This window comes from Streptomyces sp. NPDC001568, from assembly GCF_042893755.1.
Taxonomy (GTDB): domain Bacteria; phylum Actinomycetota; class Actinomycetes; order Streptomycetales; family Streptomycetaceae; genus Streptomyces.
The window spans coordinates 307,801-364,555 of the sequence record NZ_JBIAVF010000003.1; the positions used below are offsets into that span (position 1 = coordinate 307,801).

The following is a 56,755-nucleotide window of genomic DNA, read 5'->3' on the forward strand; positions in this document are numbered from 1 at the left end:
CGGCGAAGGACTCGTCCTCCCAGGTGTCGGGGCCGGTGTGGGAGAGGAGCTCTTCGAAGTGCTCCTTACCTGCGGCCGTCAACCGATAGACGATCTTGGCGCGGCGCCCTGCGAGTGAAGCGGCGAGAGCGTCTTCCGGGGCGTTGCCCGGCTCTTCGATCAACCAGCCGTTGGCGACCAGCGTCTTGAGGCAGGGATAGAGAGTCCCGTAGCTGAACGCCCTGAACACCCCCAGCGAGGTGTTGAGCCGCTTGCGGAGCTCGTAACCGTGCATGGGGGATTCGCGAAGCAGGCCGAGGACGGCGAACTCGAGGATGCCTGAGCGCCTGCTCATCCGCCTGCCTCTCTCTGCCTCTGAGTTTATGCCGAGCTGATGTATCGACTCGATACATCCAGACGATAGAACGGGTGGCCGTTCGCGACAAGGGGTGACGTGGTGACCGGCGTCACATCATCAATTCGTGCGACGCAAGGTGCCTGATTTGGGGTGAACTTCGGCACTGGTCGGGTTTTGGCCGTGCGTAGTCTGTGCGGCAACACAACGGGGGAACCGGAATTCACCAGCCGCTTCCAGGCCACTCGCCTGCCCGAGGAGTAGTCGTTCGATGAGCGAGCACCGCCGCAAACCGCCGCAGCCCCAGGGCGGCGGACGCGCCGCGTCCCGCCGGGCCGCGCAACCGCGCCCCGGAAGGGGCGCCGGGTCCGGGCGTGACGTCCCCACGGCGTCACCCAGCGGACCGTACGCAGAACAGACCGCACCCGCCGGACGCGCGGACGCCCGCCGGGCCGCCCAGCGCGCAACCGCCGGCCGTGGCCGCGGCGGGAAGGGCGGGGGGAACCGGCTCGTCGACTACCCGCGCGCCGGGAAGGCCGGCTGGAAGCGCTTCGTACCCTCCTGGAAGCTGGTGGGAGGCACGTTCCTGGGTTTCTTCGCCGTCATCGTGGCGGGCGCCGGCATCGGCATCGCCAGTGTCGGCACGCCGGACCCGAACAAGGCCGCCGAGGCGCAGAACAACGTCTTCCAATGGGCCGACGGCACCCAGATGGTCGCCACCGGAGGCTCCACGAACCGGCAGATCGTGCCCATCGACCAGATTCCCCTGTCGATGCGCAACGCCGTGATCGCCGCGGAGAACGAGTCCTTCGAGACCGACAAGGGCGTCGACCCGACGGGCATCGTCCGCGCGGTGGTGAACATGGCCACCGGCGGGTCCACGCAGGGCGGCTCGACGATCACCCAGCAGTACGTGAAGAACATGTACCTGGACTCCGAGCAGACGCTCAAGCGGAAGGTCACCGAGCTCTTCATCTCGATCAGGCTCGGCGTGTCGGAGTCGAAGGACACCGTCCTCGCGGGCTACCTCAACACCGCGTACTACGGTCGCGACGCCTACGGGATCCAGGCCGCGGCCCGTGCCTACTTCGGCAAGGACGCCAAGGACCTCGACCCGTCCCAGAGCGCTTTTCTGGCGTCCCTCCTGAAGGGCCCCAACCTCTACAACCCGGACGGCGGCATCGGCACCGCCGCCACCCCCGAGGCCAACGAGAAGCGGGCCCGGCTGCGCTGGGCCTGGGTCCTCGACCGGGAGGTCGCGGTGGGCCGCATGGAGCAGTCCGAGCGGGACAAGTACAGGGAGTTCCCGGCCAGGGTCGACTCCGAGCAGGCCCGCGGCATGTCCGGCCAGACCGGATACCTCGTCGAGGTCGCCAAGCAGTACGTCCTGAAGACCACGGGCATCACGGCCGAGAAGATGGCCCTGGGCGGCTACACGATCCGAACGACCTTCGAGAAGTCCAAGGTGGAAGCCCTGTCCAAGGCGGTGGAGGACACCCGCAACGACTTCCTCGACGAGAAGAAGCGGCCCCAGTACGACACCTTCGTACAGTTCGGCGCCGCCTCCGTGGACGTGAAGTCCGGGGCGATCGTGGCGCTGTACGGCGGCCCGGGCTGGGACCACAAGCACTTCGCCAACAACGCCAACACCTCCGGCGTGCCCGTGGGATCGACCTGGAAGCCGTACGTGCTGGCCGCGGCCATGGAGTACGGCACCCAGAACTCCAAGGGCTCGGGCATCTCGGTCGACAGCAAGTACCTCGCCGACGACCTCACGGTGATCACCAACCGACAGGGGAAGCCGCTGCGGGGCAAGGGCGGGGAGCCGTTCAAGCAGAAGAACGAGAGCCCGCAGGCCTTCGGCTACGTGACCCTCGACGAGGCGATGCGACAGTCGATCAACGTCCCGTTCGCCCAGCTGATCTTCGACGTCGGCCACGACAAGGTCCGCGGGGTCGCCCGGGCCACCGGGATCCTCGACGAGTCGATGGACCCCGACGACAACGCGTCCTTCGCCCTCGGCACCTCGACGCCCAGCGCCATCCGGATGGCCGACTCGTACGCCACCTTCGCCGCTTCCGGCACCCACCACGAGCCCTTCTCCGTGACCAAGGTCACGGAGGACGGCCAGGACCTGCCCGGCTTCGGACCCCCCAAGTCGGCCAGGGCCATGGACGACGCCGTCGCGGACAACATCACCAAGGTCCTGCGGAACGTCGTCGAGAACGGCACCGGCATCAAGGCGAAGAAGCTGGGCCGACCCGCCGCGGGCAAGACCGGTACCACCGACTTCAACAAGTCGGCCTGGTTCGTGGGCTACACCCCGGAGCTCTCCACCTCGGTCACGTTGTTCCGCAACGACCCGAACTCCAAGGACAAGGAGCTGATGTCCATGAACAACGTGGGCGGCGTCGACTCCATCCACGGTGGTGACATCCCGACCGTGATCTGGACGGAGTACATGCGCGAGGCCCTCAAGGGCACTCCGGTCAAGCAGTTCCCGGAGCCCGAGGACATCGGCGTGACCGCCGACGCCTCCGGAGCGCCCACCCCGACGCCCCCGGCGCCCTCCTACTCGCCCTCCCCGACCCCGTCCGCCCCGCCGTCGAGCTCGGCGCCCCCGGTCTCGCCCTCCCCCTCGCGGGGCGGCAGGCCGTCCTGCAAGCCGTGGGCCGGTCTGTACTGCGACCCGGAGACCGCCGGCGGCACCACCGACGGCGCCGCGAACGGCGGCATCGGTGGCAACGGCGGGAACGGCGGGAACGGCGCCAACGGCGGCAGCGGCCCGGGCGGTGACGACGGCGGAGCCGGCGGCTTCCCGGACGGCGGCGCCAGCGGAATGCCCTCCCCGTCCGGCTCGGGCCGACCCGGCAGGCCCGGCGGCTCCACGAACTGGGGCATGAACATGGGCGCCACCGGCTGACCCGCCCCACCTCCTCCACACAGGCGAGGGCCGTCGCATCCGTGCGACGGCCCTCCCGTGTGTCCGACCCGGTACGGCAGGATGAGCGCATGACCAAGGTGCACGAGGAGCGGCCCGTCCTGCCCACGGAGCAGGACGAGGTCGCCGCGGCAGGCAGCGAACTGATCGGCGGCCCCATCGGTCGCCACGCCCGCCTCGGCGGCCACTGGCTGGGACCGGTGCGCGTCGTGGTGCTGGTGGTCCTGGGGCTGTTCGCCCTCGGCATGGTGCAGAAACTGCCCTGCTACGACTGGGCGTGGTTCCGCGGCGCCGCCTCGCAGTACACGCACGCCTGCTACTCCGACATCCCGCACCTGTACTCCGCGCGCGGCTTCGCCGACGGCCTCGTGCCGTACTTCGACCGCTTCCCGGACCAGGACCCGAAGTACGGCGACATGCAGTACCTGGAGTACCCGGTGCTCACCGGGGCCTTCATGCAGGTCGCCTCCTGGCTGACGCCGACCTCGGGCTCCCTCCAGCACCGCGAACAGATGTACTGGATGGTCAACGCGGGCATGCTGATGGCCTGCGCGGCCGTGCTGGCCGTCAGCGTGGCCCGGACCCACCGCCGCAGGCCCTGGGACGCGCTGCTCCTCGCGCTGGCCCCGGCCTTCGCGCTCAACGCGACGATCAACTGGGACCTGCCGGCCGTCGCCCTCACCGCCGTCGCGATGCTGATGTGGTCGCGCAGTCGTCCGCTGGCCGCCGGCGTCTTCATCGGTCTGGCCACCGCCGCCAAGCTCTACCCGGCCCTGCTGCTGGGCGTCCTGTTCGTGCTCTGTTGGCGGGCGGGCAAGTGGCGGGCCTTCGGCGCGGCGGCCGGCGGTGCCGTCGTCGCCTGGCTCGTGGTGAACGCGCCGATCATGTTGTTCGCCCGGGACGGCTGGAAGCGGTTCTACGTGTTCAGCCAGGAACGGCCGATCGACTTCGGCTCCGTATGGCTGCTGATCTCCCAACGCACCGGCAACCCCCTGGAGGGCGCCAACACGTACGCGACGCTCCTCACGTTGCTGATGTGCCTGGGCATCGGCCTGCTGACCCTGACGGCGCCCAGGCGCCCCCGGTTCGCGCAGCTGGCCTTCCTGGTCGTCGCCGCCTTCATCCTGGCCAACAAGGTCTACTCGCCGCAGTACGTGCTGTGGCTCATCCCGCTCGCCGCGCTGGCCCGCCCCCGTTGGCGCGACTTCCTGATCTGGCAGGTCGGCGAGGTCGCGTACTTCCTGGGCATCTGGTTCTACCTCGCCTACACGACCAGCGGGGACAAGCACCAGGGCCTGCCCCTGGAGGGCTATCAGCTGGCCATCGCCGCGCACCTGGTGGCCACGCTCTACCTCTGCGCGGTCGTGGTGCGGGACATCCTGCTGCCCGAGCGGGACGTCGTGCGGCGCGACGGCTCCGACGACCCGTCCGGCGGTGTCCTGGACGGGGCCGAGGACAGGTTCGTGGTCCCGAACGCGACGAAGGCGCCGCAGTACGCGGCGCCTTCGCAGGGACAGCGGGTCGACTGGGGCACGAACCCCGGCGACTGATCGGGGTCAGGCGTCGAGCACCCGGTCGAACTGGGTGGTGGTGTGGCGCAGGTGCGCCACCAACTCGTCGCCGACCTTGGGCTCGGTCGCGTCCGAGGGCACGAACAGGATCGACACCTGCATGTGCGGGGGCTCGGCGAACCAGCGCTGCTTGCCCGCCCACACGAAGGGCGAAAGGTTCCGGTTGACCGTGGCCAGGCCGGCCCGGGCGACGCCCTTGGCACGCGGCATCACCCCGTGCAGGGCCTTGGGGGCCTCCAGCCCCACTCCGTGCGAGGTACCGCCCGCGACGACGACGAGCCAGCCGTCGGAGGCGGCCTTCTGCTGGCGGTAACCGAAGCGGTCGCCCTTGGAGACCCGGGTGACGTCCAGGACCGCACCGCGGTACTGGGTCGCCTCGTGGTCGCCCAGCCACAGCCGGGTGCCGATCCGGGCCCGGAAGCGGGTCTGCGGGAACTGCTGCTGGAGCCGGGTCAGCTCCTCGGCCCGCAGGTGACTGACGAACATGGTGTGCAGCGGCAGCCGGGCCGCGCGCAGCCGGTCCATCCAGCCGATGACCTCCTCGACGGCGTCCGAACCGTCGGGGCGGTCGAGCGGCAGGTGCAGCGCGAAGCCCTCCAGCCGGACGTCCTCGATCGCCGTCTGGAGCAGGCCCAGGTCCTGCTCGGAGACGCCGTGGCGACGCATCGAGCTCATGCACTCGATGACGACGCGGGCGCCGACCAGGCCCCGGACCCCGTCCACCGAGGACACCGAGCGGATCACCCGGTCCGGCAGCGGCACCGGCTCCTCACCCCGCCGGAACGGGGTGAGGACGAGCAGATCGCCGCCGAACCAGTCCTTGATGCTGGCGGCTTCGTACGTGGTGCCGACGGCCAGGATGTCGGCGCCCATCCGGGTCGCCTCCTCGCACAGCCGCTCGTGGCCGAAGCCGTAGCCGTTGCCCTTGCAGACCGGGATCAGTCCGGGGAACTGGTCCGTGATCTGCTTCTGGTGCGCACGCCAGCGCGCGGTGTCGACGTAGAGCGTGAGCGCCATGCCCGTCCGGAACCTCTCTTGGTGGCTGCGTGGTGCAGCGGTGCGATGTGTGGGGAGGGGGGATCAGCGGCGGGACATATACATGTCGAGCGCCTTGTGCAGCAGCTTGTTCAGCGGGAAGTCCCACTCGCCGACGTACTCGACGGCCTCGCCGCCGGTGCCGACCTTGAACTGGATGAGGCCGAACAGGTGGTCGTTCTCGTCCAGCGTGTCGCTGATGCCGCGGAGGTCGTAGACGCTCGCTCCGAGCGCGTACGAGTCGCGCAGCATCCGCCACTGCATCGCGTTCGACGGGCGGACCTCGCGCTTGTGGTTGGCGGAGGCGCCGTACGAGTACCAGACGTGCTGGCCGACGGTGAGCATCGTGGCGGCGGCCAGCGGCTCCCCCTCGTGCGTGGCGATGTACAGCCGCATCCGGTTCGGGTCCTCGGAGTTGAGGGCCGTCCACTGGCGCTGGAAGTAACTGAGCGGGCGCGGGCGGAACTTGTCGCGCTCGGCGGTGATCTCGTAGAGGTGCTGCCAGGTGGGCAGGTCCTCGTAGCCGCCCTGGACGACCTCGACGCCGGCCTTCTCGGCCTTCTTGATGTTGCGGCGCCACAGCTGGTTGAAGCCCTTGAGGACGTCGTCCAGCGAGCGGTTCGCCAGCGGCACCTGGAACACGTAGCGGGGCTGCACGTCGCCGAAACCGGCGCCGCCGTCCTCGGCCTGCTGCCAGCCCATGCGGCGCAGCTTGTCGGACACCTCGAAGGCGCGGGGCTCGATGACCGAAGCCTCCACGTCACGCAGGCGCTTGACCTCGGGGTCCTGGATGCCGGCCTTGATGGCGGCCGAGTTCCAGCGACGGATGACGACGGGCGGGCCCATCTTCACGGTGAAGGCGCCCTGGTGCTTCAGGTGCGCCAGCATCGGCTGGAGCCATTCGTCCAGATTGGGGGCATACCAGTTGATGACCGGGCCCTCGGGGAGGTAGGCGAGGTAGCGCTTCACCTTGGGCAGTTGGCGGTACAACACGAGCGCGGCACCGACGAGTTCGCCGGACGCGTCGAACCAACCCAGGTTCTCGGAACGCCACTCGTTCTTCACGTCGGCCCACGCCGGGACCTGGCAGTGGCTCGCCGAGGGCAGGCTCTGGAGATATCCCAGATGCTGCTCTCGACTGATGGTCCTCAGGGACAGGCTCATGCGGGGCGTCTCCTCCGGCGGCTTCGCTGGCTATGGCGCGAAGCCTACTGCGACGTGGGCGCCACCCATCTGGGGGACGGGCCGGGCCCGGGCCGGTGGAAGCCGGCGCCCCGTCGCGGAGGTCCCCCGGTCAGCCCAGCCAGCCACCGAAGAGGCCGCCGTGCGCCATGCCGAGGAAGAAGCCGAAGGCGGACGCGCCAAGGCCGATGATCAGCGCGAAGCGTTCGCGTGTCGTGATGGAGATGAACTGTCCGTAGCCGCCGGTCAGGATCCCGATCAGGCCGGCCCACGAGCTGACCAGGTGCAGGTGGTGCCAGAACGCCGTGATGAACGCCACGGCGCCGAGTACGAGGGTGGCCGCCATCAGGGTGTCCTGGAGCGGGTGGGGCTTGCCGTCCGTCGCGAGGAGAGAGATGGGGGACTGCGGTCGCATTGCCTGTGCCATCGGAAGGCACCTCCTGGCTGGAGCAGAGCGGTGCGACGGGGCTGCCGCCGGTAGGACCGGGGCATAGCACCGAGCACACCCGATGAATACAGATTGTGGTCTCCTCCCGGCGGATTTCAACCGGAAGGAGTCGACGGGGTAGTCTGTACGGTCTGCGCGGTGTCTGTTCTCAGACGCCGTGCGCACGCATCACGACCCTCCTGCCACGGAACGACCGTGGCCGCTGAGTCCAAAGGAGGTGGGTTCCACATGCGTCACTACGAAGTGATGGTCATCCTCGACCCCGATCTCGAGGAGCGCGCTGTCTCCCCGTTGATCGAGAACTTCCTTTCCGTCGTCCGTGAGGGCAACGGAAAGGTCGAGAAGGTCGACACCTGGGGCCGTCGTCGTCTCGCTTACGAGATCAAGAAGAAGCCCGAGGGCATCTACTCGGTCATCGACCTGCAGGCCGAGCCTGCGGTCGTCAAGGAGCTTGACCGCCAGATGAACCTGAACGAGTCGGTTCTCCGGACCAAGGTCCTTCGCCCCGAGACCCACTGAACTTCGGTTCAGCGGTAATCGGGACCGAGTAGTACACAGCAGCCCAGCAGCACATCCCCGCCGAGAGGTTCATCCATGGCAGGCGAGACCGTCATCACGGTCGTCGGCAATCTCGTCGACGACCCCGAGCTGCGCTTCACCCCCTCGGGTGCGGCGGTCGCGAAGTTCCGTGTCGCGTCCACTCCCCGCATCTTCGACAAGCAGACCAATGAGTGGAAGGACGGCGAAGGCCTGTTCCTGACCTGCTCGGTCTGGCGTCAGGCGGCTGAGAACGTCGCCGAGTCCCTTCAGCGGGGCATGCGCGTCATCGTGCAGGGCCGCCTGAAGCAGCGGTCGTACGAGGACCGTGAGGGTGTCAAGCGCACGGTCTACGAGCTGGACGTCGAGGAAGTCGGCCCCAGCCTGAAGACCGCCACGGCCAAGGTCGCCAAGACCTCGGGTCGCGGAGCCCAGGGTGGATACGGCGGCGGTCAGCAGCAGGGTGGCGGCGGCGGCAACTGGGGCGGAGCCCCCGGTGGCGGCGGCGGCGCGCCTCAGGGCGGCGGAGGTCCCTCCGACGACCCGTGGGCGTCCAGCGCGCCGGCTGCCGGTGGCCAGCAGCAGGGTGGCGGCGGGGGCGGTTGGGGCGGAAGCTCCGGCGGCTCCGGCGGCTCCGGCGGTGGCTACTCGGACGAGCCGCCCTTCTAGGGCAGCTCGCATCCACTTCTTGATCACACAGGAGAGACACAATGGCGAAGCCGCCTGTGCGCAAGCCTAAGAAGAAGGTCTGCGCGTTCTGCAAGGACAAGACCGCGTACGTGGACTACAAGGACACGAACATGCTGCGGAAGTTCATTTCCGACCGCGGCAAGATCCGTGCCCGCCGCGTCACCGGCAACTGCACGCAGCACCAGCGTGACGTCGCCACGGCAGTCAAGAACAGCCGTGAGATGGCACTGCTGCCCTACACGTCCACCGCGCGATAAGGAAAGGGTGACCGAATAATGAAGATCATCCTGACCCACGAGGTCTCTGGCCTCGGCACCGCCGGCGATGTCGTCGACGTCAAGGACGGTTACGCTCGCAACTACCTGGTCCCGCGTGGTTTCGCGATCCGCTGGACCAAGGGTGGCGAGAAGGACGTGGCGCAGATCCGCCGCGCCCGCAAGATCCACGAGATCGCGACCATCGAGCAGGCCAACGAGTTCAAGGCCAAGCTCGAGGGTGTGAAGGTCCGTCTGGCCACCCGCGCGGGTGACGCCGGTCGTCTCTTCGGTTCTGTCACGCCGGCCGACATCGCCACGGCGATCGAGGCTTCGGGTGGCCCGAAGGTCGACAAGCGTCGCGTGGAGCTGGGCGCCCCGATCAAGACCCTCGGTTCGTACCAGGTCTCCGTGCGTCTGCACGCCGAGGTCGCCGCGAACGTGGGCATCGAGGTCGTCGCCGCCTAAGGGCAGCGCATGAAGGGCCGCACCCCGCAGGGGGTGCGGCCCTTCGTCATTCCCGGGCGCGGTTCGGGCATGCTGCGTCCGTTTCACGTGAAACAGGGTGCGGGCGGCGTTTCACGTGAAACGACCACCGGCGGGACGGGGCCGCAGGCCGATCAGCGGGTGGCTCCGGCCACCAGCCACCGGCCGGAGCGGGCTCGCAGCTGGAGAGTGATCATACGGACCACCATCATCAGCGTCATCGCCCACCAGAGGGTGGTGAGACCGCCACCGAGGACGGGTACGAGGAGCGCCGCCGGCGCGAATACGGCGAGCGTCACCAACATGGCTCGGGCGAGGTAGGGCCCGTCCCCCGCGCCCATGAGGACCCCGTCCAGGACGAAGACGATCCCTGAGACGGGCTGGGACACGGCCACGACGAGCAGGGCCGGCAGCATGACGTCCTCGACCACGGGATCACTGGTGAAGAGCGGGATGAAGACCGGCCGGGCGACGACGACCAGCAGGCCGAGGACGATCCCCGACACGATCCCCCACTGGACCATGCGGCGGCAGACGGCCTTGGCGCCCTCGGTGTCCCCGGCGCCCAAGTAACGGCCGATGATGGCCTGTCCGGCGATCGCGATCGCGTCCAGGGCGAAGGCGAGCAGGCTCCACAGGGAAAGCAGGATCTGGTGGGCGGCGATGTCGGCGTCGCCGAGCCGGGCAGCGACGGCGGTCGCGATCATCAGGATGGCCCGCAGGGACAGGGTGCGGACCAGCAGGGGAGCGCCCGCCCGGGCGCAGGCCCGGATGCCGGCCTTGTCCGGGCGTAGTGAAGCCCCGTGTCGCCGTGCTCCGCGGACGACCACGAAGAGGTAGGCGGCGGCCATCGCGAACTGGGCGATGACCGTGCCCCAGGCGGATCCGGCGATGCCGAGGCCGGCTCCGTAGACCAGGGCCACGTTGAGGACGCCGTTGAGGGCGAAGCCGCCGATGGCCACGTAGAGCGGTGTACGGGTGTCCTGGAGCCCGCGGATGACGCCGGTGGCGGCCAGGACCATGAGCATGGCGGGGATCCCGAGGGCGGAGATCCGCAGGTAGGTGATCGCGTACGGGGCGACGGTGTCGGAGGCCCCGAAGAGGGACACCAGCCCGGGCGCGGTCGGCAGGATCACGGCCGCCACGGCCGTTCCGAGCAGGAGCGCGAGCCAGATGCCGTCCATGCCCTGTCGGATGGCGGCGGGGAGGTCGCCCGCTCCGACGCGCCGGGCCACTGCCGCGGTGGTCGCGTAGGCGAGGAAGACGAAGACGCTCACTCCGGTCATGAGGAGTGCGGCGGCGATGCCGAGGCCGGCCAGCTGGGGGGTGCCGAGGTGTCCGACGATGGCGCTGTCTGCCATCACGAACAGCGGTTCGGCTACGAGGGCGCCGAAGGCGGGGACGGCGAGGGCGAGGATCTCGCGGTCATGCCGTCTCGGGGCAGCCTTCGAAGCTGTGGGGGCCTGTGTCATGTGCTCAATCTAATCTTCCACAGGTAATGGATGCAAGGGTCATTGGATCCTTACCGAGGCGCTGACTTGCGGGTTCTTCCCACCCCATTGGAGGCGATCTTGAGACAGTGGCCAAGAATTTTCTCCCGCTGTCTCACGGAGCGAGAAAATTGCAGGTCAGATGGGGTGTTGGGGTGGGTCGGGTGATTTTGTCCACAGCGTCGTCCCCCGGTCCGTACACAGCTTCCGGCGACTTACCCACAGCATTGGTGCCGTCGTCCACATCTCATCCACACAGCCTGTGGATAACAAGATTGGCTGACGTCGCTCGCGGCCCTACCGTTGGGCGTTGCCCGACGCGCCGACAGCCGATCCGGGTGCCCCAAATGTCAGAGCCGTGTCGTAGAAAGAGTGGCACGGCGAGGTCCGCGCAGCGGACGGGAGGAGGCGGCCCGGTGAACATGCCCGAGCCCATGGACGACCCCTGGGCCGACAGCGGTCCCAGTGACCGTCTGCCCGCCCGTCAGCGCCGTGGCGGCGAGGGGCGCGGTCGCGGGGACAAGCAGGACGACGCCGGCCGTGAGGGCGGCTCCTGGGACGGCGGCGGGGGCGGCTTCGAGCGCGTTCCCCCGCAGGACCTCGATGCCGAACAGTCCGTGCTCGGCGGCATGCTGCTCTCCAAGGACGCCATCGCCGACGTGGTCGAGGTCCTCAAGGGGCACGACTTCTACCGTCCCTCGCACGAGACGATCTACCAGGCCATCCTCGACCTCTACGCCAAGGGCGAGCCGGCCGACCCGATCACCGTCGGCGCGGAACTGACCCGGCGCGGTGAGATCAGCAAGGTCGGCGGGGCCTCGTACCTGCACACCCTGGTCCAGTCCGTGCCCACCGCGGCGAACGCCGAGTACTACGCGGAGATCGTCCACGAGAGAGCCGTCCTGCGGCGTCTCGTCGCCGCCGGTACGAAGATCACGCAGATGGGATACGCGGCGGACGGCGACGTCGACGAGATCGTCAACAGCGCCCAGGCCGAGATCTACGCCGTCACGGAGCAGCGGACCTCGGAGGACTACCTCCCGCTCGGCGACATCATGGAGGGCGCCCTCGACGAGATCGAGGCCATCGGGTCCCGCAGCGGCCAGATGTCGGGCGTACCGACCGGGTTCACCGACCTCGACTCCCTCACCAACGGCCTCCACCCGGGCCAGATGATCGTCATCGCCGCACGTCCCGCCATGGGAAAGTCCACGCTCGCGCTGGACTTCGCACGGGCCTGCTCCATCAAGGCCAATCTGCCCAGTGTCATCTTCTCCCTCGAAATGGGCCGCAACGAGATCGCGATGCGCCTGCTCTCGGCGGAGGCCCGCGTCGCGCTGCACCACATGCGTTCCGGCACGATGACCGACGACGACTGGACCCGGCTCGCGCGCCGGATGCCCGACGTCTCGGCCGCACCGCTGTACATCGACGACTCCCCGAACCTGTCGATGATGGAGATCCGGGCCAAGTGCCGCCGGCTCAAGCAGCGCAGCGACCTCTCCCTCGTCGTCATCGACTACCTCCAGCTGATGCAGTCGGGCGGCTCCCGCCGTCCCGAAAGCCGCCAGCAGGAGGTCTCGGACATGTCCCGAAACCTCAAGCTGCTGGCCAAGGAGCTGGAGGTGCCGGTGATCGCGCTCTCCCAGCTGAACCGTGGTCCCGAGCAGCGCACCGACAAGAAGCCGATGGTCTCCGACCTCCGTGAGTCGGGCTCCATCGAGCAGGACGCCGACATGGTGATCCTGCTCCACCGTGAGGACGCGTACGAGAAGGAGTCCCCCCGCGCGGGCGAGGCGGACCTGATCGTGGCCAAGCACCGAAACGGTCCCACGGCGACCATCACCGTCGCGTTCCAGGGCCACTACTCCCGCTTCGTGGACATGGCCAACACGTAGACCACGTCAGCCTCGGGGGCCCGGGTCCCGGGTCGCGGCGCTCGTATACTTGTACGAGCTCATGGAGGGGGAGGTGGGGACCGTGAAGCTTGCTGAGGCACTGGCAGAGCGTGCGGAGGCGACGCGCCGTGTGGAACAGCTGCGAGCGCGCGTCGTCAGCAGTGCGCGGTACCAGGAGGGGGAGGCGCCGGCCGAGGACGCAGCTCAGCTTCTGGCCGAGACCGGTGAGGTGCTCAACGCCCTGGAAACATTGATCCGGCGGATCAACCGGACCAATGCCACCGCGCAGATGGGTCCGGACGGCACGCTCACCGACGCCCTGGCACGCCGGGACGTCCTGCGGTTGCGTCACTCCGTGGTCATCGCGGCGGCGGACGCGGCGGCGGGCACGGGCGAGCGGGGTTACGGGCGGCAGCTTCGGTCCGAGTTGAAGATGCTCTCCGCGCTTCCGGTCGCGGAACTACGCGGTCAGGCGGACGCTCTCGCGCGGGATATCCGCGAGGTCGATATGCGGATCCAGCGGGCGAACTGGGAGGTCGATCTGCTGGACTGAGCCGGCCTGCCGGTGGGGACGATGTGGAGCAGGTAGCAGTTTCGGAGGCGTGCACACACCGAGGGTTGGCGGTTTTCCAGCTCCTTCTTGGCGCGTGAAGAGCAACGCGGGGTTCGATTCCCCATCAACAGCGCAGCTCAGCACCGCGTACAGGTAAAGGTGCACATCGCACAGCACATCACCACGTGCAGATCCGAAGCTGCGAGGGCGGGTTCGGGGCTTTCCACATCGCAGCGCCGGCGGCGGGGGATCTACGGCCGGGCGGTCACGCCGACCTCGGACGACGTGGAAACCGAGAGGCTGTCGGTCGCACGGGTGTGGTACTCAGGGATCATGGACGCGCTCGCTGAAGACCTGGAACTGCTCCCCGAGACCCGCCGCGCGCTGCGGCACCGGATCGCCGTCGCGCAGAGCGAGGGCCGGGCCCCCTCCGTGGTGGCGGCGGTCGTACGCGGCGGCGAGGTGGTCTGGGAGGGGTCCCGTACCTCCGTGGAAGGGCACGGACCGGACGGGAACGTGCAGTACCGGATCGGCTCGATCACCAAGACCTTCACCGCGGTTCTGGTGCTGCGGCTGCGTGACGAAGGACTCCTCGACCTGTCGGACCCGCTGGAGAAGCACCTGCCCGGAACGGGCGTGGGCGAGGTGACCATCGCCCAGTTGCTGTCCCACACGGGCGGGTTGGCCGCCGAGACCCCCGGCGCGTGGTGGGAGCGGAGCCCGGCGGCGCTGCGGCCCGAACTCGCCGACGTACTGGGCGACGAGCCGTTCAGGAGTTCCCCCGGCAGCCGGTTCCACTACTCCAACCCCGGCTACACGCTGCTGGGTTCGCTGGTCGAGACGCTGCGGGGGAAGCCGTGGGAGGACGTCCTGCGCGCCGAGGTGCTGGAGCCGCTCGGCCTGGACCGGACGAGCGGGCAGCCGCAGGCGCCGCACGCGGGCGGTTGGGCGGTGCACCCGTGGGCCGACGTGATGATGCCCGAACCCCTGGAGGACCTCGGCCTGATGGCCGCGGCCGGGCAACTGTGGTCCACGACGAAGGACCTGGCGCGCTTCGCCGACTTCCTGCTCCGCGGTGACGAACGGGTGCTGAGGGCCGCGACGGTACGGGAGATGCGTGCCCCGGCGGCGCCGTCGGACCCCGGCTCCGCGGATTCCGGGTACGGACTCGGTGTCCAGGTGGCGACGAACGGGGGGCGGCGCCTGTTCGGGCACGGCGGCTCCCTCCCGGGGTTCGTCGCCGGCCTGTGGCTGAGCGAGGCGGACGACGTGGCCGCCGTGGTCCTGGCGAACTGCACGTCGGGGCTGCCGCCGACGACCGTCGCCATGGACCTGGTGCGGATCGTCGCCGACGCGGAACCCCGTTTCCCCGCGCCGTGGCGTCCGTTCGGGGAGGCCGAGCGGGTGCCGTTGGAGCTGACCGGGCCTTGGTACTGGGGGACTTCGCCGCACGCGCTGCGGCTCACGTACGACGGCTCGCTGGAGCTCGGCCCGGTGGGGGCCACCGGTCGGACGGCTCGCTTCCGCTCGGAGCCCGACGGGACCTGGACGGGGCTCACCGGGTACTACGCGGGCGAGACCTTGCGGGCCGTACGCCGTGAGGACGGCTCGGTGAGCCACCTCGACCTGGCGTCGTTCGTCTTCACCCGGGAGCCCTACGACGCCCAGGCCCCGGTGCCCGGAGGGGTGGACCCCCAGGGCTGGCGGGGCATCGGCTGAGGCCGGTGGCTGCGGGCTGCCGGACGCGCGGCTCAGCCGACGAGTTCGCGCTCCAGCGGGGTACGGAAGCGCGGGGTGACCCGGGCGTCGCCCACCCACGCGGCGAGCCGCGCGGCCTCGGCGGTGACCGCCTCGGTGGCGGCGCGGCCGCGATCGCGCAGCAGCCTCCAGACGATCGCGCCGTCGGGCCGCTGGGCCCAGCCGCCGATGATCTCGCCGTTCCACCACACGGTCGGGCCGATGTTGCCCGCGTAGTCGAACAGGGCGCCGCGGTGGGCCGGGTCGAGGTGGAAGCCGCGATCGGCCCAGCCCATGCCGCTGGGATCCAGGCCGGGCAGCAGCGCCGCCCAGGGCTCGGGGGCGGGTTCGGAGGCGGTGTCCCCGGCGAGGACCAGGGCCGTGACCCCGCCCTCCAGGAGGACCTGCTCGGGACCGACGGCGCCCAAGGCCTTGCGTACGTCGGTCAGGGTCCAGCCGGTCCACCACTTCAGGTCGGCCTCCGTGGCCGGGCCGTAGGCGTGGAGCCAACGGCGGGCGATTTCGGCGCGCGCCTCGGTGGCGGATACCTCCGGCCAGGGCCGGGTGTGGACCCAGCGGTACTGGCTCGACGTCCACGATCCGCGCGGGCGGTCCCGGCGGATCCGGCCGTCGGCGGCCAGAAGGCGTATGACACGCGTGGTGACCCCGGTCTCGGTCTCGTACGTCTTGCCCCGACCGACGGTGATCTTCTGCTGGAGGGCGGGAACTTCGGCGGTCAGCCGGCTGCCGGTCAACGGGCCGTGGACATCGAGGGCTTCCAGGGCGGAGGCCTCCGTGCGGACCAGCCAGTCGGCGTCCAGGCCCCGGCCGTCCTCGGCGAGGTGCTTGAGGAGGGTTCGCCGCTCCTTGGCCGCGATGCCCCGCGCGGTGGACGCGTCGACGTGGGGCGCGAGCTCGGTGGATACGGCGAAGAGGGTGTTGCGCATGCTGAGCAGGCGGACGAGGCTGACGTCCTCGTAGAGGGCCCGCTCGATCGTCTCCGGACCGCCTCCTACCAGCCGGGCGCGGGCGGAGAGGTAGACCGTCGCGGCGTCGGTGGCATGCAGGGCGACCACCGCGTCGGCTGCCTCGGACACGGTGGCGGCGTGGGCCGAGGGGGCCAGCCGGTGCCTGCGGCCGAGCCGGTGGCGACGTTCGGCGGTGGTCACGATCGGGAGGCCGGGGCTCATCCTCCCGATGGTAGGCCGGGCCGCCGACGGGGGCCCGGCCCATCCCGTGTCGCTCAGAGCGGGAACTTGAACCCGACGTGCGAGGCGGTGAAACCGAGCCGCTCGTAGAAGCGGTGGGCGTCGGTGCGCGTCACGTCCGAGGTGAGCTGGACCAGCAGGCAGTTCTCCTGCCGGGACCGGTCGATCGCCCATTCGATGAAGCGGGTGCCGAGGCCGCTGCCCCGTTCGTCGGCGTGGACCCGGACGCCTTCGACGATTGCCCGGGTGGCTCCCGTGCGGGAGAGCCCCGGTACGAAGGTGAGCTGGAGGGTGCCCACCACGCGCTCGCCGCGGACGGCGACGACGATGTGCTGGTTGGGGTCGTCTGTCAGGCGCTTGAGGGCGGCCACGTACGGCGCGAGATCGTCCGGGGTTTCCCGGGTGGCGCCGAGCGGGTCGTCCGCGAGCATCTCGACGATGGCCGGCAGATCGGCCTGGGTGGCGGGGCGGATGCTCAGCTCGTGGGGTTCGGCCATGGTGTGCTTTTCCTTCCTTCAGCCGGCCGCGACGGTCAGCGGGGCCCAGCGGCGGGTCCAGTCGCCGGGCAGGCCGGGGATGTTCCGAGTCATGACGGCGTTGAACGCCACCGATGCGAGGCCCCGTTCCTTGAGCCAGCCGAGGAGCTCTTCGTGGCGCACGTCGACGTCGGTGCGCAGGGGCCGGTCGGTGGCCGCGGCCAGCGCGGTCACGAGTGCCCGGGCGCCGGCGGTGTCGCGGGCGATGAGCGGGCCGATGACGTGGGTGTCCATGTTGGGCCAGATGGCGGCGTATCCGACGAGCTCGCCCCGACCGTCCTCGATGACGAGGATCCGGTCGGCGAAGGCGGGCAGACGAATGATCAGGTGGGTGCGGTCGGTGCCGAACACCTCGGTGTCCAGGCGGATGATGCCCGGGATGTCGTCGGAGGTGGCCGGGCGGACGGCTTCGCCCACCGGGAGCGGATCGCCGCCGGTGGGACGGAAGGTGCCCACGAGCATCTCGGCGCGGCCGGTCGTGTCGAAGCCGAGTTCCTCGTAGAGGGGGCGGCCGTACGGTGTGGCGTGCAGCGTGAGGGGGATGCCCGCCAGGACCTCGTCGCAGACGTGGGTCATCAGGCGACGGCCCAGTCCCCTGCGGGCGTAGCGGTCCGCGACGAGGACCATGCCGATGGCGGCGAGGTCGGGCTCGACCCGGCTGGGGCCGTAGCGGGTGACGACGCAGGCGGCGGCCAGTCCTTCGCCGTCGGGGGCGTCGATCCCGTAGGCGTCGCCCGCCGCGAGGAGCAGCCCCCACTTGTGGTCCTCGCGGGGCCAGCCGCGGTCCTCGGACAGATCGGCGCAACGACGGAGATCATCCGTGGTCAGCGTGCGGATCGGTAGCTCGGTGAGTGGTGGTGGTGTCACCTGCCCAGACTGGATCATGGGCCGGGTGGGCGTCCAGAGGATATGGCGACAGGGCCGCCGCCGACGTTTCACGTGAAACCGTTGATCTTCATCAGGGGGTGCAGCGATGTTCAGGAGGGGGCGCGGCCACGTTTCACGTGAAACAGCCGCCTGTTTCACGTGGAACAGTGGGTCCGTTTCACGTGAAACACGCTGTTTCACGTGAAACGGAGCAGCTAGCCTCGACGGCTATGACAATGCTGCACCTCTTCGATCTCGACGGGACACTGATGTTCGGCTCGGCCGCGCCGGTCGAGATTTCCCGGCAGCTCGGCGTCGGGGTCGAAATTGCCGAACTCGAGCGGTCCTTCGCCGCCCGCAAGATCACCCCCCACCAGTTTTCGGAGGCGGTACGGGAGCTGTGGGCGGAGCTGACGCCCGCACACGTGCGGGCGGCCTTCGACGGGTCTCCGTGGTTGGCCGGCATCCGGGACGTCTGGCAGGAGATCCGTGAGCGCGGTGACTACTGCGCGGTCATCTCGCTGTCCCCTTCGTTCTTCGTCGAGCTCTTGCTGGAGTGGGGCGCCCATGCCGCGCACGGCTCGGTCTTCCCCGAAGTGCCCTTCACGCGGCCCGTCGACCTCGCGGGCATCCTGACGCCCGAGGGCAAGGTGGGCATCGCCGACCAGCTGTGCGCACGGTTCGGAGTGAGCCGGGTCGACTGCGTCGCCTACGGGGACTCCCTGACCGACGCGGTCCTCTTCGAGGCCGTCCCGAGGTCGGTGGCGGTGAACGCCCGTCCCTACTTGGCCGAGCGGGCGACATACGTCTATGAGGGCCGCGACCTCCGCGAGGCATACCAGCTCGTGGGTGTGACCCGCCCGGAAGTCGAGGCATCTTAAGGGGAAAGAGGGTTCGAAACGCAGAATTTTCCCATTCCCCCGCAGTGCTCTTGGTCGGCCGGCACGCTGTGAAACCCGGAACCACGGATTCGAGGCCGTGGCGCGTGCACACCGACCGAGATGCTCGAAGCGAGGCACCGCATGGACGCTCCGCCAATCAGATCGGCCAGACCGACGGGCCGGATACCCTCCGGGGGCGGTGCGAAAGAGCCCTCCCCGGACTCCGTGCTCATCCACCGGACCCTTGCCGAGGTCGCACCCGTCGCCGACAAGGTCACCTCGTACTTCTACGCCCTGGTCTTCACCGGGCACCCCGAGGTGCGCGGGATGTTCCCCGCCGCCATGGACATCCAGCGCGACCGACTGCTGAAGGCGCTGCTGACCGCCGCCGAGCACATCGACGACCCGGACGTGCTCGTCCCGTACCTCCGCCGTCTGGGCACGGGGCACCGCAAGTACGGAACCATGGCCGGCCACTATCCGGCGGTGGGAGAGGCCCTGATCGGGGCGCTCGCCCGGTACGCCGAGTTCACCTGGGGGCCGGAGACCCAGGCTGCCTGGGTACGCGCCTACACGGCCATCTCCCAGATCATGATCGATGCGGCTGCCGAGGACGAGGTGAAGGCGCCCGCCTGGTGGCATGCGGAGGTCGTCTCGCACGACCTGCGCACCTCGGACATCGCGGTGCTGACGGTCCGCCCCGACCAGCCCTACCCCTTCCTCGCGGGCCAGTACACGAGCCTGGAGACCCCGTGGTGGCCACGGGTCTGGCGGAACTACTCCTTCGCCTCGGCCCCCCGCGCCGATGGCCTCCTCTCCTTCCACGTCAAGGCCGTACCGGCGGGCTGGGTCTCCAACGCCCTCGTCCGGCACGCACAGCCGGGCGACGTACTGCGGCTCGGTCCACCGGCGGGCTCGATGGTGGTGGACCACACAACCGACAACGGCATGCTGTGCCTGGGCGGCGGTACCGGCATCGCCCCCATCAAGGCGTTGATCGAGGACGTCGCCGAGCACGGCGAGCGGCGGCCCATGGAGGTCTTCTTCGGGGCGCGCAGCGACAACGACCTCTACGACAAGGACACCCTGCTGGGACTGCAGCGTTCCCACCCTTGGCTGTCGGTGCGCCCGGTGGTGGGTGGGGGCCTGGACGGACAACTGCCGCAGGCGGTCGGTGAGCACGGGCCCTGGAGGTCGTACGACGCCTTCGTCTCGGGGCCCCCGGCGATGATCCGCAGCGGTGTCGACGCCCTGAAGCGGATCGGCATCCCCGGGGAGCGGATCCGCTACGACGCGTTCGAGGAGTTGGCGGGCGTCGCCGGCTGAGCCCGGTACGGGCCCGCCGGCCACCCGGTTCGCTCAGCCCAGGTCGGGGGCGTGCATGGCGCGCACCCCCTCGATGTTTCCGTCGAGGTAGTGCCGCAACGACAGCGGCACCAGGTGGACGGCGGCGATCCCGACCCGGCTGAAGGGGACGCGGACGATCTCGTACTCGCCCTCGGGCTCGTCGATCTCGGGTCCGTGGCGCTGTGAGAGGTCCATCGATTCGAGGTGACAGACGAAGAAGTGCTGCACCTTCACGCCGGTCACTCCCCCGGAGGCGATGTGCTCGACGGTGTCGACGAAGCAGGGCACCACATCGGTGATCTTGGCGCCGAGTTCTTCGTGGACTTCGCGGTGCAGGGCGTCCACGACGGTGTCGTCCGAGGGCTCCACCCCGCCGCCCGGGGTGAGCCAGTACGGGTCGACGCCGGGCTTGGTGCGCTTGATGAGGATCAGGTCGCCACCGTCGAGCAGGATCGCGCGGGCGGTGCGTTTGACCACGGGACGTTCGGTCATGGGAGAAGAGTGGCCCGGCGGGCCCCGTCTGAAACGCACCACGGGCCGAAAACAGGGAGCTCACCAGTGCGCGGCGGCGCGCAACAGCATGTCGTGGGCGCGGTCGAGGTGGGCCAGGCCCAGGCTGCCGGCCCGTACGGCGAGGAACCAGGTCCGCAGCGGCGGCACGGGCGGCTCCAGCAGGGCCACGATCCGACCGTCGTCCAGGCCGTCCCGGCACAGGTACCGGGGCAGCACGGCGAGTCCGGCGCCGGCGCGGACGCATTCCAGTACGGCGCGCAGGTCGGGGGCGACGACGGTGGCGGCGGCCTCGACCGGCGAGTCGAAGAGGGAGGCCCAGTAGCGGGTCACGAGCGGCAGGCTCTCGTGCACCTCGACGACGGGGATCCCGTCGAGGGCGCCGGGGCCCTTGTCGCGCAGGTGCGCGGGGTCGACGAGCGCGGCCCAGTAGGGCGCCGCGACCAGTACCAGCTCCTCGTCGCACAGGGCGGACGCCGTGAACAGCCCGCCGCGAGGCCGGGCCGTGGTGACGACGAGGTCGTGCTGCCCGGAGGTCAGCCCGTCGAGGGTCGCCTCCGCGCCGCAGGTGAAGGCCGTACGAAGGGTCTGGCCCTGGACGACGAGGGGCGCGAGGGCGGGGAGCACCCGCAGGGAGAGGAATTCGGAGGGTCCGGCGAGGTGCAGGGTGCGTAAGGTGCCCGCGGACTCCCGCTCGGTCTCGGTGATCCGCAGCAGGGCGTCCAGGTGCGGGGCCGCCTTGTGGGCCAGTTCGTCGCCGATCGCGGTGGGCGTGACCCCGCGGGCGCGGCGGTGGAACAGCGGGCGGCCCAGTTGGCGTTCCAGGGTCCGGATCTGCGAGGTGACCGCGGGCTGGGACAGCCCGAGGAGGGTGGCGGCCCGGGTGAACGAGCCGGCCCGATGGACGGCGACGAACGTGCGCAGCAGGGCCAAATCCATGGCAGCCCCTTCCGGTGGGGGCCTTCAACTATAAATATGCCGATAGGCCCCTGTCGTTACCGTGATTGGACTCTGACGCTAAGTCAATTAGCCTTGTTCGTGTGGTTCTTCACCCGCGGAGCCCGGGGCGGTCCGAGCCACCAGGGGGGAGGCTCGGACCGTTTCCCGTGCCGTTCAGGCTCCGGAGGCCGCGCGGTCAAGGGCCCGCAACACGTCGGCGACCAGGTCGTCGGGATCCTCGGCGCCGGCGGAGAACCGGATGAAACCCTCCGGCACGGCGTCGCCGCCCCAGCGGCCGCGCCGCTCCGCGGTGGAGCGGACTCCGCCGAAGCTCGTGGCGTCCTCGACCAGGTGCAGGGCGGCCATGAAGCGTTCCGCGTGTGCACGGTCGGGCAGCGTGAAGGAGACCACCGAGCCGAATCCGGACATCTGCCTGACCGCTGTCTTGTGGGACGGGTCCGAGGGGAGGCCGGGGTAGCGCAGTCCGCTCACCTCGGTGCGGTCGGCGAGCGCTTCGGCGAGCGCGAGGGCGTTGCCCCACTGGCGCTGGGCGCGCAGCTGGATGGTGGCCAGCGAGCGATGGGCGAGCCAGGCTTCCATGGGCCCCGGGATGGCGCCGACGATCTTGCGCCAGCGGCGGACGGCCGCCGCGAGCGCGGGGTCCCGGCAGACGACGTAGCCGAGCAGGAGATCACCGTGACCGGTGAGGCCCTTGGTGCCACTGGCGACGGAGAAGTCCGCGCCGAGTTCCAGCGGCCGCTGTCCGAGCGGCGTGGCGAGGGTGTTGTCAACGGCGACCAGGGTGCCGCCGGCGTGCGCGGTCTCCACGAGGCGGCGCACGTCGCACACGTCGAGCCCCGGGTTGGAGGGGGTTTCGATCCACAGGAGCCGGGCCCCGTCGAGGACCGTCAGCTGGGCGTCGCCGCCGGTCGGGGCGGTGCGCACCACGATCCCGTACGCCTCCAACTGCTCCCGGAGCAGCGGCAGCGCCTGGTAGCCGTCGTCGGGCAGGACGACGGTGTCGCCGGTGCGGGCCTGGGAGAGGAGGACGGCGGAGATCGCCGCCATGCCGGAGGCGAAGACGATGGTCTCCACACCCTCCTGCCCGGGCGCCTCCAGTTCGCCGATGGCGCGTTCCAGCAGGGTCCACGTCGGGTTGCTGTCGCGGCCGTAGGTGTACGGGCCCGTCACGTCACCGGGGAGGTGGAAGTGGGCGGCGAACACGGGTCCCGGCAGGGTCGGTTCGTTCTTCACGGCTTCGGGGAAGCCGGCGCGCACGGCCCGGGTTCCGTCGCCGTACCGGTGCGTCGCGGCGCTCTCGCCGGCGGGATGGTCGTTCACGGGGTGTGCTCCTTCACCGCGGTGCGTACCGCGTCCAGCAGGCCGGGGCTCGCGGCCTCGACCAGCTCCAGGCATTCCTCGAACCCGTCGAGCGGGCCGTAGTACGGGTCGGGTACGTCCAGCGCGGCCGGCGCGTGGCCCGCCGCGGCCGCGGCGTCGTACGAGCGCAGCAGCCGGACCTTGGCCGCGGCCTCCGCGGTCGGCGCGAGGGCCCGCAGGTCCTTCAGATGGCCGGCGTCGAGCGCGATGACGAGGTCGAGGCGGTCGAACCAGGAGGCCCGGAACTGCCGGGCCCGGTGGTCCTGCTCGTACCCGGCGGCCTCCAGCACGGCCACGGTGCGCGGATCGGCGCCGTCACCCTCGTGCCGGCCGCCGGTGCCGGCGCTGTCCACCTCGACCCGGCCCTCCAGTCCGGCCTCGATGACGTGGGCGCGGAAGACCGACTCGGCCATGGGCGAGCGGCAGATGTTGCCGGTGCAGACGAAACAGACGCGGTACATCGTCGGCCGGTCAGTTCTTGTCGGGCAGGGCCAGGTTCACTGCCCAGGAGACGATGGAGATGATCAGGCCGCCGAGGACCGCGGTCCAGAAGCCGTCCACGTGGAAACTGAGGTCGAACTGCTTCGCCAGCCACGAGGTCAGGAGCAGCATCAGGGCGTTCACGACCAGGGTGAACAGACCGAGGGTGAGCACGAACAGGGGGAGGGAGAGCAGCTTCACCAGGGGCTTGACGATGATGTTGACCAAGCCGAAGACCAGCGCGACCAGGATCAGGGTGAGGGCGCGTCGGCCGGTGCTGCTGCCGTCGTCGAGCGTGATGCCCGAGAGCAGCCAGATGGCCACGGCCAGGGCTGCCGCGTTGGCGAGCGTCTTGACTACGAAATTCGTCATGTGTCTGATCGTGGCAGAGAAGATCCTGGTCGGACATCAGCAGATCAGCGGATCCCACGGCAGTAGCGAACGAGGGGCACAGCAACCATGAAGGCCTTCCGGCTGGATGAGCTCGAAGCGGAGAGGGCGGCCAATGACGGCGCCTACCTGCAATTCCTGCGGGAACGGAACATGTCGGCAGGGCTCTACGCCCTCGAAGCGGGGCAGAGCGACCCGCAGCAACCGCACCTGCAGGACGAGGTGTACTTCGTCGTGAGCGGTCGGGCCTCGATCACGGTCGGGGAGGAGACGACGGTGGTGGCCAACGGCAGCGTCGTCTACGTACCGGCCGGGGTGCCGCACAAGTTCCACCACATCACGGAGCCGTTGAAGGTCCTGGTGGTGTTCTCCCCGCCGGAGGGCTGAGGCCGGCCGGGCCCGTCCCGGGGGTCGGCACCCGGTTCCCCTAGGGGGCGGATCAGGGGGTTCCGGGGGCTCTCGGGCCCCCGGCCGTGGCCGGTGGCTCCTAGCATCGGGAGCAGGAAGTCACGGATGAGGAAGAGGTAGAAGACATGGACGGGATCCGAGCGATATTCGCGGGCATGCCCTGGTGGGTCAAGTGGATCGCCGTTCCGGTGCTGGCCATCTTCGTGTTCGGCGGGGTGATCACCAGCATCATCGGCACGCTGATCGGACTCGTCTTCAAGCTGCTGCTCTTCGTCGCCCTCGTCGGCGGTCTGATCTTCGTGGTCAAGAAGTTCAGCGGCAGCGGTTCGAAGTCCTCTTCTTCCTCCACCGAGTGGTGACGAACTCCGCGGTGTGGTGATGAACTCCGCGGTGTGGTGACGAACCCGCGACCCGGACGGTAAGCGATTGACCCATGCGGGGGAACGCGGCACGGCAAAACGCCCACACCGCTGGAATCGGCGGATAGGGTCGCAATCCGTGTCGCTCCCCTGGGCACGTCAGCCCGGTACTCCGTTCCGGACGGGCGGTCGGGTCCGGAACATCCGAGCAACACCCCCAGGAATGACGGCACACGCGGGGGCGGCCCCCGCAGGGCGGGCCCCCAGGTCCGCCGCCACGCCTGGGGGTGAGCTTTGTCTTCGGTTCACAATGCCGGTGTGCCGACTCTGATCGGTTCGGTGCAGCGAGCGCTGAGGCTGCTGGAAGCGGCGGGCTCCCATGCTGAGGGAGCTCCGGCGAAACAACTCGCGCGTGAAGCCGGGCTCCCGCTCCCCACCGCGTACCACCTGTTGCGCACCCTGACGCACGAGGGGTATCTGCGCCGTGTGGGCGGGGTCTTCGTCCTCGGGCCCGCCGCTGGGCGGCTGGCGGGTGCCGGACTTCAGCAGAAACGTCGCAGCATGATCCTCGACTCCCTCGCGCACTTCCGCGACGCGGTCGGGGCACCCGTCTACTTCGCGGTCTACCGCGAGGGTGAGATCGAGGTCGTGGGCGTCTCGGACACCCCGGCCGACCCGGCCTGCGAGGAGTGGGCCGACTTCCGGGCGACCGGCCACGCGCACGCCATCGGCCAGTGCCTGCTGGGCCAGCTCGACGAGAAGTCGCGCAGGGACCACTACGACCGTCACCCGGTCGAGGGGATCACCTCCTACACCGTGCGGGACCTCCACGCACTGGAACAAAGAATCGCTTCCCGGGAGCGGATGGCGCCGGTTACGGAGCGTCAGGAGTACGCGCTGGGCACGGTCTGCGCCGCCATCCCGATCACGGCGGGCGATACCGCCGCAACCATGGCCATTTCGGTCCCCGCGCACCAAGAAAATCGGTTGCCCTATGCGATGGAACGGCTACGGAGTGAAGTAGGCGCGCTGTTGAGTACCCTCTCGTTCTCTATCAGTATCTGAAAACTCACTCCTTGTGATCTCCCAGCGCTTCCACCACTCTTGTCAAGAGGGCTTGGGGGACCATTCCTGGCCACTTCCACTACAGCGGGGTAGGCAATGCGCGAGTCGGTACAGGCAGAGGTCATGATGAGCTTCCTCGTTTCCGAGGAGCTCTCGTTCCGGATCCCGGTGGAACTCCGGTACGACGCTCGTGACCCCTACGCAGTACGCCTCACCTTCCACCTTCCCGGAGACGCGCCCGTGACCTGGGCGTTCGGCCGGGAACTGCTTCTCGACGGCATCAACAAGCCCTGCGGCGACGGCGATGTGCACATCGCCCCCACGCACCCGGACGAGCTGTCAGACGTCCACATCCGACTCCAGGTGGGCGGGGACCGGGCCCTGTTCCGCGCCGGGGCGGCGCCGCTCGTCGCCTTCCTCGACCGCACGGACCGGCTTGTTCCGCTCGGTCAGGAGCGCAACCTCGGCGACTTCGAGGGAGACCTCGACGAGGCGCTCGACAAGATCCTCGCCGAAGCCCAGCAGAACGAACGGAACGCGGGCTGAGGCGCTCTCACCCGTAGCTCAGCGCTTGCGCCGCCGGCCCTTGCCGCCGCGGACCGGCCCCGAGGCCGCCGCGGGGGCCTGGGCGCTCGGCCGGTCCGCGGAGACCACCAGCGCGGCCAGGGCCGTCGTCACGGGCACCGACGCGACCAGGCCGATCGAGCCCACGAGGGTCCGTACGATCTCCTCCGCCACCAGCTCGCTGTTCGCCACCGCTCCTATGCTGCTGTTGGCGATCGAGAACAGCAGTAGCAGGGGCAACGCGGCGCCCGCGTAGGCCAGTACGAGGGTGTTGACCACGGAGGCGATGTGGTCGCGGCCGATCCTGATCGCCGCCCGGTACAAGGCGCGCGGCCCCATCTTCGGGTCGGCCTGGTGGAGTTCCCACACCGCGGAGGTCTGGGTGACGGTCACGTCGTCGAGTACGCCGAGTGAGCCGATGATCACACCTGCGAGCAGCAAACCGCTCATGTCGATGTCGGGGTAGAGGCCGTGGATCAGGCCGGTGTTGTCGTCGGTGTTGCCGCTCAGGAACGCCCAGTCGATGAACACCGAGCCCAACAGGCCGATCAGCATCAGCGAGATCAGCGTGCCGAGGACGGCTACCGAGGTCCTCGCCGTCAGCCCGTGGCACATGTAGAGGGCGATCAGCATGATCGCGCTGGCTCCGACGATCGCGACGACCAAGGGGTTCGAGCCCTGGAGGATCGCCGGGAGGATGAACAGGGTCAGGATCGCGAAGCTGATCACGAGAGCGATGAGGGCGAACAGCCCCCGCAGCCGCCCGACCACGACGACCGCGACGGCGAAGATGCCGGCCAGCACGGCCATCGGCAGTTTCCGGTTCACGTCGATCACCGAGTACTGGAGGTCCCGCGGGGCGTCCGGCGCGTGGGCGACGACCACCTTCTGGCCCTGCTCCAACTGCCGTGGCGCGCCAGGCTGGACGATCTCGAAGAAGGCGCGCCCCTTGTCGGGGCCGCTGCCGACCACCACGGTGGCCTTCTTGCAGTCGCCGTTCTGCGCGGCCTCGGCCTCACGGCCCTGGGGGGTCGACAGGTCGCCCGTCGACGGCACCTGTGAGGCGTTCACCGATTTGCAGTCGACGCTTTCGAGCGCGACCACTTGACCCTGCTGGGTCTGCCGATCGAAGCCCACGCCGGTCCGCTCGTGGGCGGGGGCACCGCCCGGCCACAGGACCGCCATGCCGATGAAGACGGCCGCGGCGAAGGGGATCAGTACCGCGGCGATGACCTTGCGCAGGTGCTTGGAGACGGGAGCCGCCGGCCCGTGACCGTGGCTGTGGGAATGGCCCTGGGCGGGCCCGGCCGCATGCCCGTGGGATGCGTGCTCATGGCCGTGGTGACCCGTGGGTTCGATGGGCTCGGTGGGGGGCTGCGGCGAGGACGTCACCGGCAGATCATCGCAAGAGATGAGGGGGCCCACTGTTCAGCACGCCACAGATGACGCTAGCGTGGGGGCACCTTTGCACAACGCGGGAGCTCGGAGCACCGGGCTGAGAGGGCGCTGATCACCGTACGCACATGAGAATGCGTACGGGAAGAGGCTGCGTCGACCGCCGAACCTGTTACCGGGTAATGCCGGCGTAGGGAGATACGGTCTCATGACCATTCAGGACGCACGCACGCCTGCCGTCAGCCAGGACGCCGACGGCGGGAACGAGCGCCAGCCGGGCTGGCACAAGGGTTACGTGGCGGGCTCCCGCCCCGACATCCGGGTGCCGGTTCGCCAGGTCCACCTCACCAACGGCAAGGACGTGACGCTCTACGACACGTCCGGTCCGTACACCGACCCCCAGATCGAGACGGACGTCCGTCGGGGCCTCGCACCGCTGCGCGAGAACTGGATCATCAGCCGTGGCGACACCGAGGAGTACGCGGGTCGTCCCGCGCGCCCCGAGGACGACGGCATCAAGCACACCTCGCCCCGCGGCGGCCTCAAGAACCTGGACGCGGTCTTCCCGGGCCGCCCCCGGCAGCCCCGCCGCGGCCGTGGCGGCGCCGCCGTCACCCAGCTCGCGTACGCCCGCCGGGGCGAGATCACTCCGGAGATGGAGTACGTCGCGATCCGCGAGAACGTCTCCCCCGAGGTCGTTCGCGAGGAGATCGCCGCAGGTCGAGCCGTCCTTCCGGCCAATGTGAACCACCCCGAGATCGAGCCGATGATCATCGGTAAGCGGTTCCTGGTGAAGGTCAACGCCAACATCGGCAACTCCGCGGTCACCTCCTCGATCGAGGAGGAGGTCGACAAGATGACCTGGGCCACCAAGTGGGGCGCCGACACGGTCATGGACCTCTCGACCGGCCGCAACATCCACACCACCCGCGAGTGGGTGCTGCGCAACTCCCCCGTCCCGATCGGTACCGTGCCGCTCTACCAGGCGCTGGAGAAGGTCGACGGCCGCGCCGAGGACCTGACCTGGGAGATCTACAAGGACACGGTCATCGAGCAGGCCGAGCAGGGCGTCGACTACATGACGGTCCACGCCGGCGTACTCCTGCCGTACGTGCCGCTGACCGCCCGCCGCAAGACCGGAATCGTCTCCCGCGGTGGTTCGATCATGGCCGCGTGGTGCCTGGCGCACCACAAGGAGAACTTCCTCTACACGAACTTCGAAGAGCTCTGCGACATCCTCGCGACCTACGACGTCACGTACTCGCTGGGCGACGGCCTGCGCCCCGGCTCCATCGCCGACGCCAACGACGCCGCGCAGTTCGCCGAGCTGAAGACGCTGGGCGAGCTGAACACCATCGCCAAGCGCCACAACGTCCAGACGATGATCGAGGGCCCGGGCCACGTCCCGATGCACAAGATCAAGGAGAACATCGACCTCCAGCAGGAGATCTGCGAAGAGGCGCCGTTCTACACGCTCGGCCCGCTGACCACGGACGTCGCTCCCGCCTACGACCACATCACCTCGGGCATCGGCGCCGCGATGATCGCCTGGTGGGGCACGGCGATGCTCTGCTACGTCACGCCCAAGGAGCACCTGGGCCTGCCCAACCGGGACGACGTGAAGACCGGCGTCATCACCTACAAGATCGCCGCCCACGCGGCGGACCTGGCCAAGGGGCACCCGGGCGCTCAGGAGTGGGACGACGCCCTGTCGGACGCACGGTTCGAGTTCCGCTGGGAGGACCAGTTCAACCTGGCCCTCGACCCGGACACGGCGCGCGAGTTCCACGACGAGACCCTGCCGGCCGAGCCGGCCAAGACCGCGCACTTCTGCTCGATGTGCGGTCCCAAGTTCTGCTCGATGAAGATCTCGCAGGACATCCGCCGTCAGCACGGCGGGGACCTGAAGGCCGACGAGATCGAGGCGGGCATGGCGGAGAAGTCCGCCGAGTTCGCCGCTGCGGGCAACCGCGTCTACCTGCCGCTGGCGGACTGACGCACTGTTCGGGGGGAGTGCTGCTCCCGAGCGGCGGAGTTCCGTCGTTCGGGAGCAGCGCCATGTCCGAGCCCTGAAGGGTGCCGGGGGGCGGGAGTTCAAGATGACGGCCTGGGGGTTCGGCTCTTGACCTGGAGCGCGCTCCAGGTCCTAGAGTGCGGCCGCATGACCATGGGATACCGAAGTCTTGGTGGTACCGGCATCGAGGTGAGTGCCCACTGCCTGGGCACGATGATGTTCGGCGCGGTGGGGAACCCGGACCACGAGGAGTGCGTGCGGATCATCCATGCCGCACTCGACCGGGGCATCAACTTCGTCGACACCGCGGACATGTACTCCGCCGGTGAGTCCGAGGTGATCGTCGGCAAAGCGCTCAAGGGGCGGCGCGACGACGTCGTGCTCGCCACGAAGGTCCACTTCCGGATGGGCGAGGGCCGCAACTGCAGCGGCAACTCGCGGCGGTGGATCGTGCGGGCGGTGGAGGACAGCCTGCGCCGGCTGGACACCGACTGGATCGACCTCTACCAGGTGCACCGGCCGGACCACACGACCGATGTCGAGGAGACCCTGGCCGTCCTCGGCGACCTGGTCAGGGCCGGCAAGATCCGCTCCTTCGGCTGCTCGACGTTCCCGGCGGAGGAACTCGTCGAGGCGCACCACGTGGCGGAGCGGCGGGCGTTGCCCCGGTTCCGTACGGAGCAGCCGCCGTACTCGATCCTTGCTCGGGGCATCGAGGCGGACGTGCTGCCCGTCGCGCAGCGATACGGAATGGGAGTGCTGACCTGGAGCCCGCTCGCGTCCGGATTCCTGAGCGGGAAGTACCGGCTCGGCGGCCCCATCGACCTGACCTCGGGGCGGGCGGCGCTCACTCCGGCACGGTTCGACCCGGCGATCCCGGGCAACGTCGCCAAGCTGGAGGCCGTGGAGCAGCTGGTCGAACTGGCCGAATCGATCGGCTGCACGCTGCCGGAGCTGGCCGTGGCCTTCCCCGTCGCCCACCCCGCCGTCACCTCGGTGATCATCGGGCCGCGGACGATGGAGCAGATGGAGTCGCTGGTGAAGGGGGCCGGGCTGGTCCTCGACGACGCGGTCCTGGACCGGATCGACGAGATCGTGGCGCCCGGTGTGAACCTCTACCGTCCGGACGGCGTCTGGCGCCCGCCGGCGCTCTCGGACGCCGGCCGGCGCCGTCGGGCGATCGGCGAGCGGGCCGCCGCGTCGTAGACCGGGGCGGGCCGCGATGTTTCACGTGAAACGGGTCCGGTTGTCTCACGGGAGAGACCGGATTCACGTGGACAGCGCCTCGTTGTTTCACGTGAAACGGGACGGTGGAGTCACATGAGAGCGGTTGTCTCACGTGAAACGGGAGCCGTCGTTTCACGTGAAACACGCAGGGACGGGTGGCTGAGGGCGGCTACGGCGAAGGCGCGATTGTCCTCCGTCTGCCGCCGGTACGCCTCCGGCAGGTCGGGCATGGCGAGCAGCCGGTCGCAGGCGTTGAGCGAAGCATTCATGTCGCCGACCCAGTAGGCGTTGATCGAGTGCTCGAAGAGCAGGCCCCACCGGTACACCCAGGGCTGGACGAAGAGCAGGTCGTCCGGTGTCGGCCGATCCAGGGCGGCTGCGGTGATGGCATGCGCCGAGTGGTACCGGCCGAGCATTCTGAGTCGGGCGGCGAGCTCGTAGCAGGCCTCCAGCCGGCCGGGACGCGCGTCCCAGGCGCGTGAGAGCGCATCCATCGCAGCCGGCCAGTCGCCGGTCTCCCCGTGCAGGACACCGACCTGGAGCAGTGCGTAGTAGACCTCCTCGGCCCAGCCGCCCATGCCGGCGCGGCGTTCGTAGAGCTTGATCGAGGCCCCGGTGTCGCCCATGTCCCGCAGGGTCTGGGCGAGGTAGAAGACGGTCCGGGTGTTGGAGGGGTCGCGTTGGAGTTCGGCGCCGAGCAGCCGGGCATCCCGCTCGAATTTGTCGTGCCGGGAGCCGCCGTCGGCGTAGTCCTCGATGACGAGCGCGTCGAGGTTCTCTTGGAGGCCGGGGCGCTGGTCGTTCTCGTCGCGGCGGTCACACGTCAGGTACTCGTGGGTGACGCCTTCGTACCGCCAGGGGAGATCGGCGCGGACGAGGCGCTTGATGCGGTACTCGGTCGCGCCCTCGTGGCGGAGCATGTACGAATCCGCCGTGAGGGCCGGCAGGGGTCCTTCGGGGCGAAGGACGTGGTCGGCGTCCAGGAGCAGCAGGTAGTCGGCCTTGCCGAGGCCGTGCCGGAGGTTGAGGCTGCGGTTGTGCCCGAAATCGACCCACGGTTCCTCGTGGAGCTCTCCGGGGATCCCTTCCAGGGCCGTTCGGATCAGTTGCCGGGTTCCGTCCGTGGATCCCGTGTCGGAGATGACCCAGGTGTCGATGAGTCCCCGTACCGACGTGAGACAGCGCTCGATGACGGCGGACTCGTTCTTCACGATCATGCAGAGGCAAATCGTCGGCTTCACGGGCGCTGACCCTAGGGACGGCGACCGCGGTGAGGGGCGAGGCACGCCGGAGCGCGAACCCGGGTGGCCCCCAGCAGACGACCAACCAGCCCCTTCCGGATGCGCCGTTCCGCTGACGACCGGGCGCGTCGTCACACCGCACGGCAGCAGGGTCCTCAAGATGGCGCCCGGAGTCCGGGCCGACGTCCGAACTTCGGAGAAGCATTCGATCTCGTGCGCGCGAGGAGCGGCAGATGAGTTCTGAAGACAGGTCCCGATCCCCCCTGGGGCCCTTGCCCCGACGAGCGGGCTGGCTGGCCGGAGGAACGTTGGCCTCCGTCGCGCTGGTCCTGGCGGGGATCGTGGCTCCGACGGCGTTCGCGGTGTCACCCGCCGCGAACGTGCCGAGCGTGCGGAGCGGCGGCGGGGATCCCTGCAAGCCGTCGAACCAGAGGCCGGACCGTGGCGACGACGCGACGGCGGCCAAGGCGGACCCGGGCAAGGGGGGTTGCCAGGTCGGACCGACCGGACCGCGTGGCCCCCGTGGACCGAAGGGCGCGACCGGCCCCAGGGGCGCGACGGGAGCGACGGGCGCCACCGGCGCGACGGGACCGGCCGGACCGGCGACGGGCGTCACAGGTCCCCAGGGCCCGACCGGCCCCCAGGGTCTCACCGGGCCGCAGGGCCTGACGGGTCCGCAGGGTCTCACCGGCCCGCAGGGTCTGACGGGGCCGCAGGGCCTGACGGGCCCGCAAGGCGTGACGGGTCCGCAGGGCCTCACCGGACCCGGTGGGCCCTGCAGCGACATCGACTCCTACAACCCGAGCGCGTCCCGCCAGGTCAACGCCGTGCTCACCGACGGCAAGGCCTACGTGGGCATCCGCAGGAACACCCCCACCATCAGCGCGTTCACCTGGTACGACCTGACCAACGGCGGCACGCCGGCGGGCACGTACCCGACCACGGCGTGCGCCATCTCGGTGAGCGAGCAGGCCAACCTGGTGTCGATCGAGGTCCTGACCACCACGAACCTGGTGTACGAGACCACCTGTGACCCGGGCACCGCGCCCGGGGGAGCGCCGATCCTGACCTGCACCAAGACGTGGGAGCAGGTCAACCCGGTGAGTACGGCCACCCTCCGCGGGAAGTTCCGGCAGTTGATCGACGCGGAGCGGTTCAACCGGGACTGAGCCGAGGCCGGTCGGCCCTCACTCCGGTTCGTGCTCCGGGCCACCGAAGTCCGGGCTGGTGAAGTCCGGGGACGCGTAGCCGGGCCGGGGTCCCTGTGAGGCGGATCCGGGACTGGTGAAGTCGGGCCGGGTGTATCCCAGTTGGGGGATGCGCCCGGCCCCTGGTGTGCGGGGGGTCGGATAGCCGTCGGCGCTCGGGTCGGCCAGTGCGTCCCGCAGGAACGGGATGATGCCCCGCTCCAGCAGCGCGTTGCGCCACGCCTCCCGGGCCCGCGAGAGCTCGTCGGGCATCACCACGGTCTCCGCCGCGGCGACCTCCGTCGAGCTGTTGCGCAGGGCCGTCACCAGCAGGCCGATGACGGCGAACAGCAGCGCGGCCACGGTGAGGGCCCCGAACAGCCAGCCCGCCGTCAGCATCGTCTTCGCGAAGGCGGGCTCGGGTTCGATCATCTTCAGGCTGTAGCCCACCAGCAGGAAGATCAGCATGGCGGTGCCGGCCAGGACGGGGGCGAGGACGGCGACGACGGCGCTCACGCCGGCCCCGTCGTCCCGGTCACCCGAGGCGTGCTCCCCGCTGTCGGCGGAGGCCGACCGTGCTTCGCCGCGCAGTTCCGTACGGACCTTCACGTAGTGGTCGTACTCGGCTGCCGCCGCGGCGGTCAGCAGCGCGCTGGCGTTCAGTGCCATCGTGCGCAGTTGCTCGGCGTTCAGCCGTTCGCCCAGGCCGACGAGTTCGGGCCGGTCGTCCGCCGTGCGCAGTGTTTCGTCGAGGAGCCGATCGAACTCGGGTCGGTCTTCGGTCAGCAGGTGCGGAGCGCTGGTCATGTGCATCCCCCGATGCTCCGTACAAGCCGGTTTGCCCGCGTAGACCCCGGGCACCGGCACAAACGGAGGAGAGCCTGCTACGGATAGAGCGATGGTAGAGCGCCCCTGCCACGCCGTGACAGGGGCTTTGCCGAAATACCCCGCTCCGAGAACGCTCAGTCGCTCAGAGGTAGTTGAACGACGAGGAGTTTGCCCGCCATGGTGACGCCGCCGTCCATGGCGATGGCCAGGCCCTCCGCGTACACGTGCGGTCCGTCCACGGCCTCCGGACCGCGGGACTCGTCGCCGTCCTCGGTGCCCACTTCGCCGAGCAGGTAGGGGATGGGGCTGTGTCCGTGGACGACGCGCCCGCCGCCGTAGGTGCCGAGCAGCTCCCGCACCGCTTGGGGGCCCGTGCCCTCGTCGCGGAAGGCGAAGCGCTTGGTGAACTTGCGGAACAGGTCCCAGGTGATGTCGGCGTCGTTGCGGTTGAGGAGTTCGTGGATGGTGTCGTTGACGTCCTCGATGGAGTCGCCGTAGTCGAGGTACGCGGTGGTGTCGGAGTGCAGCAGCAGGTGCCCGTCCTCCAACGTGGCCGCGTCCAGGCGGGACATCCACTGCAGGTGGACGTCCTCCAGGCGCTCCATGTCGGTGCGTTGGCCACCGTTGAGCAGCCAGGCGGCCTGGAAGGTGGCCGTGCCCGCCCCCGAGTGGACGGGGGTGTCGCCGAACCGCTTGGCGCCGATCAGCAGGAGTTCGTGGTTGCCCATGAGGGCCTTGCAGTAGCCGCCGGCCGCGGCGGCCTCGGCGGAGAGCCGCATGACGAGGTCGATCACGCCGATGCCGTCGGGTCCCCGGTCCGTGAAGTCGCCGAGGAACCAGAGCCGCGCGTTGCCGGCGGACCAGCGGCGGTCGGCGTCGATGAGGTCCTGGGCCTGGAGTTCCGTGACCAGTTCGTCGAGGTACCCGTGGACGTCGCCGACCACGTACAGCGGGCCCGGGCCGGAGGCGGGAGCCTCCTGGGGGACGTACTGGACCTGGACGGTGTCGCCGGGGCCGCCCTGCGCGCCGCGGCCGATGACGGGCAGGTCCCGCTGGGTGGGCGTGTAGCCGTCGTCGGGCTCGTCGTCGGCGGGGTCGGGTGCGTGGACGTCCGCCTGGGCCACGGCTGTGCGCTGCTGCGGAACGGTGTCCGGCGCGGGACGGGCCGTCGGGGCGGAGCCGAGGTATTCGGGGTGTCCCGGCGCCCAGCCGGGCACCGGGGGCGCGGCCGTCGGGGCCCCGCCGTAGTACGCGGGGTGCCCGCCGTACCCGGGGACGTCCCCGGGCAGGCCGGGGGGCGTCTTGTGCTGCGCGGGTTCGCTGACCGGCACCCGGAAGTCCCGCAGCGTGTCCGTCCGCATCGCGGGTCCCTGACCGGCCCCCTGAGTCATCGACCCCTCCACCACCGTCGCGCTGCCGTACACCTGCGGACCCTCCTGACCTCCGGGTCGGAGGGTCCGTGATGTCGTGCGCCCATCATAGGAATGCAGCTCGCGCTCTGTGACGCACCAGGGGTGGTGAATCCTGACCGGAGCCTGTTGTTCCTACTGTTTTGTCTCGATATCGGTGTTGCTGAAATCCTGGGCGGGGCCGTCGACCCCGCCGTGCCGTGGCCCGGAGGTCAGTCCTGGGCCGGTGAACGGGGTGGGCTGACGGTGGTTCGGGGGGTCCTGCGCTGCGAGGAGGTGCGGATGATGAGTTCGGTCGGAATGACCTGCTCAAGGGGTCGTCCGGTGTCGACCCCCTCGATCGCGTCGATCAGCAACTGCACGACGGCGGTGCCGATGCGGCGCGGTTTGAGGGAGAGCGTGGTGATGGGCGGTTCGGTGGTGGCGTAGACGGTGGATTCGCTGCAACACACGAGGAGCAGGTCCTCCGGAACGCGCAGGCCGTAGCGCCTGGCCGCGGCGAGGAGATCGGTGCCGTTGGGGTCGAAGAGCCCGTACACGGCATCGGGCCGGTCGGGCCGGGCGAGCAGTCGGTCGGCGGCCACGGCCCCGGCGCACGGGTCGTGGGCGGGGTAGGACTCGTATACCGGGTCCTGGCCCACGCGTTCGCACCAGCTGAGGTAGGCGGTGGTGGAGAGCCGGGTGTAGGTGTCGGTGGTGGTGCCGGTCAGCAGCCCGATGCGGCGGGCGCCGGCGGCTGCGAGGTGGTCGAGGAGGCCGAGGACGGCCGCTTCGTGGTCGTTGTCGACCCAGGCGGTGACGGGGAGGGTGCCGGCCGGTCGGCCGTCGGAGACCACGGGGAGTCCCTGACGGACCAGCTCGCTGACCACGGGGTCGTGGTCGGACGGGTCGATCACGACGGTGCCGTCGAGGGCCACGTTGGACCAGACGTCGTGTCGTGAGGTGGCGGGGAGGATGACGAGGGCGTACCCACGGGCGAGCGCGGCGGAGGTGGCGGCCCGTGCCATCTCCGCGAAGTACGCGAATTCGGTGAAGGTGAAAGGTTCATCCCCGTACGTCGTCACGGTCAGGCCGATGAGGCCCGACTTGCCGGTACGGAGGGTGCGGGCGGCCGCGGAAGGGCGATAGCCCAGCCGGTCGGCGACCTCGCGGACGTGGCGGCGGGTGGCGTCCGGCAGCCGCCCCTTGCCATTGAGCGCGTCGGAGACGGTTGTGATGGAGACGCCCGCTGCGGCGGCCACGTCTCTGATGCCGGCCCGGCCCTGTCGGCCGCCGACTCGCCGGGTGGTCTCGGCCCGGCTCACCTGATGCTTCCCTGCTGCTGTCATGGCGAGCCGATAGTAGGGCTCGGTGGGGTGGGTGGTCCGGGTGCATATGCACGCGTTGACAGGCACGATTCTGCATGTTTCGCCACCCCCAATGACCTTGGAAACGAAGGTCATTGATCGCTCTGGGTGAGGGTGCCGCTTGTCGTCGGGTACGAGCATGCCAAAACGGGGCCGTCCCGGACCGGTCGCAACTCACCTGCACGAGGGACGCGCGCCACGGCGCAGGCCACCGGCGCGCGCATATATGCGTGCGCTCCCCCAGTGTTCCGGGCGCCCGCCATTCTCGGATCGACGGAATCCTCATAAGGTGAGCAGTATTGAGTCGACGGTGCCGTCGACGGGACGGTCGAGGAGGACCTGCGGTGAGCGAGAAGAGCCCGAAGCTGCGCGCCGAGCTGGACGGCATTCCCACCTACAAGCCCGGAAAGCCCGCTGCCACCGGCGGGCCCGTGGCGTTCAAGCTGTCCTCGAACGAGAACCCGTACCCGCCGCTGCCGGGTGTCCTGGAGAGCGCGGTCGCCGCAGCGGGCCGCTTCAACCGCTACCCGGACATGGCCTGCACGGGCCTGGTGAACGAGCTGGCCGACCGGTTCGGGGTGCCGGTCGAGCACATCGCGACGGGCACCGGCTCCGTCGGAGTGGCCCAGTCGCTGATCCAGTCCACGGCGGGCCCCGGCGACGAGGTCATCTACGCCTGGCGGTCCTTCGAGGCCTACCCGATCATCGTGCAGATCTCGGGTGCGACGTCGGTCCAGGTGCCCCTCACCGACGGGGACGTCCACGACCTGGACGCCATGGCCGAGGCCATCACGGACCGGACGCGCCTGATCTTCGTCTGCAACCCGAACAACCCCACCGGCACCGCGGTGCGCCGCGCCGAGCTGGAGCGCTTCCTGGACCGGGTGCCCTCGGACATCCTGGTGGTGCTGGACGAGGCCTACCGCGAGTTCGTGCGCGACGCCGACGTCCCGGACGGCATCGAGCTCTACCGCGACCGCCCGAACGTCGCCGTGCTGCGCACGTTCTCCAAGGCGTACGGACTGGCCGGCCTGCGGGTCGGATTCGCGGTGGCGCACGAGCCGGTCGCGGCCGCGCTGCGCAAGACGGCGGTCCCTTTCGGTGTCAGCCAGCTCGCCCAGGACGCCGCGGTCGCTTCGCTGCGCGCCGAGGACGAGCTGATGGGCCGGGTCGGCTCGCTGGTGGGCGAGCGCGCGCGGGTGCACAGCACGCTGCTCGCCCAGGGTTGGACGGTCGTGCCGGACACCCAGGCCAACTTCGTCTGGATGCGGCTGGGGGAGCGGACCGCCGAGTTCGCGGCGGCCTGCGAGAAGGCCGGTGTGGTGGTCCGGCCCTTCGCGGGTGAGGGCCTGCGGGTCACGATCGGTGAGACCGAGGCGAACGACCTCTTCCTGCACACGGCCGCGGCGTTCTTCAAGGAGCTCTAGCCACGGCCTTCAAAGAGCTGTAGCCACGGCCGAAGCCCGGGAGCGCGTGGCCGTGGCGCCGGGCGGCGGCCCCTGCGGGGCGCGCTTACGCGAGCTCGACGCGGATGGGGTCGCCGTCGCGGACGGTGGACAGCAGGCGGGGGTCGCCGTCGAACGAGCCGAGGACGTTGCACGGGCTCGCCAGGCGGCTCTCGCCTCCGCGCGAGATGGGCGTGGGGCCGTAGGGCAGCGCGAGCGCGTCGCCCTCGGTCCAGAACGCGACGGTGCCCGGGGCGACGACCTGCTGGGCGTCGTGTTCCAGGGCGACGGACACGCCGGTGTCGAAGTAGACCTCCTCGCCCCAGGTGTTGGCGGAGGCCGAGATCGGGAGGGCTTCGACCAGGGCCTTGCCGGTCGGGGTCTCGTCGAGGGTCGCGGTGAGCTGGCCGGCGGGCCAGGAGATTCTTATCTGCATGCGCCGCATTCAACAATCTGTTGAATGTCTTGGCTAGGGGACCCCCGCTTCACGGACGTCCGAACCTGTGCGCCATAATGCTTGTGAATATGAACGCGTTCACAAGCGTGTCCTGCTTCCTCCCGAATTGAGCGGGACACAAACGGCAGACTGCCGCTGTGACCACGGTGACCCGAAGGAGACGAGGACGTGGACCTAGCTTTGGCGCCGGAGACGCTGGCGCGATGGCAGTTCGGCATTACCACCGTCTACCACTTCCTGTTCGTACCCCTGACGATCTCGCTCGCCGCGCTCACCGCCGGCCTGCAGACCGCATGGGTGCGGAGCGAGAACGAGAAGTACCTCAGGGCCACCAAGTTCTGGGGCAAGCTCTTCTTGATCAATATCGCGATGGGTGTCGTCACCGGCATCGTCCAGGAGTTCCAGTTCGGCATGAACTGGTCCGACTACTCGCGCTTCGTCGGCGACATCTTCGGGGCCCCGCTGGCCTTCGAGGCCCTGATCGCGTTCTTCTTCGAGTCCACCTTCATCGGCCTGTGGATCTTCGGCTGGGACAAGCTGCCCAAGAAGATCCACCTCGCCTGCATATGGATGGTGTCGATCGGCACCATCCTGTCCGCGTACTTCATCCTCGCGGCCAACTCCTGGATGCAGCACCCCGTCGGCTACCGGATCAACGAGGAGCGCGGCCGCGCCGAGCTCACCGACTTCTGGCTGGTCCTCACCCAGAACACCGCGCTGACCCAGTTCTTCCACACGATCACGGCGGCGTTCCTGGTCGGCGGCGCGTTCATGGCCGGCATCGCCGCGTACCACCTGGCGCGCAAGAAGCACGTGCCGGTCATGAGGAGCTCGCTGCGTCTCGGCCTCGTCGTCATGATCATCGCCGGCATGGGGACCGCCATCAGCGGCGACCTGCTCGGCAAGGTGATGTACAAGCAGCAGCCGATGAAGATGGCCGCCGCCGAGGCCCTGTGGGACGGCGAGGCACCCGCGCCCTTCTCCGTCTTCGCCTACGGAGACGTCGACAAGGGCCACAACAAGGTCGCGATCGAGATACCCGGCCTGCTGTCCTTCCTGGCCAACGACGACTTCACCTCCTTCGTCCCGGGCATCAACGACGTCAACAAGGCCCAGCAGGAGAAGTTCGGACCGGGCGACTACCGGCCCAACATCCCCGTCGCCTACTGGGGCTTCCGCTGGATGATCGGCTTCGGCATGGCCTCGCTCGCCATCGGCGCCGTGGGCCTGTGGCTGACCCGCAAGAAGTTCCTGCTGCCGCAGGGTCTGCGCACCGGACCGGACGAGGTGCCGAACCTGGTCCTCTTCAAGAAGGCCCTGAGCCCGCGCTTCGCCAACCTGTACTGGATCGTCGCCCTCTGGACCATGGGCTTCCCGCTCATAGCCAACTCCTGGGGCTGGATCTTCACCGAGATGGGCCGCCAGCCCTGGGTCGTCTACGGGGTCCTGCGCACCCGGGACGCCGTCTCGCCGAACGTCACCCAGGCCGAGGTCCTGACCTCGATGATCGGCTTCACCCTGCTGTACGCCGTCCTCGCGGTGATCGAAGTCAAACTGCTCGTGAAGTACGTCAAGCTCGGCCCCCCCGAACTCACCGAGGCCGACCTGAACCCGCCGACGAAGATCGGCGGAGACGACAAGAACCCCGACCGTCCGATGGCCTTCTCGTACTGAGACAGCGGAGACCACCCCATGCAACTCCACGACGTCTGGTTCGTCCTCATCGCCGTCCTGTGGATCGGCTACTTCTTCCTGGAGGGCTTCGACTTCGGAGTCGGCGTACTCACCAAGCTGCTCGCCCGTGACCGCACGGAGAAGCGGGTCCTGATCAACACGATCGGGCCCGTCTGGGACGGCAACGAGGTGTGGCTGCTCACCGCCGGCGGCGCGACCTTCGCCGCCTTCCCCGAGTGGTACGCCACGCTCTTCTCGGGCTTCTACCTGCCGCTGCTGATCATTCTGGTCTGCCTCATCATCCGGGGCGTCGCCTTCGAGTACCGGCACAAGCGGCCGGAGGACAAGTGGCAGACCAACTGGGAACACGCGATCTTCTGGACCTCGCTGATCCCCGCGTTCCTGTGGGGCGTGGCCTTCGCGAACATCGTGCGCGGCGTGAAGATCGACCAGGACATGGAGTACGTCGGGACCTTCCTGGACCTGCTCAACGTCTACTCGATCCTGGGCGGCCTGGTCACCCTCACCCTGTTCACCTTCCACGGCGCGGTGTTCACTTCGCTCAAGACGGTCGGTGACATTCGGGAGCGCTCGCGCACGCTGGCCACCCGGCTCGGCGTGGTCACCGCGGTGCTGGCGCTCGTCTTCCTGATCTGGACGCAGGTCTCGCGCGGTGACGGATGGAGCCTGATCGCGATGGCCGTCGCGGTGCTCGCGCTGGTCGGAGCCCTGGGCTTCAACCTGGCGGGCCGTGAGGGCTGGTCGTTCGCGCTCTCGGGAGTCACCATCGCGGCCGCCGTCGCGATGCTGTTCCTGACGCTCTTCCCGAACGTCATGCCGTCCTCGCTGAACGACGCCTGGAACCTCACGGTCACCAACGCCTCGTCCAGCCCGTACACCTTGAAGATCATGACCTGGTGTGCGGCCGTGGCCACCCCGCTCGTCCTGCTCTACCAGGGTTGGACCTACTGGGTGTTCCGCAAGCGGATCGGGACGCAGCACATCGTCGACGCGCACTGACACCGCGGCACCTGCTCCTCCGCTGCCGGCTCCTCCCGCTCGACCCGATGCCCGACTCTCCTGCTCGACCCTGCCGAGGAGATGTTTCACGTGAAACCGATCGATCCGCGCCTGCTGCGGTACGCCCGTTCCACCCGCCTCTTCCTGGGAGCGGTGGTGCTCCTCGGGCTTGCCGGAGCGGGGCTGGTCGTCGGCCAGGCGATGCTCATCGCCGAGATCGTGGTCGGAGCCTTCGAGCAGGGACTCGGCGCCGGCGAGCTGCGCACCCCGCTGCTGCTCCTCGCGGCGGTGGCCGTGGGGCGCGCTCTGGTCGCCTGGCTCACGGAACTGGCCGCGCACCGGGCCGGGGCGGCGGTCAAGTCCGAGCTGCGGCTGCGGTTGCTGGACCGCGCCGCCGACCTGGGACCCGGCCCGACCGGCGGCCGGCGGACCGGGTCGCTGGTGGCCCTGGCCACCCGGGGGGTGGACGCGCTCGACGACTACTTCTCCCGCTACCTTCCCCAGCTCGGGCTCGCCGTCGTCGTACCGGTGGCGGTCCTCGCCCGGATCGTCACCGAGGACTGGGTGTCCGCGGCCATCATCGTGGTCACCCTCCCGCTGATCCCGCTGTTCATGATCCTGATCGGCATGGCCACCCAGTCCCGGATGGACCGCCAGTGGCGCCTGCTGTCACGGCTGTCGGGGCACTTCCTGGACGTGGTCGCCGGACTCCCGACGCTGAAGGTCTTCGGTCGGGCCAAGGCCCAGGCCGAGTCCATCCGCAGGATCACCGACGACTACCGCCAGGCCACGATGCGCACGCTGCGCATCGCCTTCCTCTCCTCGTTCGCGCTGGAGCTGCTCGCCACGCTGTCGGTCGCCCTGGTCGCGGTGACCATCGGCATGCGGCTCGTCCACGGCGAACTCGACCTCTACACCGGACTGGTCATCCTGATCCTGGCGCCGGAGGCCTACCTGCCGCTGCGACAGGTGGGGGCCCAGTACCACGCGGCCGCCGAGGGCCTGGCAGCGGCGGAGGAGATCTTCGAGGTGCTGGAGACGGAGGCGCCGGCGACGGCCGGCGGCGTCCGGGTGCCCGACTCCGAGCTGCGGATCGAGTTCGACGGTGTCGAGGTCCGCTACGAGGGCCGGAGCGCGAGCTCGCCCGGTCCTGTGTCGTTGGTCGTCGAGCCGGGCGAGTGCGTCGCCCTCACCGGGCCGAGCGGCGCGGGCAAGTCCACGCTGCTGAACGTGCTGCTGGGCTTCGTCACGCCGACGGCCGGACGGGTGCGGATCGGCGCCGTCGACCAGGCCGAGCTGTCCTTGGAGCAATGGCGGGAGCGGATCGCGTGGGTGCCGCAGCGGCCACACCTCTTCGCGGGGAGCATCGCCGAGAACGTACGGCTGGCCCGGCCCGGGGCCCGCGACGAGGACGTGGAAGCGGCGCTGCGGGACGCCGGTGCGTGGGAGTTCGTCTCCGCGCTGCCGGGCGGTATCCGTACGGCGCTGGGTGAGGGCGGGGTCGGCCTGTCGGCGGGCCAGCGCCAGCGCCTCGCGTTGGCCCGCGCCTTCCTCGCGGACCGCCCGGTGCTGCTGCTGGACGAGCCGACGGCGGCTCTGGACGGGGAGACCGAGGCGGCCGTCGTGGACGCCGTGCGCCGCCTCGCGGTGGGCCGGACCGTGCTGCTGGTCGTGCACCGCCCGGCACTGCTGGCGGTGGCCGACCGGGTGGTGGCGGTCGGCGAGGGCGCGGCGGAGACCGCCGCTTCGGTCGACGGGTCCGTGGCACCGGTCGACGGCTCCGTGGCCGCCGACCGGGACGCGCTGCCCGGCGCCGAGACGTCGCGGGGTCGGGTCCCGGTGGCCGACCCCGGGGAATGGATCCTCGGGCCGACCGTGGAGCGGGCCGCCGCGGTGGGCCGCGCCGGGACGGGCGGCGGTGACCCGCTGAGTCGGGTACGGGCCGCGGCCGCCGCCTGGCAGGGACGGTTCCGGCTCGGGCTGCTGCTCGGGGCGCTCGCCGTCGGGTGCAGCGTCGGGCTGCTGGCCGTGTCGGGGTGGCTCATCTCGCGCGCCTCCGAGCAGCCGCCCGTGCTCTACCTGATGGTCGCCGTCACGGCGACGCGGGCCTTCGGCCTGGGGCGGGCCGTGTTCCGCTACGCCGAGCGGCTCGTCTCGCACGACGCCGTCCTGCGGATGCTGGCCGACCTGCGGGTCTCCGTGTACCGCCGGCTGGAGCGGATCGCCCCCGCCGGGTTGCGCGAACAGCGGCGCGGGGACCTGCTGTCCCGGCTGGTGGCCGACGCCGACGCCCTTCAGGACTACTGGCTGCGCTGGCTGCTTCCCGTCGGCACGGCGGTGCTCGTCGGAACCGGGTCGGTGGCGTTCACGGCCTGGCTGCTGCCCGAGGCCGGCGCGGTCCTCGCGGTGGGTCTGCTCGCGGCAGGCGTCGGGGTCCCGCTGATCAGCGGTGCCTGCGCGCGGCGTGCGGAGCGACGGCTGGCTCCGGCACGGGGCGAACTCGCCACCCGGGTCGCCGATCTGCTCACGGGTACGGCCGAACTCACCGTCGCCGGGGCCTTGGCCGGCCGCAAGGACCTGGCACGCGAGAGCGACGGGGTACTGACCCGGATCGCCTCGCGCGGCGCCTTCGCCACCGGACTCGGCGGCGGCCTGTCCGCTCTGGTGTGCGGGCTGACCGTGGTGTTCGCCGCGCTCGCCGGCGCGGCCGGCGTCGCCGGTGGACGGCTCTCCGGGGTGGCCATGGCAGTGGTCGTACTGACCCCCCTCGCCGCGTTCGAAGCGGTCAGCGGGCTTCCGCTCGCGGTTCAGTACCGCCAGCGGGTGCGACGCAGCGCCGAGCGGGTCTACGAGGTACTCGACGCGCCGGTGCCGGTCACCGAGCCGGCCGAGCCCCTGGAGGCACCGGCCTCGCCCTTCCCGCTGCGGCTGACCGGCCTCGCCGCACGCCACCCCGGGCAGGAACGGGACGCCCTGCACGGGACGGACCTGACGCTGGAAGCGGGCCGTCGCATCGCCGTGGTCGGGCCCTCCGGCTCGGGCAAGACCACGCTGGCGCAGGTCCTGCTGCGGTTCCTGGACCCGAGCGACGGTACGTACACCCTGGGCGGGATCGACGTGCGCGCCCTCGACGGCGACGACGTGCGCCGCGCCGTGGGGCTGTGCGCCCAGGACGCCCACCTCTTCGACAGCTCGGTCCGCGAGAACCTCCGGCTGGCCCGTCCCGCTGCGAGCGAGGCCGAGCTGCGCGAGGCGCTGGCGGCGGCCCGGCTGCTGGAGTGGGTCGAGGGACTCCCGGACGGGCTGGACACCCTCGTCGGTGAACACGGGGAGCGGATCTCGGGCGGCCAGCGGCAGCGGCTGGCCCTGGCCCGGGCGCTGCTCGCGGACTTCCCCGTGCTGGTCCTGGACGAGCCCGCCGAACACCTGGACCTCGCGACCGCGGACGCGCTGACCTCGGACCTGCTGGCAGCCACCGAGGGCCGGACCACGGTGCTGATCACGCACCGGCTCGCCGGGCTGGAGGCCGTCGACGAGGTGCTGGTCCTGGACCGGGGCGCCGTCGTACAGCGCGGCGCCCACGCGGAGCTGGCCGCCGTCGAAGGGCCGCTGCGCACGCTCCTGGACCGGGAGCGCGAGGCGGACGGACTGTTGGCCGGTCGCGGCTGAGGCTCCCCGGCGGTTTCGCCGGGGGCGGTCCGGGGCGCGCCGCGTGATGCGTTCCGGACGCCGCGACTTTCACCACCAAAGGGGACTAACTAGGCTCAAGGGCATGTCAGCCCAGGAGTCTCAGGAAACACCGGAACCGACCCGCGGAGCACCGGACCCGCTGGAGGCCGCCACCCAGGCCACCCGGAGTCTGCACGGGCTGTCCACCGAGCTGACCGCTCGGGTGCCGCAACTGCTGGAGGCCATGCGATCGGTCGGTACCGGCCTCGAACTGCACTCCACGCTCGACCGCATCTGCGAGACGGCCGCCGAGCTCGCGGACGCCCGGTACGCCGCGATCGGGGTCGTCGACACGGAGGGGCGCGGCCTCTCCGACTTCGTCACCTTCGGCATCGGCAAGGAAGTGGCCCGGAGGATCGGACACCGCCCGGACGGCAAGCGGGGCCTGCTCGGCGCGCTCATCTCGCACCCCGACACGGTGCAGCTCGCCGATCTCACGAAGGATCCGAGGTCGGAGGGTTTCCCGGCGCACCATCCGCCCATGAAGACGTTCCTCGGCGTCCCGATCCGGGTGCAGGGCGAGATCTTCGGCAATCTGTACCTCGCCGAGAAGAACGGCGGCGTCGAGTTCAACGACTACGACGTCCACATGGTCCGGGTGCTGGCCACCGAGGCGGGCATCGCGATCGGCAACGCCCGCCTGTACGAGGCCGCCACCCAGCGCGAGCGGTGGATCGACGGCTCGGTGGCCGTCACCACGGCCCTGCTCTCCGGCGGGGACGCGGACGACGCCCTCTCGGTCGTGGCCGAACAGGCCCGCAGGCTCGCCGACTCCGCCGCCGGGATCGTGTTGCTGCCGGCGGAGGACGGCGGGATGGAGATCGTCGCCGTCTCCGCCGAGAACCCGGCCACCTCGCTGGGCGTGGTGATCCCCGCCGACAGCCCTGTGGTGGAGCGGCTGCTGGAGGGCGAGCCGGTGTTCGTCGACGACGCGGCCGGCGACCCCCGCATGATCGGCAAGCTGACCAGCCAGTACGGCCCGTGCATGATGCTGCCCCTGCACAGCGGCGGGCGGGTGCTGGGCGCGCTGGTGACCCCGCGGGCCCGCGGCCAGAGGCCGTTCACCGAAGCGGAGCGGACGCTGGCCACGCAGTTCGCCTCACAGGCTGCGCTCGCGCTGATGATGGCCGAGGCGCAGCGGGACCGGGAGCGCCTCGCGGTGTTCGAGGACCGCGACCGCATCGCCCGCGACCTGCACGACCTCGTGATCCAACGGCTGTTCGCGACGGGGATGATGTTGGAGGGCGCCCAGCGCAGGTCCATCGTCCCGGAAGTCGTGGACGGGGTCGGCAAGGCCGTGGACGAGCTGGACGTGACGATCCAGGAGATCCGCACCGCGATCTTCGCGCTCCAGCAGGGACCGGCGGAGGCCCCGTCCGGTCTGCGCACCCGCGTGCTGCGGGAGATCAACATGGCCGCAGTGCCGCTGGGCTTCAAGCCGGCCCACCGGTTCCTCGGCCCGATCGACGCGGTCGTCGGCGAACTCGTCGGCAAGAACCTGATCGCCGCCCTGCGCGAGGCCCTCTCCAACGCGTTCCGTCACTCCGAGGCGTCCCGGATCGAGGTGGTCCTCGACTCGACCGTCACCCTGGCCGACGGGCGGCCCGGAGTGCGTCTGGAGGTCGCCGACGACGGGGTGGGCATCGCGGAGGGCGGGCGCCGGAGCGGGCTGCGGAACCTGCGTCGGCGGGCCGAGTCGCTGGGTGGGTCCAGCTCGTACGGTCCGGGCATCGGTGAGGACGGGGGCGGGACCACCCTGGTGTGGGAAGCCCCGCTCTGACCCCGTCTTTCGGGCCCCTAGCGTTGGTGCGTCGTGCGCTCGGCGAGGATCCGCTCGATGACCACGGCGACCCCGTCCTCGTTGTTGGCGACCGTCCGGCCCGACGCGGCGGCGATCACGTCCGGGTGGGCGTTGCCCATCGCGTACGAGGTGCCCGCCCAGCGGAGCATCTCCACGTCGTTCGGCATGTCGCCGAAGGCGACCACCTCGGCGGGAGAGATGCCGCGCTCGGCGCAGCACAGCGCCAAGGTGCTGGCCTTGGAGATGCCGATCCCGCTGACCTCCAGCAGGGAGGTCGGGCTGGAGCGGGTGATCGAGGCGTACCCGCCGGCCACCGAGCGGGCCAGGGCCAGGAACTCGTCCGGGCCCAGCTCGGGGTGGTGCGCGAGGACCTTCAGCACCGGCGCCGCGCTGCCTTCGAGCTCTTCGCTCAGTAGCTTCTCGGCGGTGGCCACGGCGGCGCCCGGGTCCTGGAAGAACGGCGGGTACGTCGGCTCGTAGTTGATGCCGGTGGTCAGCTCGACGGCGAAGGACGTACCGGGCGCGGCGGCCCGCAGGGTGTTCACCACCGTCAGCGCGGTGGCCCGGGGCAGCGCCCGGACCTGTACGAACTCTCCTCCGGAGCGGAGATCGACGACGGCGGCGCCGTTCGCGCAGATCGCCAGGCCGTGGCCGTGCACGTGGTCACTGACCACGCCCATCCAGCGAGCCGGGCGGCCCGTGACGAAGAAGACCTCGATCCCGGCTTCCTCGGCGGCGGCGAGGGCGGCGATCGTGCGGGGCGAGACGGATTTGTCGTCGCGCAGCAAGGTGCCGTCGAGGTCGGTGGCGATGAGCCGGGTCGCTGGGGTTGGCCCGTCCGGGCGCTGGGGAGCCGAGGTCACGGACCCATCTTCGCCCATGGGTCCCTACCGTTCGACCACGTTCGGCTGGAGATGTTTCACGTGAAACCGACTGCCCTCCGTCGTTGTTTCACGTGAAACGCGGTGCCCGTGCGGGTTCGCGGTGGGGCGGATGGTGCGTGATGTGCGTTTGGTGCATGCGTCGCCGTAGGCTCGAACGCATGAGTCTGCGTCTGAGCACTGTGATCCTCCCGGTCCGCGGCTGGCACGAAGGAGGCCGAGACCAGTGGCAGCGGGCCGAGCGGCTCGGGTTCCACACCGCCTACACCTATGACCACCTGAGCTGGCGGACCTTCCGCGACGGCCCGTGGTTCGGTGCGGTTCCCACCCTGACCGCCGCGGCGGCCGCCACCGAGTCGATCCGCCTGGGCACGCTGGTCACCTCGCCGAACTTCCGGCACCCGGTGACCCTCGCCAAGGACCTCATGACGCTGGACGACATTTCCGGTGGGCGCGTCACCCTGGGCATCGGGGCCGGCGGCAACGGCTTCGACGCGGTCGCTCTGGGCCAGGAGCAGTGGTCCCCGCGCGAGCGGGCCGACCGCTTCGCCGAGTTCGTACCGCTGCTGGACCGCCTGCTGACCGAGGGCGCGGTCACCCACCACGGCACCTTCTACTCCGCCGAGGAGGCCCGCAACATTCCCGGATGCGTCCAGCGCCCCCGGCTTCCGTTCGCCGTCGCGGCGACCGGTCCGCGTGGGGTGAAGCTCGCCGCGAGCCTGGGCCAGGCCTGGGTGACGGCCGGTGACCCGAAGGTCTTCGAGGGAACGCCCGAGCAGTCGCTGGAGGCGCTGCGCGCTCAGGTGGGCAAGCTGGAGAAGGCCCTGGTGGAGATCGGGCGGGAGTCCGAGACCATCGAGAAGGTGCTGCTCACCGGCTTCACCCCGGAACGCAGCTCGATGCTGGAATCCGTGGACGCGTTCGTCGACTTCGCCGGCCGCCACCGTGAGCTCGGGTTCACCGAACTCGTCATCCACGCGCCGATCCCCGACTCCGACTTCGCCGCGGACGAGGCCGTCTTCGAGAAGATCGCCACCGAGGCGCTCGCGCAGCTGGACGCCTGACACCGGCGGCGCGCGGCCACGCAACCGCACCGGCCCCGGCCCCGGCCCGGGTACCGCACGAAGCGGTCCGGACCGGGGCCGGTGCGCGTCAGGCGTCGGCAGACGTCATCCGGCATCGGCAGGCGTGGTCAGGCGCCGTCACGCGTCGGCACGCGTCATCAGGCATCGGCAGGCGTGGTCAGGCGTCGGCAGGGTCAGGCAACAGGTTCGCCAGGGTTCGTTCCGCCTGCGGCAGCAGCCACTCCGGGACGACCTCCGCGGGCAGCGCCTTGATCTCCTCGACCAGCGTTGAGATCCGCGCGGCGCCCGCTTCCGGACGTCCCAGTTCCTGCTCGGTCCAGGCGGCGTTGTTCAGGCACTGGAAGCGGCCCGGCAGGTAGTCGTTGCCGAGCTCGGCGTAGAGGGCGGCCGCCCGCTCCCACAGGACGATCTCCTCCCGTCGCAGCTCCTCGATCCGGTCCGCGCTCAACCTGTCGGGGGCCTCGGTGGCCGCCTCCCCCGCGCCTTCCCCGGTCCCGTCCTCCTCGTCCTGCTCCCGCTCCTGCGCACTGACCTGCCGATCCAGGACCTGCGCGATCTGGTGCCAGGTCTGCGCCAGTTCGGAGCGCGGCTCGGGGGCCTGCGGATCGGTGGTCAGCGCCTCCTCCAGCACCCCGGCCGCCTCGTCCATCAGGAGCCGGGCCGCCGCGACCGTCGTCTCGTCGACCCGTTCGCGCAGGCCCAGCCAGGCCAGCGAACGCAGGATCCGGACCTCGGGGATCACTGCTCCGCCCGCCTGCCGGTGCAGTTCCAGGGACCGTCGGTACGCGGCGACGGCCTCCTCCACCAGTCCGGCGTCGGAGAGGCAGTCGGCGGCCGACTGCGCGAACTGCGCCTGAGGCCGCGGGTCCTCCCATTCCTTGACCAGCTCGGCCGCCAGCAGGTACTGCTCCGCCGCGGGGCGCGTCTCGCGCAGTTCCCGCAGCAGGTCGCCCAGGAACTCCCGGGCCGCCACCGCCTGGCCCTCGCCGTGTTCCAGCAGGTCGGGCAGCGTCGACTGGAGTACCTCCGCCGCGTCGGCGTTGCGGCCGTCCTGCGCGTAGGCGCGGGCCAGCAGCAGTCGGGCCTGCGCCCCACCGTCGGCGCTCAGGCCGGCCTGGTCGAACCAGTGCGCCGCCGTCAGGGAGTGCTCGGCCGCCTCCGCGGCCCCGTCGGGCCGGCGCAGCAGGATGTCCGCCAGCGTGAGCCGTACGACACCCTGCTCCTGGGAGTCGGTCACCTCGGAGGAGTGCGCCAGCGCCTCCCGCGCCGCCTCCTCCGCCTCCTCGGATCGGTCCAGCGACCTCAGCACCCCCGCCCGCAGGACGAGGGGGTCCACCGCCAGCCACGGCCGGGCCGCCGCGACGGACCGGGCGGCGGAGGCGGCCAGCAGGTCCAGGGCTCGCTCGGTGTCGCCCTGGGAGAGCGTCACCCGGCCCAGCAGTTCCTCGGCTTCCGAGGTCACGTCCGACAGACCCGTCCCGGAGTCGTCGGTCGTCCCGTACGCCCCGTACGCCCCGTACGTCGCGACGAAGTCGGCCAGCGCCGACGCGAGCACCGCCGTGCCGGGGTCGTGATCGTGCCCGTGCCCGTGCCCGTGATCGTCGGCGGTGTGTTCCCGCGCCGCCTCGACGGACCGCAGGTACGGCTCCAGGCGGATCGCGGCGAGTTCCGCGAGGGCGATCCGGCGGGTCCGCCGCGGCTCGGCCGGGTCCAGGGCCGTGGCGGACCGGGCGGCCATGGCCAGCAGGGCCCGTACCTCCCCCGGTTCCGCGCCGGCCTGCGCGGCGACGCTCGCCATCCGCAGCTCCGCGAGGGCCGCGCGCGCGGCCTGCCCCAGTTCCCGGTAGGCGTCCCGGACCGAGGCCAGGAGCCGGCCCGCGTCCTCGGAGCCGGCCCGCGCCGCGACCAGGGCCCGGTGGTCGGCCAGGTCGGCGGCCATCAGAGGCTCCACCTGTGACGCGGGGAGCCCGGAGACCCGTACGGACACCGCGGCCCACAGCGCGTCGGAGCCCGGGTGCCCCAGTTCCCGTGCGTCCCGGGCCCGTTCCACGAGCGCGCCGAAGTCCTCGGCGGCGTCCGCGCCGGCCGTCGCGGGCGTGGGCCGGGGGGCCGACGCGGAAGCCGCCGGCTGCGGCAGCGCGGCGCTGCGCACCCCGAGCGGCAGTACGTCGACCAGCGGCGTCTGCGCGATCCGGGTCAGGAAGCGCTCCGAGACACGGGTGGTGCCGTTGCGGACGTCGAAGCGTTCGGCGATGTGCAGGGCCTCGGCGCGCAGGATGGCGTGCAGTTCGTCGACGGTGCGGGCGGCGCCGCCGAAGGGCACCGTCGGGTCGGCGCCGTGGCCGAGTTCGGACAGCCGCCGCAGCAGGACGAGGACCCCGCCGTAGAGGTCCATCTGCGTCTGGACGTCCGCGAGGGGGCGCAGGTGGGCGCCGTGTTCGGCGAGGATCTCCACGCCGCGCGCCTCGTTGCCGGTGAGGGCGCAGAACTCGATGTGCTGCCCGATCGCCCGCAGCAGGCCCTCCTTGCCGCGTGCCATGCGGTACCCGCGCAGGTGGTGGGCGCGGGCGTCGTCGGCGCGGCCCAGGCGCAGCAGCGGCCGCAGCGACCGGGCGAGGACCCGGTGCGGCTCCTCCATGCAGGTCTGCCCGCCGTCCAGGACGGGCTCCCAGACCTCGATCGCCTTGGCGTCCTCGCCCTTGCCGGCCCAATAGGAGCCTTGGGAGTTCGTCTCGCAGGCGTGGCAGTCGCTCATCGCGTCGCGGTCGGCCGCCCGCCACCGGGCCATGGCCCGTTCGGCGCGTTCGTCGTCGCCGATGGCGTCCGCGAGGAAGTACTCGGACTGCCGTACGGCGCGCTCGCCGTACCCGGCGATCCGGTAGCGCTTCTCCATGTCCTCGAGGTAGCCGGTGATGGCCGTGATGGGGACGTCGGGCGTGCTGATGATCTGGCCCGACACCCACTTGAACCGCCAGAAGAGGGCGTGGGCGTCGCTCGCGTCGAAGGCTCCGGGGTCGCGGTCGTACTCCTGGAGGAGGCGGGCGAAGGGGACCACCATGCGGCTGCGCTCGGAGCTGTACTCGTAGGCGTCGATCTGGGTGACCAAGGCCTGGCGGAACACGTCGGAGTCGCCGGCCGCCTCGGCGGCGGCGGTCAGGGCCTCGGCCTGCGCGTTGCGCGCGGCGCCCTGCGGCAGGCGGTGGTTCTCGTACAGGGCCTGTCGGATCTCTTCGACCGTCATGTTGCTCACCGGGTGTCCTTCGGGTTCTCGATGGAGTGGGTCGCCCATTCCAGGAGCCCGAGGAAGGCCCGGTTGAGCAGGGTGGAGTCGGCCGGTCGCAGGGGCCGCTGGGACATCAGCAGCGCCTGCCCGTAGAGCGATTCGACGGCGGTGCCGGTCAGGGTCGCGTCGGGCAGTCCCGCGATGCGCCGGATCAGCGGGTTGTTGTGGTTGAGGACCAGGCGGGCGCGCGGGCCGGAGCCGCGCAGCGAGCCGAGGATGCCGCTCCACAGGCTGTCCGCGTTGTCGAGCGCGGCCGTGCGGTCGCGTTCCTGGCGGGCCTGCCGGTCGTCGAGGTAGAGGGCGGGGACGGAGACGGGCTGGAACGCGCGCAGCACCACGTCGCAGGACTGGGGTTCCAGGCGGGTGCGGGCGGTGGACAGGAAGCCGGCGAGGGCCAGTTCGACATCGGAGGGGACCGGGTCGAGGCGCTCGGTGACGGCGCCGGCGTCGAGTTCGGTGACCTTGAGGTCGGGCCGTACGGAGGGGAGCAGCGCCAGCAGGTCCGCGTCGTAGGTGTAGCCGGCGTTGATGACGCCCAGGCCGTGGGCCGCGGCGATCGGGGCGATCTGGCGGAACTCCTCGACGGTGGGCGTGAAGTGGATGTCGCTGTGGGCCGCCGCGAACTCCTCCAGGCTCATCGAGCCGTCGCTGGTCTCGAACGGCAGCCAGGGCAGCATCAGCCCGAGCAGCTCGGCGTCGTGGCGGGCCAGGGACTTCACCCCGAGGTGGTGGACGCTCAGGAATGCGGCCAGTCGCTCCGGTTCGCTCGCCGCGAGCTCGGCCAGCCAGGCCCGGACACGGTTCCCGAGTGCTTCGCGTACGGCGGCCAGCGTCTCGTCGTCGTACAGGTTCTCGCGGGAGGCCGTGGGCCGCAGCGTGTCCGTGTCCAGGACGACGCGGACGAAGAACGCCCAGTCGGGCAGCAGGTTGGAGGCCTGGTCGGTGAGCAGCATGCCCTTGAGGTGGACGCGGTGTCCGGCCCGGTGGGCGGGGCTGGTCGGTTCGGGCAGGACGTACGCGACTCCGCGCACTCCGGCCACCGGCAGGTCGAGGTCGATGGTGTCGAGCGGGGTGAAGCCGAAGAGCCGCGCGCAGTCGCCGGCGAGCGCCACGCGGCGGGCGGCGGGGGTGGGGAAGGGGCGGTCCCACACGGCGGGCCGGTCGGTGACCGGTCGGGCACCTCCGCCCTCGCCGTCGTCGAAGGTGATGTCGTACGGGAGCAGGGAGCCGTAGTCACGGGCGAGTCGTTCGACCGTGGCGGCTCCGGTCCACTCCTCGGAGCCGGGGCGGCCCTCCAGGTGAACGGTGGTGCCGGGCTCCGGGCGGGCGTCGTGGGGGAGTTCACGGACGGTGTAGGAGCCGTCGTCCGTGGCCAACCATTCGACGGGCGCCGCCTCGGGGTCGCGGGCGGACCGGGTGACGACCCGGATCCGGCGGGCGACGACGAAGCAGGCGAGCAGTCCGATGCCGAACTGGCCGAGGAACTCCTGGCGGGTGGTTTCCAGGCCGTGCTCGCCGCCGCGCTTGGAGCTGCGGCCGATGGTGGCGAGGAGGGAGTGGGCCTCCGCGGCGGTCAGGCCGATGCCGGAGTCCTCGATGGTGACCCGACCGGCGGTGGCCGACAGCCGGATGTGGACCCGCGTGCCGGGTTCGAGGGCCTGGCGGGCGGTGACCGCGTCGACGGCGTTCTGCAGCAGCTCGCGGACGTAGACGCGCGGGCTGGAGTAGAGGTGGTGCGACAGCAGGTCGACCAGGCCGCGCAGGTCGACCTGGAAGCTGTTGACGGCGGCGTCGTCCACGGCGGACGGGGACGGAGGGGAGGACGGGGGCGGGGGTGTGGACGTCATGAGGCGTCACCTCGCTGGCTCGCATGGGATGGTCGGCGATCGCGAGGTACCCCCCCTCACGGATCCCGGAGTGAGGAACAGAGTAGGGGGATGATCCGACAATTCCCCTGTGAATTGTGGTGGCGCGGTTCCTACGAGAACCGGAGGAACCGCGGCGGTACCGCGTCGGCCAGCCACACGCCGTTGGCGCTGATCCGGAACACATGACCGGCGGCGCGCATGGCCCCCGCGTCCACGGCCAGGACCACGGGCCGCCCCCTGCGCGCGCCCACCCGGGTCGCCGTCTCCCGGTCGGGCGACAGGTGCACGTGGTGGCGGGCCATGGGACGCAGACCCTCGGCGCGGATCGAGTCCAGGGCGGCTGCCACGGTGCCGTGGTACAGGTACGCCGGGGGTTCGGCCTCCGGGAGATCCAGGTCGACGGCGACGGTGTGGCCCTGGCTGGCCCGGATGCGGCTGCCGTCGACGGCGAAGCGCTGCTTGTCGTTGGAGGCGACCGCGTGGTCGAGCTCCGCCCGGCTGACGGGGAAACCGTGGTCCGCGGCGGCGGCGAGCAGGTCGTCGATCTCGACCCAGCCCTGGGAGTCGAGCACCAGTCCGATCCGTTCCGGCTGGTGTCGCAGGTGTTTCGAGACGTATTTGGACACCTTCACGGTGCGTCTTTCATCCATGTCCCCAGCGTGCCGGGTCGGGCGGGGCTCCGGCAGGGATTTTTCGCCGGCGCCGACCGGTGGACCACCTCTATCGCTCTTCCAAGATACGGAATACATTTTCCGCTGGACTGCTGCCCAGAGGGAGAAAAGATGACACACCAGGCTTCGCTGCTGCGGCGCACGACAGCCGAACTCGTCGGCACCGCGGCGCTGCTCGTGGTGGTGATCGGCTCCGGGATCCAGGCTGACGCGCTCAGCCGCGACACCGGTGTCGCCCTCGTCGCCAACTCGCTCGTCTCGGCCATCGGCCTCGGGTTGATCATCACCCTCTTCGGGCCGCTGTCCGGAGCCCACCTCAACCCCGTCGTCACCCTCACCACCTGGTGGGCGCGCCGCTCCGGCCGGGACGGGCTCGGCGGCAAGGAGGCCCTGGCCTACACCGCCGCCCAGATCGCGGGGGCGATCGGTGGCGCCGTACTCGCCGAGGCGATGTTCGGGCGGACCCCGGGAACCCTCGCCACCCAGGTGCGCGACGGCGGTCACCTCCTGGTCGGCGAGGTCGTCGCCACCGCCGGGCTGGTCCTGGTCATCCAGGGGTTGGGCCGGATCGGCCGCGCGAAGTTGATCCCGGCGGCGGTCGCCGCGTACATCGCGGCCGCGATCTGGTTCACCTCCTCGGGCTCCTTCGCCAACCCGGCGGGCACCGTCGGGCGGGCCTTCAGCGACTCCTTCACCGGCATCGCCCCGCAGTCGCTGCCCGGCTTCGTCGCCGCCCAGTTGCTCGGCGGCGCCCTCGGCCTCGGCCTCGCCACCCTGCTCTACGGGCGGGAGGGCCGCACGGCCGCGCCGGAGATCGCGCGGGTGAGCGTGCGGGGAGGCGTGCGGGACGACGGTCAGGGCGGCGGGTCGCACGACGCTCCGGGCGCGTCGGACACCGCGGGGGGAGACGCTCAGGGTGCGCCGGCCGACGCGGAGGGGCCGGTGGCCGATATACCGCGCACCGGACCCGCGTACGAGGCCGTCGTCTGAGGGGGCTTCCACATTGCCCACAGGAAAAGCGGACTTGTCCACAGCCCTTTGGGTGGTTATGGGGGCCAGTTGCGCCATTCGCCCTGTGGACTACTGATCGAGCATTATCGGCCGCCCCGGCGGGCCAGATCGTTCATCGTCCGGGCCTGGAGCTCCCGTTCCGTCGCCGCCCGGACGAACTCCGCCACGTGATCGGCGCCCACCAGTTCCTGCACCGCCCGTACGGTGTCCGCCGGCAGGGCGACCGGGGTCGGTCCCGACGGCTGCGCGGTGCCGGTCGCGCCCAGGTGCCGCTGGAGGTGCCGGGTGGCGAACGTCCGCATCGCCCGCGCGAGTTCGGCGTCCACCGTCTGCTGGGCCAGCGGCCGAAGCCTGCGCACCATCGCCGCCGCCTCGGCCGCGTCGGCGTCCGTCGGCGGCACCTCCCCGAGGTAGCGGGCGAAGACGTGCTCGGTGGTGAAGTCCAGGAAGCGCGAGGCGATGTGCTCGACCTGCCCGCGCAGTTCGCGCAGGTGCCCGGTGATCGCCACCAGCGGCACCCCGGCCGCGTACAGCTCGGCGGCCACCGCCAACTCCTGCGGCGAGGGCACCAGGAACTCGTCCGGGCGCCCCGGCATCCGCTCCAGAACGCCCAGCTCGCAGGCCTCGTCCACCGCGTCCTCGTCGGGCCGGCCGCCGAACCGTTCGTCCAGGTCGGCCCGGCTGATCCGGGCCGCCTCCTCGTCGGTCCACGGCCCGTGCACCTCGGCGACCAGGCCCAGTACGCCGCCCAGACCGCGCCCCGCGTCCCAGGCCTCCAGCAGCTCCTTGATGGAGGCCAGCGTGTAGCCGCGGTCCAGCAGGTCCGCGATCTGGCGCAGCCGCGCCAGATGCGTGTCCCGGTACACGTTGGACCGGCCGCGGCGCTCCGGTTTCGGGAGCAGACCGCGGTCCTGGTACGCCCGGATGGTGCGCACCGTCGCACCGCTGTGGTGGGCCAGATCCTCGATCCGGTACTCGGCCACCGCCTGATCGGACAATCCCGGCTCCCTACGACATGACGGCTCGGCCGACCGCGCCCGCCGCGGTCCGGGCGGCAGGAGGCGCCGCCAGGTACTCGACCGCCGTGCGCAGC

At 70.6% G+C, this 56,755-nt stretch carries 49 protein-coding genes and 1 riboswitch (1 of these 50 cut by a window edge); of the genes, 25 read left to right on the forward strand and 24 right to left on the reverse strand.

Annotated elements, in window-relative coordinates; translation table 11 throughout:
- Positions 1–334, reverse strand: the 5' portion of a protein-coding gene (locus ACFY0I_RS07210; RefSeq protein WP_281204955.1) for a PadR family transcriptional regulator. 269 nt of this gene lie to the left of the window's left edge; the window shows 334 of its 603 coding nt (coding positions 1–334); it begins with the start codon at positions 332–334; its stop codon lies off the left edge, out of view.
- 271 nt (positions 335–605) lie between these two features.
- Between ACFY0I_RS07210 and ACFY0I_RS07215 the strand changes: the two genes are divergently transcribed.
- Both ACFY0I_RS07215 and ACFY0I_RS07220 read left to right on the forward strand, forming a co-directional pair.
- Complete coding sequence (locus ACFY0I_RS07215) at positions 606–3,257, forward strand: transglycosylase domain-containing protein (protein WP_388891334.1); 2,652 nt, start codon at positions 606–608, stop codon at positions 3,255–3,257.
- 89 nt (positions 3,258–3,346) lie between these two features.
- A complete protein-coding gene (locus ACFY0I_RS07220) occupies positions 3,347–4,825 on the forward strand; it encodes a glycosyltransferase family 87 protein (protein ID WP_388891337.1) in 1,479 nt (492 codons plus the stop codon).
- Positions 4,826–4,831: 6 nt separating this feature from the next.
- Here the strand turns inward: ACFY0I_RS07220 and ACFY0I_RS07225 are convergent, their stop codons facing one another.
- The 3 genes from ACFY0I_RS07225 to ACFY0I_RS07235 all read right to left on the reverse strand — a co-directional run bounded on the left by ACFY0I_RS07225 (position 4,832) and on the right by ACFY0I_RS07235 (position 7,490).
- Positions 4,832–5,863 (reverse strand): alanine racemase, encoded by a 1,032-nt coding sequence (locus ACFY0I_RS07225; RefSeq protein WP_362875118.1) that lies wholly within the window; start codon positions 5,861–5,863, stop codon positions 4,832–4,834.
- Between the two features lie 63 nt (positions 5,864–5,926).
- The gene (locus tag ACFY0I_RS07230; RefSeq protein WP_281204951.1) at positions 5,927–7,045 is read right to left on the reverse strand and encodes a peptidoglycan bridge formation glycyltransferase FemA/FemB family protein; all 1,119 of its coding nucleotides are present in this window, start codon (positions 7,043–7,045) and stop codon (positions 5,927–5,929) included.
- 130 nt (positions 7,046–7,175) lie between these two features.
- Positions 7,176–7,490: a hypothetical protein gene (locus tag ACFY0I_RS07235; RefSeq protein WP_388891341.1), complete on the reverse strand. Its 315-nt coding sequence runs from the start codon at positions 7,488–7,490 to the stop codon at positions 7,176–7,178.
- 249 nt (positions 7,491–7,739) lie between these two features.
- On the opposite strand from ACFY0I_RS07235, the gene rpsF reads away from it, so the two are divergent.
- The 4 genes from rpsF (at position 7,740) to rplI (ending at position 9,460) form a co-directional block, all read left to right on the forward strand.
- The gene (gene rpsF, locus ACFY0I_RS07240; protein WP_004950685.1) at positions 7,740–8,030 is read left to right on the forward strand and encodes a 30S ribosomal protein S6; all 291 of its coding nucleotides are present in this window, start codon (positions 7,740–7,742) and stop codon (positions 8,028–8,030) included.
- A 75-nt stretch (positions 8,031–8,105) separates the two neighbouring features.
- Positions 8,106–8,717 carry a single-stranded DNA-binding protein gene (locus ACFY0I_RS07245; protein ID WP_388891344.1) on the forward strand — a complete coding sequence of 204 codons (612 nt, stop codon included), beginning with the start codon at positions 8,106–8,108 and terminating at the stop codon, positions 8,715–8,717.
- Positions 8,718–8,758: 41 nt separating this feature from the next.
- Positions 8,759–8,995, forward strand: coding sequence for a 30S ribosomal protein S18 (gene rpsR / locus ACFY0I_RS07250; RefSeq protein WP_005315025.1), 237 nt, complete (start codon positions 8,759–8,761; stop codon positions 8,993–8,995).
- Between the two features lie 18 nt (positions 8,996–9,013).
- On the forward strand, positions 9,014–9,460 hold the full coding sequence (gene rplI / locus ACFY0I_RS07255; RefSeq protein WP_388891347.1) for a 50S ribosomal protein L9: 447 nt from the start codon (positions 9,014–9,016) through the stop codon (positions 9,458–9,460).
- Between the two features lie 152 nt (positions 9,461–9,612).
- Here the strand turns inward: rplI and ACFY0I_RS07260 are convergent, their stop codons facing one another.
- The gene (locus tag ACFY0I_RS07260; protein ID WP_388891349.1) at positions 9,613–10,950 is read right to left on the reverse strand and encodes an MATE family efflux transporter; all 1,338 of its coding nucleotides are present in this window, start codon (positions 10,948–10,950) and stop codon (positions 9,613–9,615) included.
- A gap of 452 nt (positions 10,951–11,402) precedes the next feature.
- Between ACFY0I_RS07260 and dnaB the strand changes: the two genes are divergently transcribed.
- The 3 genes from dnaB (at position 11,403) to ACFY0I_RS07275 (ending at position 15,138) form a co-directional block, all read left to right on the forward strand.
- Entirely contained in the window at positions 11,403–12,866 is a 1,464-nt protein-coding gene (gene dnaB / locus ACFY0I_RS07265; RefSeq protein WP_388891819.1) for a replicative DNA helicase, read from the forward strand.
- Positions 12,867–12,948: 82 nt separating this feature from the next.
- Positions 12,949–13,419 (forward strand): DIP1984 family protein, encoded by a 471-nt coding sequence (locus ACFY0I_RS07270; protein ID WP_388891352.1) that lies wholly within the window; start codon positions 12,949–12,951, stop codon positions 13,417–13,419.
- A 333-nt stretch (positions 13,420–13,752) separates the two neighbouring features.
- Positions 13,753–15,138, forward strand: coding sequence for a serine hydrolase domain-containing protein (locus ACFY0I_RS07275; protein WP_388891355.1), 1,386 nt, complete (start codon positions 13,753–13,755; stop codon positions 15,136–15,138).
- A 32-nt stretch (positions 15,139–15,170) separates the two neighbouring features.
- Here ACFY0I_RS07275 and ACFY0I_RS07280 read toward each other — a convergent pair whose 3' ends face one another.
- Genes ACFY0I_RS07280 through ACFY0I_RS07290 form a run of 3 tightly spaced genes read right to left on the reverse strand, consistent with a single transcriptional unit; the run spans position 15,171 to position 17,767 of the window.
- Positions 15,171–16,346 carry a winged helix DNA-binding domain-containing protein gene (locus tag ACFY0I_RS07280; protein WP_388891358.1) on the reverse strand — a complete coding sequence of 392 codons (1,176 nt, stop codon included), beginning with the start codon at positions 16,344–16,346 and terminating at the stop codon, positions 15,171–15,173.
- A gap of 53 nt (positions 16,347–16,399) precedes the next feature.
- Positions 16,400–16,861: a GNAT family N-acetyltransferase gene (locus ACFY0I_RS07285; protein WP_388891361.1), complete on the reverse strand. Its 462-nt coding sequence runs from the start codon at positions 16,859–16,861 to the stop codon at positions 16,400–16,402.
- Between the two features lie 18 nt (positions 16,862–16,879).
- A complete protein-coding gene (locus ACFY0I_RS07290) occupies positions 16,880–17,767 on the reverse strand; it encodes a GNAT family N-acetyltransferase (protein ID WP_388891365.1) in 888 nt (295 codons plus the stop codon).
- A gap of 230 nt (positions 17,768–17,997) precedes the next feature.
- On the opposite strand from ACFY0I_RS07290, the gene ACFY0I_RS07295 reads away from it, so the two are divergent.
- Positions 17,998–18,648: an HAD family hydrolase gene (locus tag ACFY0I_RS07295; protein WP_388891368.1), complete on the forward strand. Its 651-nt coding sequence runs from the start codon at positions 17,998–18,000 to the stop codon at positions 18,646–18,648.
- 225 nt (positions 18,649–18,873) lie between these two features.
- Positions 18,874–19,974 carry a globin domain-containing protein gene (locus ACFY0I_RS07300; RefSeq protein ID WP_388891371.1) on the forward strand — a complete coding sequence of 367 codons (1,101 nt, stop codon included), beginning with the start codon at positions 18,874–18,876 and terminating at the stop codon, positions 19,972–19,974.
- Between the two features lie 33 nt (positions 19,975–20,007).
- Here ACFY0I_RS07300 and ACFY0I_RS07305 read toward each other — a convergent pair whose 3' ends face one another.
- The 5 genes from ACFY0I_RS07305 to ACFY0I_RS07325 form a co-directional block, all read right to left on the reverse strand.
- Positions 20,008–20,487 (reverse strand): NUDIX domain-containing protein, encoded by a 480-nt coding sequence (locus ACFY0I_RS07305; RefSeq protein WP_388891374.1) that lies wholly within the window; start codon positions 20,485–20,487, stop codon positions 20,008–20,010.
- A 60-nt stretch (positions 20,488–20,547) separates the two neighbouring features.
- A complete protein-coding gene (locus ACFY0I_RS07310; protein WP_388891377.1) occupies positions 20,548–21,444 on the reverse strand; it encodes a LysR family transcriptional regulator in 897 nt (298 codons plus the stop codon).
- 174 nt (positions 21,445–21,618) lie between these two features.
- A complete protein-coding gene (locus ACFY0I_RS07315; RefSeq protein ID WP_388891380.1) occupies positions 21,619–22,785 on the reverse strand; it encodes a cystathionine gamma-lyase in 1,167 nt (388 codons plus the stop codon).
- A complete protein-coding gene (locus tag ACFY0I_RS07320; protein ID WP_388891382.1) occupies positions 22,782–23,285 on the reverse strand; it encodes a low molecular weight protein-tyrosine-phosphatase in 504 nt (167 codons plus the stop codon). Before ACFY0I_RS07320 ends, ACFY0I_RS07315 begins: the two co-directional genes overlap by 4 nt.
- A 10-nt stretch (positions 23,286–23,295) precedes the next feature.
- Positions 23,296–23,676, reverse strand: a complete 381-nt coding sequence (locus ACFY0I_RS07325) for a phage holin family protein (protein WP_388891385.1) — start codon at positions 23,674–23,676, stop codon at positions 23,296–23,298.
- Positions 23,677–23,763: 87 nt separating this feature from the next.
- Here ACFY0I_RS07325 and ACFY0I_RS07330 point away from each other — a divergent pair, with 87 nt between their 5' ends.
- The 4 genes from ACFY0I_RS07330 (at position 23,764) to ACFY0I_RS07345 (ending at position 26,072) form a co-directional block, all read left to right on the forward strand.
- Positions 23,764–24,081 (forward strand): cupin domain-containing protein, encoded by a 318-nt coding sequence (locus ACFY0I_RS07330; protein WP_388891388.1) that lies wholly within the window; start codon positions 23,764–23,766, stop codon positions 24,079–24,081.
- 146 nt (positions 24,082–24,227) lie between these two features.
- Positions 24,228–24,461 (forward strand): DUF5326 family protein, encoded by a 234-nt coding sequence (locus ACFY0I_RS07335; protein ID WP_388891391.1) that lies wholly within the window; start codon positions 24,228–24,230, stop codon positions 24,459–24,461.
- Positions 24,462–24,779: 318 nt separating this feature from the next.
- Positions 24,780–25,526, forward strand: a complete 747-nt coding sequence (locus tag ACFY0I_RS07340) for an IclR family transcriptional regulator (protein ID WP_388891394.1) — start codon at positions 24,780–24,782, stop codon at positions 25,524–25,526.
- A gap of 96 nt (positions 25,527–25,622) precedes the next feature.
- Positions 25,623–26,072 carry an SsgA family sporulation/cell division regulator gene (locus ACFY0I_RS07345; protein ID WP_388891397.1) on the forward strand — a complete coding sequence of 150 codons (450 nt, stop codon included), beginning with the start codon at positions 25,623–25,625 and terminating at the stop codon, positions 26,070–26,072.
- Between the two features lie 18 nt (positions 26,073–26,090).
- On the opposite strand, the gene ACFY0I_RS07350 is transcribed toward ACFY0I_RS07345, so the two are convergent.
- Positions 26,091–27,482: a YibE/F family protein gene (locus ACFY0I_RS07350; protein ID WP_388891400.1), complete on the reverse strand. Its 1,392-nt coding sequence runs from the start codon at positions 27,480–27,482 to the stop codon at positions 26,091–26,093.
- A gap of 72 nt (positions 27,483–27,554) precedes the next feature.
- Positions 27,555–27,699: riboswitch (TPP riboswitch) on the forward strand.
- Between ACFY0I_RS07350 and thiC the strand changes: the two genes are divergently transcribed.
- Positions 27,694–29,481: a phosphomethylpyrimidine synthase ThiC gene (gene thiC, locus ACFY0I_RS07355; RefSeq protein WP_388891403.1), complete on the forward strand. Its 1,788-nt coding sequence runs from the start codon at positions 27,694–27,696 to the stop codon at positions 29,479–29,481. Its footprint overlaps the riboswitch before it by 6 nt.
- Before the next feature lie 171 nt (positions 29,482–29,652).
- Positions 29,653–30,705, forward strand: a complete 1,053-nt coding sequence (locus tag ACFY0I_RS07360) for an aldo/keto reductase (protein WP_388891822.1) — start codon at positions 29,653–29,655, stop codon at positions 30,703–30,705.
- Between the two features lie 110 nt (positions 30,706–30,815).
- Here the strand turns inward: ACFY0I_RS07360 and ACFY0I_RS07365 are convergent, their stop codons facing one another.
- Positions 30,816–31,943: a glycosyltransferase gene (locus ACFY0I_RS07365; protein ID WP_388891406.1), complete on the reverse strand. Its 1,128-nt coding sequence runs from the start codon at positions 31,941–31,943 to the stop codon at positions 30,816–30,818.
- Positions 31,944–32,239: 296 nt separating this feature from the next.
- On the opposite strand from ACFY0I_RS07365, the gene ACFY0I_RS07370 reads away from it, so the two are divergent.
- Positions 32,240–33,136: a hypothetical protein gene (locus ACFY0I_RS07370; RefSeq protein WP_388891409.1), complete on the forward strand. Its 897-nt coding sequence runs from the start codon at positions 32,240–32,242 to the stop codon at positions 33,134–33,136.
- 18 nt (positions 33,137–33,154) lie between these two features.
- On the opposite strand, the gene ACFY0I_RS07375 is transcribed toward ACFY0I_RS07370, so the two are convergent.
- The 3 genes from ACFY0I_RS07375 to ACFY0I_RS07385 all read right to left on the reverse strand — a co-directional run bounded on the left by ACFY0I_RS07375 (position 33,155) and on the right by ACFY0I_RS07385 (position 36,719).
- Positions 33,155–33,967, reverse strand: coding sequence for a hypothetical protein (locus tag ACFY0I_RS07375; RefSeq protein ID WP_388891412.1), 813 nt, complete (start codon positions 33,965–33,967; stop codon positions 33,155–33,157).
- A 149-nt stretch (positions 33,968–34,116) separates the two neighbouring features.
- Entirely contained in the window at positions 34,117–35,388 is a 1,272-nt protein-coding gene (locus tag ACFY0I_RS07380; protein WP_388891824.1) for a metallophosphoesterase, read from the reverse strand.
- A 215-nt stretch (positions 35,389–35,603) separates the two neighbouring features.
- Entirely contained in the window at positions 35,604–36,719 is a 1,116-nt protein-coding gene (locus ACFY0I_RS07385) for a LacI family DNA-binding transcriptional regulator (RefSeq protein WP_388891415.1), read from the reverse strand.
- Between the two features lie 362 nt (positions 36,720–37,081).
- Here ACFY0I_RS07385 and hisC point away from each other — a divergent pair, with 362 nt between their 5' ends.
- Positions 37,082–38,164 carry a histidinol-phosphate transaminase gene (gene hisC, locus ACFY0I_RS07390; RefSeq protein WP_388891418.1) on the forward strand — a complete coding sequence of 361 codons (1,083 nt, stop codon included), beginning with the start codon at positions 37,082–37,084 and terminating at the stop codon, positions 38,162–38,164.
- 85 nt (positions 38,165–38,249) lie between these two features.
- Here the strand turns inward: hisC and ACFY0I_RS07395 are convergent, their stop codons facing one another.
- On the reverse strand, positions 38,250–38,618 hold the full coding sequence (locus ACFY0I_RS07395) for a cyclophilin-like fold protein (RefSeq protein ID WP_388891421.1): 369 nt from the start codon (positions 38,616–38,618) through the stop codon (positions 38,250–38,252).
- A 189-nt stretch (positions 38,619–38,807) separates the two neighbouring features.
- On the opposite strand from ACFY0I_RS07395, the gene ACFY0I_RS07400 reads away from it, so the two are divergent.
- From ACFY0I_RS07400 to ACFY0I_RS07415, 4 genes are all read left to right on the forward strand, one after another.
- Positions 38,808–40,313, forward strand: a complete 1,506-nt coding sequence (locus ACFY0I_RS07400) for a cytochrome ubiquinol oxidase subunit I (protein WP_388891424.1) — start codon at positions 38,808–38,810, stop codon at positions 40,311–40,313.
- Between the two features lie 18 nt (positions 40,314–40,331).
- Positions 40,332–41,333, forward strand: a complete 1,002-nt coding sequence (gene cydB, locus ACFY0I_RS07405; protein WP_281204923.1) for a cytochrome d ubiquinol oxidase subunit II — start codon at positions 40,332–40,334, stop codon at positions 41,331–41,333.
- A 90-nt stretch (positions 41,334–41,423) separates the two neighbouring features.
- On the forward strand, positions 41,424–45,002 hold the full coding sequence (gene cydD, locus ACFY0I_RS07410) for a thiol reductant ABC exporter subunit CydD (RefSeq protein ID WP_388891427.1): 3,579 nt from the start codon (positions 41,424–41,426) through the stop codon (positions 45,000–45,002).
- Between the two features lie 103 nt (positions 45,003–45,105).
- Entirely contained in the window at positions 45,106–46,842 is a 1,737-nt protein-coding gene (locus ACFY0I_RS07415; RefSeq protein WP_388891430.1) for a GAF domain-containing sensor histidine kinase, read from the forward strand.
- 17 nt (positions 46,843–46,859) lie between these two features.
- Here the strand turns inward: ACFY0I_RS07415 and ACFY0I_RS07420 are convergent, their stop codons facing one another.
- The gene (locus ACFY0I_RS07420; protein WP_388891434.1) at positions 46,860–47,744 is read right to left on the reverse strand and encodes a Cof-type HAD-IIB family hydrolase; all 885 of its coding nucleotides are present in this window, start codon (positions 47,742–47,744) and stop codon (positions 46,860–46,862) included.
- Positions 47,745–47,905: 161 nt separating this feature from the next.
- Here ACFY0I_RS07420 and ACFY0I_RS07425 point away from each other — a divergent pair, with 161 nt between their 5' ends.
- Positions 47,906–48,808 carry an LLM class flavin-dependent oxidoreductase gene (locus tag ACFY0I_RS07425; protein ID WP_388891437.1) on the forward strand — a complete coding sequence of 301 codons (903 nt, stop codon included), beginning with the start codon at positions 47,906–47,908 and terminating at the stop codon, positions 48,806–48,808.
- 178 nt (positions 48,809–48,986) lie between these two features.
- Here ACFY0I_RS07425 and ACFY0I_RS07430 read toward each other — a convergent pair whose 3' ends face one another.
- The 3 genes from ACFY0I_RS07430 to ACFY0I_RS07440 all read right to left on the reverse strand — a co-directional run bounded on the left by ACFY0I_RS07430 (position 48,987) and on the right by ACFY0I_RS07440 (position 54,630).
- A complete protein-coding gene (locus tag ACFY0I_RS07430) occupies positions 48,987–52,079 on the reverse strand; it encodes a hypothetical protein (RefSeq protein WP_388891440.1) in 3,093 nt (1,030 codons plus the stop codon).
- Positions 52,076–53,959: an HSP90 family protein gene (locus tag ACFY0I_RS07435; protein ID WP_388891443.1), complete on the reverse strand. Its 1,884-nt coding sequence runs from the start codon at positions 53,957–53,959 to the stop codon at positions 52,076–52,078. The genes ACFY0I_RS07430 and ACFY0I_RS07435 overlap by 4 nt, the downstream gene beginning before the upstream one ends.
- Positions 53,960–54,090: 131 nt before the next feature.
- A complete protein-coding gene (locus ACFY0I_RS07440) occupies positions 54,091–54,630 on the reverse strand; it encodes an RNA 2'-phosphotransferase (RefSeq protein ID WP_388891445.1) in 540 nt (179 codons plus the stop codon).
- A gap of 132 nt (positions 54,631–54,762) precedes the next feature.
- On the opposite strand from ACFY0I_RS07440, the gene ACFY0I_RS07445 reads away from it, so the two are divergent.
- Positions 54,763–55,641 carry an aquaporin gene (locus tag ACFY0I_RS07445; protein ID WP_388891448.1) on the forward strand — a complete coding sequence of 293 codons (879 nt, stop codon included), beginning with the start codon at positions 54,763–54,765 and terminating at the stop codon, positions 55,639–55,641.
- Positions 55,642–55,745: 104 nt separating this feature from the next.
- On the opposite strand, the gene ACFY0I_RS07450 is transcribed toward ACFY0I_RS07445, so the two are convergent.
- Positions 55,746–56,660 (reverse strand): MerR family transcriptional regulator, encoded by a 915-nt coding sequence (locus ACFY0I_RS07450; protein WP_388891451.1) that lies wholly within the window; start codon positions 56,658–56,660, stop codon positions 55,746–55,748.
- Positions 56,661–56,755: the final 95 nt, after the last annotated feature.

Coding starts and splice junctions, on each gene's coding strand:
- thiC (WP_388891403.1), top strand. CDS start 27,694: ATGACCATTCAGGACGCACGCACGCCTGCCGTCAGCCAGGACGCCGAC.
- ACFY0I_RS07260 (WP_388891349.1), bottom strand. CDS start 10,950: ATGACACAGGCCCCCACAGCTTCGAAGGCTGCCCCGAGACGGCATGAC.
- rplI (WP_388891347.1), top strand. CDS start 9,014: ATGAAGATCATCCTGACCCACGAGGTCTCTGGCCTCGGCACCGCCGGC.
- ACFY0I_RS07335 (WP_388891391.1), top strand. CDS start 24,228: ATGGACGGGATCCGAGCGATATTCGCGGGCATGCCCTGGTGGGTCAAG.
- rpsR (WP_005315025.1), top strand. CDS start 8,759: ATGGCGAAGCCGCCTGTGCGCAAGCCTAAGAAGAAGGTCTGCGCGTTC.
- ACFY0I_RS07345 (WP_388891397.1), top strand. CDS start 25,623: ATGCGCGAGTCGGTACAGGCAGAGGTCATGATGAGCTTCCTCGTTTCC.
- ACFY0I_RS07280 (WP_388891358.1), bottom strand. CDS start 16,346: ATGAGCCCCGGCCTCCCGATCGTGACCACCGCCGAACGTCGCCACCGG.
- ACFY0I_RS07235 (WP_388891341.1), bottom strand. CDS start 7,490: ATGGCACAGGCAATGCGACCGCAGTCCCCCATCTCTCTCCTCGCGACG.
- ACFY0I_RS07445 (WP_388891448.1), top strand. CDS start 54,763: ATGACACACCAGGCTTCGCTGCTGCGGCGCACGACAGCCGAACTCGTC.
- ACFY0I_RS07420 (WP_388891434.1), bottom strand. CDS start 47,744: ATGGGCGAAGATGGGTCCGTGACCTCGGCTCCCCAGCGCCCGGACGGG.
- ACFY0I_RS07435 (WP_388891443.1), bottom strand. CDS start 53,959: ATGACGTCCACACCCCCGCCCCCGTCCTCCCCTCCGTCCCCGTCCGCC.
- cydB (WP_281204923.1), top strand. CDS start 40,332: ATGCAACTCCACGACGTCTGGTTCGTCCTCATCGCCGTCCTGTGGATC.
- ACFY0I_RS07395 (WP_388891421.1), bottom strand. CDS start 38,618: ATGCAGATAAGAATCTCCTGGCCCGCCGGCCAGCTCACCGCGACCCTC.
- ACFY0I_RS07220 (WP_388891337.1), top strand. CDS start 3,347: ATGACCAAGGTGCACGAGGAGCGGCCCGTCCTGCCCACGGAGCAGGAC.
- ACFY0I_RS07440 (WP_388891445.1), bottom strand. CDS start 54,630: ATGGATGAAAGACGCACCGTGAAGGTGTCCAAATACGTCTCGAAACAC.
- ACFY0I_RS07385 (WP_388891415.1), bottom strand. CDS start 36,719: ATGACAGCAGCAGGGAAGCATCAGGTGAGCCGGGCCGAGACCACCCGG.
- ACFY0I_RS07375 (WP_388891412.1), bottom strand. CDS start 33,967: ATGCACATGACCAGCGCTCCGCACCTGCTGACCGAAGACCGACCCGAG.
- ACFY0I_RS07230 (WP_281204951.1), bottom strand. CDS start 7,045: ATGAGCCTGTCCCTGAGGACCATCAGTCGAGAGCAGCATCTGGGATAT.
- ACFY0I_RS07310 (WP_388891377.1), bottom strand. CDS start 21,444: ATGGATTTGGCCCTGCTGCGCACGTTCGTCGCCGTCCATCGGGCCGGC.
- ACFY0I_RS07425 (WP_388891437.1), top strand. CDS start 47,906: ATGAGTCTGCGTCTGAGCACTGTGATCCTCCCGGTCCGCGGCTGGCAC.
- ACFY0I_RS07285 (WP_388891361.1), bottom strand. CDS start 16,861: ATGGCCGAACCCCACGAGCTGAGCATCCGCCCCGCCACCCAGGCCGAT.
- ACFY0I_RS07415 (WP_388891430.1), top strand. CDS start 45,106: ATGTCAGCCCAGGAGTCTCAGGAAACACCGGAACCGACCCGCGGAGCA.
- ACFY0I_RS07325 (WP_388891385.1), bottom strand. CDS start 23,676: ATGACGAATTTCGTAGTCAAGACGCTCGCCAACGCGGCAGCCCTGGCC.
- ACFY0I_RS07295 (WP_388891368.1), top strand. CDS start 17,998: ATGACAATGCTGCACCTCTTCGATCTCGACGGGACACTGATGTTCGGC.
- rpsF (WP_004950685.1), top strand. CDS start 7,740: ATGCGTCACTACGAAGTGATGGTCATCCTCGACCCCGATCTCGAGGAG.
- ACFY0I_RS07330 (WP_388891388.1), top strand. CDS start 23,764: ATGAAGGCCTTCCGGCTGGATGAGCTCGAAGCGGAGAGGGCGGCCAAT.
- ACFY0I_RS07305 (WP_388891374.1), bottom strand. CDS start 20,487: ATGACCGAACGTCCCGTGGTCAAACGCACCGCCCGCGCGATCCTGCTC.
- dnaB (WP_388891819.1), top strand. CDS start 11,403: ATGGACGACCCCTGGGCCGACAGCGGTCCCAGTGACCGTCTGCCCGCC.
- ACFY0I_RS07365 (WP_388891406.1), bottom strand. CDS start 31,943: ATGATCGTGAAGAACGAGTCCGCCGTCATCGAGCGCTGTCTCACGTCG.
- ACFY0I_RS07275 (WP_388891355.1), top strand. CDS start 13,753: ATGGACGCGCTCGCTGAAGACCTGGAACTGCTCCCCGAGACCCGCCGC.
- ACFY0I_RS07225 (WP_362875118.1), bottom strand. CDS start 5,863: ATGGCGCTCACGCTCTACGTCGACACCGCGCGCTGGCGTGCGCACCAG.
- ACFY0I_RS07360 (WP_388891822.1), top strand. CDS start 29,653: ATGGGATACCGAAGTCTTGGTGGTACCGGCATCGAGGTGAGTGCCCAC.
- ACFY0I_RS07215 (WP_388891334.1), top strand. CDS start 606: ATGAGCGAGCACCGCCGCAAACCGCCGCAGCCCCAGGGCGGCGGACGC.
- ACFY0I_RS07320 (WP_388891382.1), bottom strand. CDS start 23,285: ATGTACCGCGTCTGTTTCGTCTGCACCGGCAACATCTGCCGCTCGCCC.
- ACFY0I_RS07245 (WP_388891344.1), top strand. CDS start 8,106: ATGGCAGGCGAGACCGTCATCACGGTCGTCGGCAATCTCGTCGACGAC.